The following is a 57,671-nucleotide window of genomic DNA, read 5'->3' as shown; positions in this document are numbered from 1 at the left end:
TCACCGGTACAGCGATAGGTTTGAATAGGGCCAGCTAGAGCATAAATTTGTTCATAAGCAGGGATAGCATAATAATCATCCCCAAATTCGGAAGCAAAGATTTTATCTTCTTTTTCTCCCTTGACATCAATACCGTGATACCAATAAACAATACCTTCGTCGGAGTCCACAAATCTCATGTGTTCCCGCAGGTACTCTGTACCTCGTTCTGCTGCTTTCAGGAAACTGTCGTTACCGGTCATCATGAAGGCGGTGGCGAAACCATAGACTAGACGGGAGATGGTGTCTGTTTCTTGGCGGAAGTTGGTGCTTGACTGTACACCGCTGAGGTTTAAGGTGGTGCGATATTTGCGGTAGTCGTAGTCACCATCACCAAACTGAGCTTTTAAGTAAAATTTACCTAAAGCATTAATTTGTTTTACCCACCAGTCTTGTTTTTCAAATACGAAGTCATCTTTTTGACGGCCAGCAAAAACGATCTGTTTAGCATCGAATATCTGACTATCTGGATAAAATACGCCATAAGTAAATAAATAGCGTCCGGTAACTAACATTGATCTCATGCTACCAGTAGCATCTGGATAGCCTTCGTCAAAGTTCTGGATTAATTTAGCATAGGCCATGGGGCTGAGTTTGACTTTAAACTCTCGACCATCGGATGTTTTTAGTCCAAAAGTACCATCGTCGGCGATGCTATCTGTAACGTATCCAGCAATTAGATCAGAAAATGAGAAACTTACACTCATGTTATTTTTCTCCAGATATCAAGTGATTGTGAAATGTAACTGGACTGAATTTTTTAGTGTTTAATCTACCGATCCAAACGACGAGATAATTGATGACGTTTGCGATCTAAAGGATTTGGCAAAATGTAATATAATGCCACCACAATAAACACGAATTTTGCTAATGTCAGGCTGATAAAAGATACACCTATGGCAAATAAATAAGCTATGGGTGCAATTAAATTACGGCGATGTACAAATGCTATAAAGTTCTTATCGTTTTGATGTTCATCTAATAGATTATGAGTGGAGGCATACCACCACATCACATCCATAGATACACCTGCCAATACTAGGGGTAAAGCATAGGCAATGACTGAAATTTGTTGATTTGGATATTCGCTGAGTAACCCGGTGGGAAATGGCATGGAAGCAACGCACATCAGGAACAGGATGTTAAGCCACAATAAAACTCTGTCATGACGTTTAATGTGCATGAAGGTGTTATGATGACTGATCCAATAAATGCCTAAGACTACAAAACTGATGGCATGAGCGATCATTTTCGGCACTAATTCCATGACTGCATGAGGTAGTTCTTTTGCTACTAAATCCGATGCAATTTCTGGGACTTTAATTTCTAGTACCAGTAAGGTAATTACAATAGCAAAAACACCATCACTCAGAGCTAAGATGCGCTCATTGCCATGAAAAGCGGCGACTGGTTTTTCTTCTGTTACAGTTTTGTCTTCATTAGACATTGGTAGTTATCTCCTGAGTCTTGATTCTATTTTTGGGTCAGTATGACATAACATACCTTGGATAGCGTCTTGATGATTTGATCCTCATAAAAAATCAGTATTTGTAAATTAGTTAACCTCAAATATTACAATGCAGGAGGATTTTCTTCGTCTACAAATCCTTGGCTAATTTCAACTATGTTACCGTCTGGATCTGCTAACCAAACTGTTCGCCATCCAGGAATAAAGTCATCAAAATTAAGGGGTCCAAGGGTAATTTTGGCATCATCTCCCATTTCTGCCAATTTTGCATCTACGCTATCAACTTTAAATGCTAGTTGTCTGACACTGGGGAAGTTATAGCCGTCGTTGGTTGGTGGTGCTATGGGTGATTCTTCTGTGGCTTTAAATATTTCTAAATAGAAGGCGCAGTCTTCCATTTTGATAAATACTATCTGGTTGCCATCGGGTAGTTTGGCAACGCGAGCGCGTTTAAAACCAAAGTATTTACTATAGAATTTTTCGGTGGCAATTGGATCTTTACAGGTGAGTGCAACTTGAGAAAAAATTTGTAAACCCATGACTGTTTTTAACCTTGTTTAACCTTGATTTTTGTTAACGTTCTGCTAATATTTCAATAATTTTTTTAGCAAATAAATGGGCATGACCACCACTACGTCCTGTGACTAAATCACCATCTAATACTACATCTTCGTTAGTGTAAATAGCTCCCATGTTCACTACATCACTATAAAGGTTATTGTGACAGGTAACGGGACGACCTTTAACTAATTCTGGTGCGGGTGAAACTAACCACATTCCATGACAAATTATGCCTTTAAGGATATTTTTTTCAGCAAATGCGCGTTTGAGAAATTCTACCGCTGGGGATGGTTTGGTAACGTCTTCTGTGTACCGGAGGCGGTCAGATACCATGGCGGAAGGAACAATAATAGCGTCGTAGGTTTTGAGTTCTGCGTCGTCTATTGTTTCAAAACTTTTATGACATTCAAAGGGTGCATGATATTCATGACCTTTAAATGTTAAATATGGTTGTCCCCACAACCGACTCAAGAAATGTAGTTCTGCTCCTTCTTCGGGAAAGCGATAATTGTAATACCAAATTTCGTGTTCATAAAAGTCGCTCTCAATCAGGATACCAATTTTTTTTCCTTTTAGTTTCATATTCTTCACTTACCTTAATCTTCTATTTGAGCTACTATTTTTCCTCGACCATGACGACCAGCAAGATGTTCTAATGCTTGAGGTATTTCTGTTAAGGAAATTATTTTTTCTAGGAGGGGATTTATTTGTTGATCAGCAACTAATTTTCCTATGGCTTTACCAATTTCTGCTAATTGCATTTGGGCTTTTTTATCCCCTAATAAATAAACCATTCCTAGTGCAATATCATGGACAGAAATTGCTTTACCAAAGGATTGCATTTTACTCAAGTCTGGTAGTTCAGCTACACAGGCAATGCTACCACCATAAGCTAATAATTCTAGTCCGGTGGTGGCACTGGCGGAACTGACTGTATCAATGATGGCATCAACTCCCCGACCTTGGGTAATTTCTCTGACTCTCTCAGGGACATTTTCCCTGGTGTAATCTATAATTTCTGTTGCGCCCAAATGCCTTACCCATTCTATGTTTTGGGTGGAACAGGTGGAAATGATTTGTAGTCCTGTTCTTGCTGCTAATTGGATGGCAAAACCACCTACTCCTCCTGCTCCTCCGTGGATGAGGATGGTTTGATCTGGTTGGATGTGTAGTTTGTGATAGAGAACTTGGTAGGCGGTAAAGCTGGCACAGGGTAAAGCTGCTGCTGTTGTAAAAGATACGCCTTCGGGAATGGGAGCGATGGTGTCGGCGGTGGTAATGGCAAATTCGGCGAAGCCTCCTGGTTGGGTAAAGTTGCCATGATAATAGATGCGATCGCCTATTGACCAGTTTGTAACATTTTTACCCAGAGCGTCTATTGTTCCTGCTACGTCCATGCCGGGAATAAAGGGATAATTCCACTGAGGAAAGCCAGTTGCCATGAATTGATAATCTGCTGGGTTTAAGCCCACTGCTTTGACTTTGACTCTGACTTCTCCCTCTCCTGGTTGGGGTTGGGGCATTTCTGCTAGTCTGAGTGTGTCTGGAGTTCCTGGTCTTTCTAAAATCAGTGCTTTCATGAAAATTCCCTTTCCTGTGAGCAAACCTATGCACCTTTTATAGCTGGAGACAAGGAAGTGAGGACATTAACAAAAACTAAACTGTCACCTGTCACCTGTTACCTGTTACCTGTTACCTGTCACCTGCTATTCACGGCTTGACTGAGGGTGCGTTTGCTCATTACCTCCATCAAATGACGGCGATATTCTTCCGAGGCATAGCGATCGCCTAAAATACTATCTACACTGTTTCCAGCTAATTTAGCTGCGGCTGCTATGTTTTCTGCTGTTGCTGTTTTCCCTTCCAAAGCTGTTTCTACTTGAGTTAAGCGTATGGCATGGGGAGTAGCACCAGTGACAGCTACCCGACATTTGCTGACTGTGCCGTTGGTAACTGTCACCAGGGCAGCTACACCACACAATGTATAACCGGTAGCTGGGTGTTTAAAGGCTTGGTAAGCACTGCCAGTCCCTGCTACATAAGCAGGTAGGTTAACTGATGTAACTATTTCTTGAGTTTGCCAATTATTACCAAAGGCTTGATCAATAAATTGCTCTGCCGCAACTGTATGACTGCCATCTGCATTTAAGGTACTAAAAGTTGCTTCTAGTACCAGGGCAACTGCGGTGAAATCACAGGCTAGATCACGGTAGGCAAAAACATCACCTATAGCTTGCTGGTTACGAATTTGCGGATCACCAATGCTTTTGGCGGCTTCAACTAGAGCGGGATAATTTGTTTGAATTTCTGAGGATGCCACAACTTGACCATAGGTAGTCAGGGCGTTAATCTTCAGGATTTTATCTACATAATTGATCCCTTTTAATTCTGTAATTTTATGCAGGTCTACCAGTAGGGATGGAGCAAGATGACCTTGCTTCATTTCTGCAATTAGGCTGTGACTACCAGCTAAAACTACAGCACCGGATTTTTCTTTCAGAAATTTTACTGCTGCTTCCAGGCTATCTGGAGCAGCATAGTCAAATTCAACGGGAAGCATAATAAATTTTCGCTCTTGTTATAGCTGATTAAAAATCGGTTCTGAACAATGAGTAGTTTGTTCAAGACTGAATCAGAGTTAGAAATTAATTACCAGTGGGTAATATTTTGTATTGCGTTTTGATAAGAATTTAGTGGAAACCTATAGATTGTAATTTCTCACTCTTATACAAGAAAATGATTAGATTTTATACATTCTTCATGTTTTTGATAAATATGTAATGGTGTCATAATCTATATTCTGTAAAATTACTAGGAATCTACGGACTCCTACACGACTACTCCGTGCTATTCCTGATTTTTTCCAAATAAATTTTTGAGTTGATATCTTTATCCCAGTAAATTTAAGGTTTGCCGACAAAAGAAAATGTGAAAAGTAACAATTTTTAACTTTTTCCTTGTACCTTCTGAGTATTTAAACTATCTTTTTGCAAAAATATACATTATAATAAATACAATCGTTGTTTGATCAGACGCTTTTAAATATTTTTCAATACTTGCTTTAACTGTGTAGCATTTTGAAAATAAATCTGTGGTTTTTCAATTAAAGCTAAATCTATCACCTCGGCTAACTTTTGAGGAATATTAGCATTACGTTCTAAAATGGGTACAGGGTCATTTTCTAAAATATCCATAAACGTATCACCAGTAAAATTGCGGGGAACATATCCCGTTAACATATTATATAAACAAGCTGCACTTGCCCAAACATCAACAGCGGGTTGAGATTTTCTATATTTTAATACCTGTTGACGGGGAATAAAACCAGGTGTACCTCCGATAGTTTTTGTTAAAGTTTGTCCAGTTAAACCAGCTAAATCAAAAGATTTCGCTAAACCATAATCACCAATTTTTGCAGTTAATTTACCATTAATATTACAGAGAAAAATATTATGAGGTTTTAAATCCCGGTGAACTAAACCTTTACCTGATTTATAACCACCATCAGCTAATTTTACATAGGGAATTTCTACATTATGGGTGTAAATTAAACCATCTAAAACTTGGAGAATAATTCCTAACGCCATATCTACAGGTAATTTTCCCCCTAATTGTTTCATTAAATCATCAACATTTCCAGCTTCGTAATATTCCATCACCAGAAAAAACATATTTTCTGCATAATCAGCATCTAATAATTTCACAACATGGAAATGATTTAAAGCTTTGAGATTATCAATTTCCCTGAGAAACATCTTCACATTATTTTCATCCTGGGCAACTTCTGGTAACATGACTTTTAATGCTACTTTTGCACCAGTTTGGGAATTTTGCGCTAAATAAACTTCACCAAAACCACCTTTACGAATAGATTGAATAATTTGATAATTGCGTAAAACTTTTAATTCCTTGTTTCCACCTATAGCTAATTTGATTAAATTTTGGATGACATCAAAAAGTTTTGTTTTAGTTTTTGGTTGGGGTGGTTGGATAAAACCAGGAGTTTTAATATCAGGGGTTTTAATATTAGGAGGTTGATTAGCTGGTTGTGGTTGGGGAATTTGAATATTAACTTGGAAAACAATATCACCTATGGTAATTTTATCTTGATTTTGTAAATCATATTCAGGAAAGTTTAATTTTTTGGCTTCTTCCGCTGTGTGGTGAGGTTCTCTACTACCAATTTTTTGATTATTAAGATAAGTACCGTTTAAACTGCCTAAATCTTTAATTTTTATTTCTGGGGGATTGATATCTAATAAACAATGATAACGGGAAACTTTTCTGTCAATCTCACAGGGAATGGATAAATAACAATCATCATTTCTACCAATTAAACAAGTGGTGCGACTGTCGAATATATATTGTTTTCCTGAGAGTTTACCTGTGGTAATTGTCAGGGTGATAGTAGATTGCATATTGGATAATTTTTATAGAATGTTGAATATTATACATGATCTTGGTGTAATTGGGGGAAAATTTCTGAATCAGGATATCCAGGATGGGAGGATTTTCAGGATGTGATTGAATGATTGTTTTTTGGGAGTTGGGGATTTTATTTGTCTGAATCAGGATGTCCAGGATTTGAGGATTTGCAGGATGTTATTGTGATTTGGAAATTCAACCAGAATAAGAGTCGGTTAAAACCGACTTTAGCTTTGAGACAGGGAATTTATTCCCTGGTTATGGATATTCCGAAAACCGAAAAACCAAGAGGTATATTTATTAGTAGTCGAAAAACTTTGTAAATAATATACAAAAATGATATTATATTAAATGTACTAAACATTATTAGGACTCAAGATAATGTTATTAGAATTAAAGCGTATTCATGTACCTCCAGGACAAACAGTAATATTAAAAAATGTCACTTGGGTAGAATTAGAAACCATTCTCGAAGAATTAGGAGAACATCGTGCTGCGCGAATTGCTTATGATCAAGGAATCTTAGAAATTATGACTCCATTACCAGAACATGAAGATAATAAAGAAATTATTAGTGATTTATTTAAAGCATTATTAGAGGAATTAGATATTGAATTTAGATGTTTAGGTTCTACCACATTTAAAAATCAATTTATAGCGCAAGGTATCGAACCAGAACAATGTTTTTATATCAAAAATGAACCTTTAATTAGGGGTAAAAAACGAATAGACTTAACTATTGATCCGCCACCAGATTTAGCCTTAGAAATTGATATTACTTCTCGCACTCATTTGAATATATATCAAGGGTTAAAAGTTCCTGAAGTCTGGCGTTTTGAAAATGGTAAGTTGAATATTAATATATTAGAAAATGATCGTTATATCGAATCTCAGTCAAGTTTAAATTTTCCTAATTTACCATTAATAGAAGTTATTCCTGAATATTTAGAAAAAAGTAAAATTATCGGTAGAAATGGGACAATTAAAGAGTTTAGAAATTGGGTAAGACAGCATTTTTAAAAGGTTTATATAATATAAAATTACTGAGAATTTTCAGGATGTTATTGAATGATTTTTTGTTGGGAAGTTGGGGATTTTTTGAGGATGTTATTGATGATGGTTTTTGCATTATTTAAACCATCTAAAAATTACCATCCTGTACATCCTTGAGGAATGAAAATTTCCTTCATCTTAGATACAAAAGAAGAAGAATTTTCAGGTTGCGGTAAACGCACAGTTTGAGGTGGAGGTGGTGGAGGTGTAGAAATATTTTGTTGTTGTTGTGGTTGAGGTGTAGGAATAGGTGGTGTTACAGGTTGAACAACCAAACCCAAATTTTCCCGAAACTTAAAAACCGTTGCAGTACGTTGTTCCGGTTCTATTTCCATTCCCTGCAAAATAGCATCATTCACCCTCTGACTAATGCGAGAATTATAATGTTTAGGTTCTGGTAAAGGTTCATCTTCATATTTCCGGTTTGTTGCTGGTACTGGACAAATTTCTCCCTCTTTTTTCAATCCATCAGCAGTTAAGAGATAATATAAAGTTGCAGCTAAAGCATAAACATCACTGTGAGAACCAAAATTACCCTTTCTTCTATATTGTTCAATAGGTGCATAACCTTCTGTGAGGGAGTTTGTCATGCTTTTAGTAGCAAGACTGCGAGTTAAACCAAAGTCTATTAAAACCGCTTCTTGTTGATTTTCTCGTAACAGAATATTTGATGGTTTAATATCTCGGTGTAACTGTCTTTTTTTATGAATATACTCCAACGCTTGACCAATTTGATTTATATATAATAATGCTTCTTGTTCTGATAATTGTCCGTTTTTTTGGACATAGTTAAATAAAGTCACCCCATCAATAAATTCCATCACCACCCCAAAAAGTTGACCTTCTTGGATGACTTCATAAACTTTGAGAATGTGTCTATGATCAAAACCTTTAATTGTCAATGCTTCGTTAATAAACTTAACCTGTTGTTCTGTAAAATCTTCCCTTCGTTGCATGGTTGAGTTGAGGGTTTTGATAGCGTATAATTTACCAGTGCTGGGTTCTAATGCTTTGTAGGTAATACCAAAACCACCAATACCTAAAGCCTCACCTTGAATGATAAATCTACCGTTGTTGATTTCTTGTCCTGGTTGCCAAATGATCATATCCTTAATAGTCAAGATTGCTGAGATTAATTTTAATATATTATATATTTATCTTTTGTCTGAATCAGGATAACCAGGATTGGAGAATTTACAGGATGTAGTTTGAAAGTATCATATTTTAATTTTTAATTATCCAAATTTATCTGCGTCTATCTGTGTGCATCTGCGTTAGATTATTCTGACTGTTAAATTATCCTTCCTTTTCAAAATAACATCTTGGACATTCTGATGCAGCCCATAAAAATGGTGCGTTAAATTTCACTAACGCACCCTAAAAATTATGAATTTACAAAAAGATTACATAAACGCAAAGTTAGCGGTTTCTAACTGAGCTTGAGTAATACCCATAAAGCTGGCCACATTAGTACCTTGGACAGCCAGAGTAGCATTACCTAAACCATCTGTACCAAAACTGAGATCAGCTTGGACATAACCACCAATACCAATGGTATCCATACCTAATTCCAGGTCAAGAATGGTATTAGCAGCATCTGGTAACTCAGCATTGACCAACCAGAACTGATCCGCACCCACACCACCGGCAATGAGGTTATTTCCACCTGTACCGACATAAAACTCGTCGTTACCTTCACCACCTAAAGCTCTATCTCCGTAACCCAGGAAGAAAATATCATCTCCTGCACCACCGGACATTCTATTTCCACCTTGGCCATCGGTAGCTTCAAATTCATCATCCCCTGAACCACCAAAGACTCGATCATTAGTGCTGACATAAATGGTATCTACACCACTACCACCGAAGATTCTGTTGCGTCCGACAGTAGATAAACTGACATCAACCTTGTCATCTCCAGCACCAACAAATACTATGTCCCGCCTACCATCTAGGTCTATGGGTGCAAAGAGATCATCATTTCCTGGTGTACCAAATACTAGGTCTTCAGATTGAGCTATCACATCAGCTGAGGTTAAACTTTCTACTCCTGTGAGGATAGCTAGGACTTCTTGGGTATTGGTAACTTTGACTTCTAAATCACCTTCTATTGCTGTTAGAGTTAATTGATCAAAGGATAGGTCATCTAATAGGCTGATTTGATCTTGTCCGACTACAAAATCATAGATGGTGTCTGTTCCTTGTCCTGTGGTTAAGACAAAGGTATCACTATCTTCATTACCGTAGAGGTTGTCATTACCTAAACCACCGTTGATAGTGTCATTACCACTACCACCATAGATAACATCATCTTCATGACCTCCCATGACATGATCATCATTTTGGTAACCAAACAGGACATTCTTTTCATCCTGGATGCCGATCAGATTGTCACCTTCTTTAGTTCCGAATACCATGGTTGTCCATTCGCCATCCCAGATACGTCGCCATGCACCACCTTGACGAGCAGCAGCAGCTAGAGCATAGGAATCTACGTAAAACTTATATTCGGCAATTTGACCGTTTTCTAGGCGAATATCAACAGTAAAAGGTAACAACTGCTCTATATTATCTGCTTGTAATGCAGCTTTGTTACCTGTTTCTTTATTGATCAGGGATAGTCCACCATGAACGGCAATACTATTATCTTCAACTACGTATTTATCAACAACAAACTCTTCAACTTCAAATTCACTGAATAAGTCTGCTAAAGATTCTTTAACTTGCTCTTTACCGATTTTTAGTCCTATAAAAGGAAGTAAAACTTGAAGTTCATGAGCAAACTTATCATCAGCATAATCAGAAGGGTTATTAGCTCCTAAAGTGGGAGTAATAAATGTATAACGAATATCTTCATCAAAGTTTGTGTCAATGTAGTCAAAAAGTGTGTTGATATCACCTGAAAAGGAATTGAAAAATCCTTGCACTACATCAAGATTGATAGCTTCATCTGCTATAGAATCTCCAGGAACTTCAGGTTCAGGAATGGGGGTTCTGTCAGTATTAGGAATTTCTTGGAAGTCTGCCGCAGTTAAGGTTAAACCACTGGCACCATTTAAGATAGCTAGAGATGTACTATTGGTACTAATTTGTAAGTCACTGCCAACAATACTAAAACTGACATCAGCAAAGGTTAAAGTACCTATTAATCCTAGAAAATCTGTACCTTGCACAAAGTCAGTAATAGTATTAAACCCTTGATCTAAACCAATACCAAAGTTATCCGCACCATCACCACCTGTTAAGGTATCATTGCCTGTGTTGCCATAAAGGGTATCATTGCCTTCACCACCATTAATGATATCATCACCACTACCACCCCAAATGATATCATGATTAGTACCACTAGTCAGAGTATCATTACCTTGATAACCATAGATAATATTACTTTCTGTTTCATTTCCTGTGATAGTTTCACTGTCAGTTAATCCAAAGAAGATATTTTGCCATTCTCCATCCCAATATCTGCGCCAACTAACTCCTTGACGTGATATTGATGAAAAGCTAAAAGTATCTTCAAAGAAGAGATAATTTTGAAACTTTGGTACATAAACGTTAGGATCAGGATCAGAATCACTAACTTCAATATCCACTGCTAGTGGTATTACCTCTGCTTGATTACCTGTGTCTCTGCCGACAAAGAAAAAATCACCAAAGACCGTAACGTTATTACCATCAACAACGAATTTTCTGGTGTTAAATTCTCTAACTTCGACTTCTCTCAGTAACTCGCTAAAATAGGCTTGAACTGCGGGGATACTATTTGCTACACCAGAATGAGGTGCTGCAAACTGTCTTTCGTGGGTAAATTTATCATCAGAATAATCTGCTGGGTTGTTAAGTATTCCACTGGTACGATTTAGAATTACATATTCAATATCTGGCTGGAAATTATTTTCCAGATAGGTAAAAAGTGTGCCATCTACAAAAGAGCTAAAATATCCTTGTACTACGGCTAAGTTAGCCTGTTCTATTGCTGATAAAGTCATGCAAATACTCCTATTAAACTGTCCGTTTTTTATTAAATACTTAGTAAATAACAACCCGGTATTATACGTAATCTAGTGTATCTTAGATTAGTCTTCTACTTTATTGAATAACTTGATCACTTAAGATTTAATTTAATAATTTGTTGCAAAACTTGAAGGCTAATTATAATTTTTTGCTGGGCAGTAGATGAACTTCTCTTCAATTCTGAGCCGATGCGGATATAGGCTTTTATATCCTGAAATATCAACAAAAAAGCAAGCTTTGTCAACCTCTCCCCAAGAAGGAGAGAGGCTAAAGTTCATCTTTTACAGACTACATAAACGCAAAGTTAGCGGTTTCTAACTGAGCTTGAGTAATACCGATAAAACTGGCCACATTAGTACCTTGGACAGCCAGAGTAGCATTACCTAAACCATCTGTACCAAAACTGAGATCAGCTTGGACATAACCACCAATACCAATGGTATCCATACCTAATTCCAGGTCAAGAATGGTATTAGCAGCATCTGGTAACTCAGCATTGACCAACCAGAACTGATCCGCACCCACACCACCGGCAATGAGGTTATTTCCACCTGTACCGACATAAAACTCGTCGTTACCTTCACCACCTAAAGCTCTATCTCCGTAACCCAGGAAGAAAATATCATCTCCTGCACCACCGGACATTCTATTTCCACCTTGGCCATCGGTAGCTTCAAATTCATCATCCCCTGAACCACCAAAGACTCGATCATTAGTGCTGACATAAATGGTATCTACACCACTACCACCGAAGATTCTGTTGCGTCCGACAGTAGATAAACTGACATCAACCTTGTCATCTCCAGCACCAACAAATACTATGTCCCGCCTACCATCTAGGTCTATGGGTGCAAAGAGATCATCATTTCCTGGTGTACCAAATACTAGGTCTTCAGATTGAGCTATCACATCAGCTGAGGTTAAACTTTCTACTCCTGTGAGGATAGCTAGGACTTCTTGGGTGTTGGTAACTTTGACTTCTAAATCACCTTCTATTGCTGTTAGGGTCAACTGATCAAATGTCAGATCATCTAAGAGACTGATTTGGTCTTGTCCGACTACAAAATCATAGATGGTGTCTGTTCCTTGTCCTGTGGTGAATATAAACAGGTCATTACCTTGATTACCCCAAAGTTCATCATTGCCTAAACCACCGGCGATTTCATCATCCCCTTCTCCACCGGAGAGGGTGTCATTGCCAATACCACCGGAGAGGGTGTCATTTTGCTGATAACCATAAATGATATCGTCAATATCACTACCTTCAAAGGTTTCCCCGGTATTAGTTCCCCAAGAAATATTAGTTAACTCACCATTGTAATTTCTTGTCCAAGACCCACCCATACGGGAACTATAACCAAAGATGTAGAAATCTTCAAAGAAACTGATCAAGTCAATTTTGGGAACTAATTCCCCTGTTTCTTCATCCAGAACGTGTTTAACTTGAATATTGTAAGCAAAAGGTCCGTCCGTAATATTGGCTGTACTATTATTTCTGTACAAAAACCGTCCAAAGATGGCAATATTATCTGGATCTGCGGAGTCGGTGACAAATTTTTCTATGTAGAAATTGGTGACAGGGGGTTGGTCTGGCCAGCGTGTTCCCAGAATATCTACTACTTGGAACAGGTTAAAAATAAACCCTTGTGCGCCCTCAAAACCAGTCCATTCTTTAGTTGTTGGTGTAATGCGGTAGCGTTCCCCAGAGAAGGCATCATCACCGGTGTAGTTGTTATTTTCCCCTTGTATCACTACATAACGGGCATCTTCTGTAAAGTTATCTCTGGTATAGCGGAATACATCTCCGGTAAAGAAGGACTGGAAGAACCCAAGGACTAGAGATTCGTTGGTGTCAGCATCACCAATGACATCATCAGGTTCTGTAACACCAATTTGATAATCTGGTCTTATTTCTGTAAATTGATCGGCAGTGAGTTCTGCCGCAGTGATGTTTTCTAGAATAGCTAAAGTTGGTAAACCTGAACCTATAAGGCTAATTTCTGCACCATTTACCCCATCAACTATGGTTAATTGGTCAAAGGTGAATGTTCCTCCCAGACCAATTTTGTCTCCCTCAACAATGGAAAAGTCTGTAATTGTGGATGTTGTGGCTTCTGAGGTGAGATCAAAGAGGTTTTCCAGAACGAAAATATCAGCGTCTGCACCACCTGTTAGGGTATTGATGCCAGTATGACCATAGATCCGATCTTGACCTGCACCACCATCTAAAAAATCATTACCGCTACCCCCGTAAAGTTCATCGTCACCAATCAAACCGATCAACGTATCATCACCTTGTAACCCATAAAGTTGATCGTGGGGATATTCTGGATCGTAGTATTTACTGGTGTCTGTAAAACCACTGAGGTAATCACCTTCACCTGTTCCCCATTGAACATACAAAGGCAAAAATAGACGCTCTTCTATTTTGCCAACTTGAAAGGGATTGTTATTTAGTCCGTTGCCATTTTCATCTACTAAATAACCCTTGGGGTCATAGTGACGACCAAATAAGGGATTTTCAACATATTTGTTAGGATCTAATTCGGAAACTGTGGGAAAACGAAAATCTTCTACATTGGATCCTGTTTGAATTAATGGTCCGACACTTAGTCCATATTGCCCTCTCCATGATCCTCCTACCCGCATTGCTGCTGCTAGGGTGTGAGTATCAGTCCAAAAATGATAGGTTTTGATTTTCCCCTCTGAACCATCTTCAAACTCAATATCTATACGGAAAAGGGCTTTAGCTGTATTACCAGTAAACTTATTACGGAATTCAAATTCCCCATATACTGCCAAATTATCATCATTGGCAATAATTCCGTAGGGTAGGGGTGATGGTCTGTTTCTCTCCTGGGCAAATTCTTCTGTACTAGTAATGAATTTAACAATTTCAAAATTATTGAAAAAGTCTTCGTAAAAATTCACTACTCCATCTGGTCCGACAAAGTTATCGCTAAAGGGTATCAAATCATGTCGTTCATGGGCAAAGGATAATTCATTGTAGGCATTGGTATCTAGTTGATTTGTTTCTGAGGTAAAACCTCCAATCCGAGGAACGACTTTGACATCAGACAGGTTAAAGATGCCATTGGCAGGATCGGAGGTAATAAAGTTTAGTGTTTTTAAAGGTAAACCCCCTACGGATTCAGAATAGTCTGTTGGTGTGGTTGTGAGTAAACTTTCTGGGCCTGTTTCGTCTCCTCTACCTAGTCTTTCTTCTCCACCACGAATGAATATATATCTGCTCTCTTCTGCAAAAAAGTCTTCTGCTTGACTTAAGATGTTACCATTTTTTTGCGATTCAAAAAATGCTTGAACTAAGGCTATGTGTGCCTGTTCTTCTAATGTATATTCAGCCATGATAATTGAAAACTCCGCTTTGTTACGCTTTGCTTATTTGTGTTTAAATTGAGTGAGCAGAACTGAGTAGATAAGTATTAAGTCACTGTGTAACTGTACTGTAGTTAAAAAAGTATTAAAGCCATCTTTTTAGTTTATTTACCCTGAGCCTCAGTGATAGCTCGCAGTTTGCCCAACACTTAGTTTTAAGCATAGAGTAGTGATTTTTTTACTCTAAGGTTAGGCTTTTTATTTTCCAAACATATACAATATAACCTAAAACTGCTGTTTAGGTAATAAAAATTTCAGTGGTTTTTAGTATTTATTCTCAGATCAGGCTTCCAGCTAATCTGGTGTGATTTATTTTTCTTTACATCTAAAATTCTACATTGTTATTGTTGTATGATTTTACAAGAGAGTATTTTGTAACTCAAAGGATGTCTGGAAAATATTGGGTTAATATATTCACCACTAAATAAGTGTGGTTGAGTATTCAACCAAAATAGCGGAAAGTCTTGCTTAGTAAGTCTTACGTTAGATAATTGTGAGTTAATTTTCATAGTTTCTTAAAAAACATTAAAAAATTGGTGTGATAATTATCATGTTTAATAATCTAAAAGATTACCCAAATCAACTATCTGTAAAACAAGCATTATGGATGACTATTTTACTATCCTCCTGTGTAGCAATTCATCCTTTGCAGGTGTTAGCAGAAACTAAAAATACTGCATCTGAGACAGCAGAATCAGAACATACTGTAATTCCAGAAAAGATTAGTAATATTGATATTAACTCTGTTAACCAAGATCCGCAAAACCCAAACAGCGTTAAATTAGTCATAAGTACAATTAATGAGCCATCAGAATTACCTGTCACTAACCCTAGTATAACCTCTGTTGAAGAATTTACTGATTTTAGCTCCAATGCCACGGATTTAACCTTAAACCCTGGTGATACTAACGATAGTATGGCACAGGTAAATTCTGTATCTCAATTTCGAGATGTGTCTCCTAGCGATTGGGCATTTACCGCTTTACAAAGTTTAGTAGAACGCTACGGTTGCATTGCGGGTTATCCTGATGCCACTTTCCGAGGTAATCGGGCAATGACCAGATATGAGTTCGCAGCGGGTTTAAATGCCTGTTTAGATAGAATTCAAGAACTAATTGCTACAGCTACCGCCGATGCAGTCACAAAAGCTGATTTAGAAACCTTAGAAAGATTACAAGGGGAATTTTCCACAGAATTAGCTAATTTGCGTGGCCGAGTGGATGCACTGGAAGCAAAAACCGCTATTTTAGAAGATCAACAATTTTCTACCACTACTAAACTCTATGGTTTTGCTTGGATGAACCTAGCAGCGGGTTTTTCTGATGGTAATATCCAGAGAGAATTAGGTTTCCGGGGTGCAGATGGAAATCCTGTAATTGATACAGTGAATGATCCTAGTACCACTTTCACAGGTTTAGTATGGTTGGATTTTGTTACCTCCTTTACTGGGAGAGATAGTCTAGTTTTACAACTAGCAATGGGGACTTCTAACTCATTTCCTGGGCCTTTGGCTAATTCCTATGCTTCCGCTGGTTTGGATTATTCTTTTGCTGATTTTACCACCGGGCCTGGGGCTGTAACTCCTGGTGAAGTAACAGTTAGAGAACTGTATTATCAGTTTCCTGTGGGTGATAAACTCCAATTTGTCATCGGTCCAAGGTTTAACTACTTCCGGTTTTTAGAAGGAAATCAATTTTCCTTTGCGTTTACTAAGGGAGCGCCGATTTTTAACTACATTAGCTTCAACTCTGCTAACAGTACCTTAGTTAATGCTATTGATCGGGGTGCGGGGGCGATCGCTATGTGGGATATGAGCGATAAATTTTTGTTAAAATTAGCCTACATGGGTGAAACCGACGAATACTTACCCAGTCCACCCTTTAACTCTGCTAGTGACCCCAATCAAGGTTTATTTGGGGGAACTAACACCCTCACCGCAGAACTAACTTATAAACCTAGCCGAACTGCCAACGTTAGATTTTTGTACACCCGCACCAATATGCAAGGGTATGACGTTACTGGTAGTGGGAATAGACAACTTTGTTGTGGTTTGACCGAACCATTTTATGGTGTAGCAGATGATGGTTTGGGTGGTGATGTTAGCAATGGTACAGCAGACACCTTTGGTATCAATGCAGATTGGCGCATTACTCCCAAATTCGGAATTTTCGGGCGTTATACCTACGGCAGTACCAAAGTTTATCCAACTACTCCCGGCGTTCCTGATGGAGAAATTAACACCCAGTCCTTCCAGTTGGGGATGGCTTTTCCAGACTTGGGTAAAGAAGGTGCAATGGGACAACTTTCCTTTTTAATTCCTATGGATATCACATCTGGTCGTGATTACCTGGTTTCCGGTGCTGGTAATGGTGGTACTTGGTATGAAATTGAAGGTAGTTATTTTGTGCCGATATCTAGCAATATTGCCTTAGTTCCTTCATTTTCTGTGGTTGTGAATCCTAATAACTTTGATAACAACCCGACAATTTTTATAGGTAACTTGCGGACACAGTTTAATTTTTAAAGGTCTTCTAGTTCCCAGTCTCAGACTGGGAATACTCCCAAGAAACAATGACAAGTATTTTACAGGAGATGATATTAAATGATATTAAATAAAATTATGATAAAATTGTAATAAATAGTGGTTAATAAATATGAGTAAAACATCAGTAAAAAAATTATATGAACAAGATTTTTATCTTTGGGTTGAAGATACAGTAAATAAATTAAAAGCTAGAGATAATGAAAATTTAGATTGGGAAAATTTAATTGAAGAAGTTGAGTCTTTGGGTAAAAGTCAGCGTAAAGCGGTGCGAGGTTTTTTGGTGCGTTTATTAGAACATTTATTAAAGCGGTGTTATGTACCCATGTCCGACTGTTATCGAGGTTGGGAAATTGAAATTAGAAATTTCCGTCAACGGTTACAAATTGAACTGGAAGATTCACCTAGTTTGAAAGGTTTTGTATTAGAGATACTTGATAAAAGTTATCAAATGGCATTGGATAATGTTAGAGATGGTTATCCTGATGTTTATTTTTCTGATGTTTTTCCATTTCCCCAAGATGTAGATATTTTATTAAATCAGAAGTTTTGGGAAGAATAATTATTTAGGGCTTGCTGAATAAATCTCAAAACATTACAGGTAAACGATTTTAGCGATTTTGACTTTCAAAAAATGCAAGCTTTGATGAGGTGAGAACTGAAAAACCTTGCATTTAATTCCTGCTTCAAGGAAAAATAGTTCCCATCCAACTCTTGAAACTGTCACCTGTCACCTGTCTCCACGACAAGACTTTATCAGCAAACCCTATTTAGAACTTACGCATTGACAGAAAACACCAAATATAGATGAAGAAAAACAATATATTGAGTACGGATTTAGCAGTTCTAAACCCCTACCAATTATAATTTGATATGTCCTAATCTGGCTGGGACTATATAAATTTAGCGGGCAAGATGCCCGCACCACAATACTTAAAAATATTAGAGAATCTCACTCGGAAAACTTTGCGCCTTTGCGCCTTTGCGTGAGATAAATTAATATTTTTAATTCAGTCCCCAGTCCCCTAATTCATCGCCCGCCAAACCTTCTCAGGCGTTAAAGGCATATCCAAATGCTTCACCCCTAAACCACTCAGTGCATCACAGACAGCGTTAACTATAGCCGGTGCTACGGGGGGGTTGCTGACATCTCCTGCACCTTTAGCACCCAAGGGATTATGGGGTGTAGGGGTAACGGTGCGATCTAATTCAAAATAAGGTAAATCTGAAGGTTTGGCGATCGCATAACTACTCAAATCATCGGTTAATAATTGCCCAGATTCATCATACACAGCCTCTTCAAATAAGGCTTGACTGATACCTAGATAAATATTCCCGTGAGTCTGTCCATCTACAATCATCGGGTTGCCTACATTGCCAAAATCATTCACTGCTACATAGCGGACTATTTCCACTTCCCCGGTTTCTTCGTCAACTTCCACCACAGCAATATGAGTACCGAAAGGATAACTAAAATCTGGGGGATCAAAAAATGTAATTACCTCTAAACCCGGTTCTAAGCCTGGGGGTAAGTCCCACGCATACCACAGTGCTAAACCGATATCTTGGATGGTTTTTACCTGTTCTGGGTTATTTTGAGGATAAAACTTACCATCTTCAAAAACGATCTTTTCCTCAGCAACTTTAAAAATATGCGCCGCCATTTTTCGGGCTTTTTCCTTAATTTGCTGACAGGCTTTATAAACCGTCGCCCCTTCTACACTATAAGTCCGAGAACCATAACTACCTTGTGCATATATCGCACCTCTGGTATCGGAATGTAGAACTTCGATTTTTTCAATATCTATCCCCAATTCCTGAGCCGCAACTTGGGATAAGGTGGTAACGTGACCTTGACCGTGGGGTTGACTGCCTGTAATTAAACTTACATCTCCCGTAGGATGAACGCGGATATGCACACTACCCCAGGTACTACCATTTAAACCGATCATTGATCCCATGACAGGAGATGGTCCAACACCGGAAATGGCGACATAAGAACCTATTCCCACACCTAAATATTTACCCCGTTGTTTAGCCTCTGCTTTGAGGTTTTGGATGTTGTAGTAGTCCACCATCGCCAAAGCCTTATCTAAAGCAACTTCATAATTACCTGTGTCGTAAGTCCAACCTAAGCCGTTTTCGTAAGGGAATTGGTCAGGTTTGACCATGTTTTTCCTTCTCACTTCTGCCGGATCTAAACCTATTTGATCGGCAAACAGATCAACTAACCTTTCAATGACACAATGGGCTTCGGTTCTGCCAGCACCACGAATGGGGCCAGTTTGCACGGTGTTAGTGAAGGCACAATAAACTTCATAAAAAGGATGGGCGATCGCATAAGCTCCGGTGACGCTACGACCGGTTAAACTGGTGGGTGCGCCGGGGCCGTTGGTGGCAGGATACGCGCCCAAGTTGGCATAATTTGTACAATAAAGAGCAGTAATTTTACCGTCTTTGTTTCCCGCTAAGGTGGCATATTCAATATGGTCGTGGGAGTGAACGGTGGTTCTAGCTAAACCTTTACGAGTGTCTACCCATTTCACAGGTCGGCCAAGTTCTTTAGCGAGAAATAGGGCGATCGCCGTATCTTGATATAAGTAGCCTTTAGAACCGTAACTACCACCCATTTCGGGAACAATTACCCGCAGTTTATTAAAGGGAATACCTAAAACTAATTGCGATAATAAGAACCTATTACCGTGGGGAATTTGCGTATTTGTCCAGAGAGTATAATCTCCGGTTTCCGGGTTGTAGCCGGCAATGGTGGCGCGGGTTTCGCTGGAATTGGCAATAACGCGAGGGATGCGAATTTTTTGTTTAATTACTACTTCAGAGGAGGCGATCGCCTTTTCTGTAGCTTCTTTATCCCCATAACTAGCATACTGGTTTAAATTCCCCGGTACTGTGTCATGTAATTGGGGTGCATCGGGTTGTAAAGCTAATTCTGCATCGGTGACAACTGGTAAAGGTTCATACTCTACATGAACACCTTTGAGGGCATCATACGCTTGTTGACGAGTTTCAGCCACAACTACCGCTACAAAATCTCCCACATAACGTACCTTATTTGTAGCTAAAACAGTTTGTGCGCCGGGTAAACCGTAGGGATGGGGAGGGAATTTAGCCTCTGCACCGCCAGGATTCATAATTACAGGCAGGGGTAAAATAGAACTCACATCAGCCCCAGTAATTACCCGGACAACACCGGGCATTTCTAAAGCTGCACTGGTATCAATACTTTTGATGTTTGCGTGTGCCTCTGTGCTGTGGAGAACAGCCAAATGCAGCATATTCGGGAGGGTAATATCTGCGGTAAATTTGGCTTCTCCTTTGAGTAGTTGGGGATCTTCCCGTCTTTTAATGGGTGTGCCGAGAATTTGTTTATTCATATATTTTGTTTAATGAGGGATATTTTGCACGCAGAGGCACAGAGTCGCAGAGAGAGAATAGGTTATCTTTTTAATAGTTTGAAGGCTGTTTCTCTGCCATATTGACGCGATATTTGTACCCAGAGTTTGGCTAGTGATTCTATTAAAGGTGCTGTATTTAATAATCCCACATCAACTACATCAAAACCTATTTCTTGGGCTAGTTGGGTAACAATAGATTTCGCTTCTGTGTCATCACCACAAATAAATGTACTGGCATTTTCTGCACCAAATTGGAGATTAGTTAAGTTATTAGCTCCTAATGTATTGAAGGCTTTAATTATTTTAGCTGTGGGTAGTAAACGGGCGATATCCCCGGCGGCTGAACCTGTGGTATCAGCTGGGGGTGGTATCATCCGGTTGGTGCTATCAATGAGTATTTTATCAGTGATGATATCTTGAATTTGTGTGAGAATTTCTGGGACATTTTGCCAATGTATAGAGAGTAAAATTACATCGGCAAAGGTAACTGCTTCTTCAATAGTGCCTGTGTGGAAATTAGCAGTAATACTATTGAGAATTGCTTGTACTTTATCACTTTGGGGCGATCGCACTGCAAAAAAAACCTCATGGCCTGTTTCTGCCCAAAGTTTACCTAAGTTACCACCAATATTACCAGCACCGAGAATACCAATTTTCATGATCCTATGAAATATTAATGAACTTGGAGAATGATTTTGCCGCGAGTATTTTTATTAATTGTTTATGCTTGTTGTAGTTTTTCTGCTGCATATTTAATGGCACTTACTACATTTTGATAACCTGTATCTCTGGAATAAATACCATCTAACCAAGCGCGAATTTCTGCTTCTGTAGGTTGGGGATTTTGCTTTAATAAATCCATAGATGATAAAATCATCGCTGGTGTACAAAAACCATTTTGGACAGCGTGCATTTCCCAAAAAGACTCTTGTAAAATGCTGAGTTGACCATTTTGAGCGACACCTTCAATGGTAACTATTTCACTACCATCTGCTTGCACTGCCAGAATAAATGAACTTTTTACAGATACTCCATTCAGGAGAATTGTACACACACCAGAGGTTGAACCACCATCATCCTTTGTCCCAGTTAAACCTAAATTATCTCTCAAAAAATCTACTAAAAGTAAATTAGGTTTAACATCAGCAGTGTATTTTTTACCATTAACTGTGACAGTAATTTCCATTTTTTTAGATGAGTTCAAAAATTTTGTCAATATCCTAATCCCTTCCCACTCCAAAATTACTCGTTCTCCAAAATTACTCGTTTTTTCTCTGTGTCCTCTGTGCCTCTGTGGTTCGTTATTAAAAACTTAGGTAATTTAATAGTGGAAGAAGAGTAATTTGTTTAAGGGTTTAGCAGTGCTAAACCCCTACTCCCAAATAATTTAAGCTACTGTACCGTCAGGATATTGAGTCATTCCCGCAAAGTGGATGGCGATTTTACCATCTTTTAAAACCCAGCTATCTGCAAATCGCATTTTAGCTTCTTGTCCACCTATTTGCATGGTGATATCTTCAACAATCATTAGGGTATCAGGATTTTCAGTTTCTGCCCAAAAAGCTATATCTGTTTGTAATCCTTCAATTCCTAAAATACCTTTAAAGTGTTCTTTGAGTTCTTCTGTACCACGAAAATATTTAGGCACTTTTTCAAAACTACTGATAAGAACTGCGTCATCAGTATATTGATTTAAAAGTCCTTCTACATCTTTCTTGAGGATGAGTTGAATGTGTTCTTCATACATTCTACCTAAAGCGGTATCGGGGGGTTTGGACATATTTTTTATGCTCCTGATTTTTTTGCTACTGTCAAAGTTTTGTGGATTCTATACTTTATAAAGTTGCTGAACCAGGGTAATATTTAAGTTCATCAACGATGTAAATAGAAACTACTGGTTTTTGGGTAGCTGGCGATCGCTTAACTGTCCAAGTTTGCAAAGCATCTAGTACAATTCTTTCGCTGTTGGGTGCAGGTGGTTTCCATACACTCGCTTCCCATTTTACGACTACTTTAATTTCTGTTTTTTCTGGGCTAGAATCAACAATTTTTACTTCTTTAACTGTGTGAACTTCATCAAAGAAAATATTGATGACTTTATTATACCAATCGCTATAACCGGCAAATCCTTTCACGGTTGCTTCCGGAAATCTTAGTTCTACATCTTCTGTTAATAGAGGCTTATATTCTTCTAAGGGATCATGAACATCTAATTTTTTGTACCAAGCTTTGGCAAATTCTTCTAATTCTACTTGAGTCAAAGGTGCTAAGTTACTCATGTTTGATTTCCTTGTTTAAACTATCAATAAATTAATCAAAACTTCCGCTTTTTAAGCGTCTCCTAGTCTGTGAGCAAAACCAAAGTGACGGGAGATTTTACCACCTTCTAATGTCCACACATCACCAACTGCCCATTTACCTGTTTTGGGAGATGTAATTGTGGCTTGGAAGGAAATTACATCATCGGTTTCCAAGAAGTTGTAAAGGGAGTCTACTTGTATTTCTCCTTGATAAGCAAGATAGGCTTCAAAGGCTTTTATTAATGCTTCTCTACCTTGGATGACGTTGGGGGGTGGAGTGTCTAAAAAGGGGAACGCATTATATAAAATTGCGTCTTCTGTATAGGTGTCTGTCACCATACCAACCATATCGCCAGCGACGATATATTTCATGTGGGTGTCGAAAAACTGGCGGCCGGGTGTATTACTCATTGTCTGGTTATCCTTTTTTTCTAAGTTGAAATTAACGAACCACAGAAGCACAGAGGACACGAAGATTAAGAGGGTATGATGGGTAATGAAAATAGATATTTCATCACCAATTACCTATTACCAATTACCCATTACCCATTACCATTTGTAGTTTATTGTCCACAGCGCACACCGATCATTTCTGGGTGAATATCACCCTCTAAAACCACATCTATTAAAAATGGTCCCTTGTGTTCTAGTGCTTGTTTGATGGCGGGTAGAATATCTTCTGGTTGTTCTACTCGCACGGCTTCGACTCCCATTCCACGCGCTATTTGATCAAATTGAATAGCTGGTTGGGAAAGATCAAAGCTGAGGGGAAATTCATGTTTAGTTACATCAATTTCTTGCCAATAGGCTTGGATGTTGAGTTGCAATAATTTATAGGAGCGGTTATTGCAAATGATAAATTTGGCATCCACGTTATGGCGTGCTGCTGTCCACAAGGCTTGGATAGTATACATACTTCCGCCGTCTCCTGTAAAGCCAATGACGGTTTTTTCAGGATTGGCTAATTTTACACCGATTGCCCCAGTAATTCCCACACCTAATGAACCTCCACGAGTCAGGAAGTAATGATCTGGTAAGGATGGGGGTAAATATCTGACGATACTGGGGGAAGAAGTTAAGGCTTCGTCAAAGATCATCACATCTTCTGGTAGCAGTGGTGCTAACTCGGCCATGAACTGGGAGAAGTTTAAAGGGTTGCGATCTCGTAATTCTTGATCCGCTGCTTTGGCCGCTGCGATTTTATCAGCTTTAGCTTTACCTATCTCTGCAATTCTTGAGGATGCTGCATTTTTGACTTCAGCGCCCATCATTGCTTCTAGAACACCGGCTAATTTAGCTAAGGTCAGTTTGGGATCACTAACTACACCCAAGTCTACAGGATGATTTTTAGCGATTTCATAGGCATTCAAATCAATATGAATTACCTTGGCATCGGGTGCAAAAATATTACCCAATTCTGGGAACACTTCCGGCACCATGTAAGTACCGCAGACTAGGTTGACATCCCCTTTTCTGATGATGGGTAAACTACTAGCACCAAACATATGGCCTGTAGATCCTTGATACAAGGGGTGAGCATAGCTGATGTTTAATTCCCCAGAGTCTACATCCCATACCTCTGCACCTAGCAGTTCAGCAACTTTGGTTAATTCTGCTTGCGCTCCTGAATAGGCTACTCCATCACCGACATAAATCATCGGTTTTTTGGCTGCTATGAGCATTTTTGCCATTTCCTTCACTGTGTCATCTTCGGGAACAACACGAGTGGAAGGAATGAAGGTAGGAATAATTTCTTCTACGACAGGAGCATCTAATATATCCTGGGGTAGACATAAATATACGGGTCCCATTGGCGGTGTCGAAGCAATTTTGATTGCTCTGCGCAACATCCGTAATAGGGATGATGGTTCATTCACACAGGCTGACCATTTGGTGACGGGTTTCGCCATACCCACTAAGTCTGCGGCCATTTGAGCATCCATCGCCGCATATTTCACCCCGGCATCTCCCCCAATTACTACTAAGGGAGCATGACCACGCATTGCTTGATACATTGCACCGATGGCATTACCCAAACCAACGCCGCTATGTATCTGTACTAAGGTGGGTTTTTTGGTGGCTCTAGCGTAACCATCCGCTGCCATAACAGCAACGGTTTCTTGTAAGGTGAGAATATACTTGATCTCTGGATAATCCCGCAAAGCATCAAGGAAACCCTGTTCTACTGTACCAGGATTGCCAAACATATAATGGATGCCATCTGCCAGGAACTGTTCAAGAATTGCAAAACGACCTGTTTTTTGAGTCATCCGATTTTTAATTTTGGGTTTTCAATTTTTGATTTTTGGTAGGAGTCAGCAGGGGCGAACGGCCGTTCGCCCGTACAGGAGTTCAAGAGAATAAAGAACTAATTTTTCTCCCACTCTCCCACTCTCCCACTCTCCCTAAAAACCGTAGCGGGTAAGTCCTTTTTCGAGAACTTCTACCAACAGGCGGCCACATTCCATGGAAGATGCGGTGGAACGACTGGTAATGAAAGGATAGTCAACTATTACGGAAGTAGCATGACCAACGTTTCCAATGAATGCTCCATCTGGTCCGACTGCATCACGAAGAATAAATTCTAGGGGATAGAATGGAGCGCCAAAGTTAATGTAACCATCACCAAATCCTTTGTTAGAACCATCAATGGCGTGGGGGCCTTCAAATCCTGTACCGTCTAGGTAGTCGTAGTCAATGGGGTGGCCTGTAACGTGTTTACCCCAAATCAAGCTCTTTTTCTCCCGGAAGTCTCTAGCAAATGCTAGACAGCTAACTCCGTAACATTCAGCAGCTATGGGTTTATTGAGTTTGACAAAGCCTAAAATCAATTCGTGTAGTCTGGTGTTGTTGGCTAAGTCTACTAATGCTCCACTACCACCAACAATGACTAAAGCATCATAATTTACGAGTTCTTCCGCGACGATTTTATCTATGGTTTCATAATAGGCTTCCATGTCTCTTAAATAGGTGGGAGAACTAGGATAAGCTCTTAATGGAAACCAGTCTGCTAGGCTTTTAGGATTCTCTAATCTGCCAGAGTCTATAACTTTCATGGTCTTTGCACCCATTTCTTCGGAGGTGACGGAACGACCTAATGGGGGATCAATATATCCAGGGGCGCAACTAACGGATAATGCGGTGGGATATTTACCATTGGGTGTGATGAAGGTAACTTTATATCCAGCCGCATCACAAGCTTCTAATGGTCCGACTAGTTCTTCACCCCAGTAACCCCATTCTGACAACATAAAAAGAATATTTTTCATTGTTTTATTACCTTTGTTACAGATGAATGAAATAGAAATATCACAGTTAGGGAGTTTTTAGTTACAGGTTTTTGTTGAGAAACATTTCGTTTTTCTTGTTTAACCTTTGGTCAGATATTACTTTGACTTGAGGTAACTAATGTGGAATTTATGCTAACAGTATTGTCAGCATGGTAGTTATGATTTCCCTATCAGAGATAAACAGCAGCAAATTTTACGTTTTCGGAAAATTGGAGCTTGAATATTGAGAATTTTTTGGACAGGTGAAATGTTAGCTGGACTTGGCATTGAAATCTATCAACGCTAACGGTGTTTCTATGCGTAACTAATAATTAAGTAGGTGAGTAGTCCTACACGTAAGCATATACTAAAAAGTAGAATGTATCATCACCATAGGATGATTCTACAGGAGGGTTATTTTTGAATACGATCCTAGAATAGTCGTTAGTTGTGCAGTTGGCAATACGGTTTTACAAGTAGGATTATTAATTTTTTCTGTAGATTAGCACTCTTTATTTCTATCTAGGCATTCTATCAAGGACGGTAAATATATTCTGTTGGTGATGGAGATTATACAATATTTTATTTTATTAGCAAGTACCTGGAGATAGAGATAAAAGTAAACAAAACTGTATAAATGATCATGATCATGGATTCATGGGGAAATTTGCACCTATATTCTTTGATAGTTATTTATTGTTAACGATGTAAATTCTCATAAATCATTCAATTAGTAATCTCGTTACATAAATATAGAGTTATCTAGCAGTCTTTGAAAAGGAGATTAGAGGTCAATACTGCTCAATTAAGATGTTCAAAATCACTAAACCCAAATTAGTCAGAAATTTGTTTTAATAATTGATGCTGACATAATGAAAGCTCAAATACCTGACCACGCTCTACAAAACCGCAAAACCCGTCTGTTTTCGCATCAGGTAACAATCCTGGTTGATAACCGTACAACCACATTTTATTTTTAATTCTGTTTGGTAATTTTGATAATTGTTGATAATTAGCATGAACAGGAGTTTGATAGCGGGATGTTTCACAATCATGGAAAATTATATCTGACTCTTCATATACTTCCCGATGTTGTTCATAACATAATTGAGTATCTGTAGATATAAATATTTTCATACCTTCTACGGTGAAAAATAACCCATAGCTAGGCATGAGAGAAAAGCCATTGTTAACATGGATCACTTTGATGAGTTTAAATTGGATTTCTTGCCAAATAAAATTACCTTGATGAGCAATTTTATGCTGTTCAAAAAAAGTATCCATTGTGGCAATTTCTCCTTCTAGAAATCTCAATCCACCGGATAAAGTTCTATCCCATAAATTGCTGGCTACATCTTTACTTAAATAAATGTGTGGTTTTCTGCATCTGGGATCAAATAATGTACTAAAGGCAATATATTCAAGTCCTCCTACATGATCAGAATGCTGATGGCTAATATAAATGTCGGTAATATCAGCATAGGATAAACCTGCGGCGTGGAGAGAGAATCTAATATCTGTACCGCAGTCAATTAAAAGTTTATCGTTGTTTTCAGTAACTAATAACATATTGGACTGAAAGTTATTAGCACCAATTGTGAAAGCAGAACCTGATCCTAAAAATATTAATTTTATCATTTTCCGATTGTGTATTAATGAAATCTTGACTATGAACAATTAGAAATGGTGTAGTCTAAAAGTTAAATATTTATCATGGTTATAATTTTCAAAAAATGTGTTATTGCTTTACCCTTGTTCTCTGCTATCTGGGGATGTTTGGGATTTGGCGGTTTTAATTAAATTGTTGAACTTTTTCATAATTGCTGGGGGTTTGGCGGTAAACCTAATACAGAAATGGCCTATTGCTGATGATTCTTTTTCTAAGACTTTGGCATACATATCTTCTTTTTCTCCTTCTTTATGTGGATGACATAAATTAATTTTGAGATTACTTAAACAGGCTGGTGGTTCTTGAATCCCTTGTGCTAAACAAATCTCCGCTTCACGGGTAGACAGTTTAACAACAGTGCCTTTAAAAAATGAATTACCAATATTTTTCCCATCTACTATTACATATTCAATGGAAATAGGTTCAGGTAAGGTACATAGTTCTTCTTCAATTTGGGGAAGAGACAGGTTGTATTCCCCTTTAATGCCTGATATTTTATAAACATTGATTGGTTCTCTCACACCTTTTGGTGTAACTTGCAGTGTGTGGTCAATAACTACTAAGGATTCTACTTCTTTAAAAGTTGATTCGGAGATAATAATTTCCCCCCCCGTGGTGTAACCTTCAATGCGGTAAGTTAAGTTAACTTGATCGCCAACGATACCATACTTGGTACGTTTTTCTGAGCCGATGTTACCAACTACGACGACTCCTGTATTAATACCGATACCCATTTCTAAGGGTGGTAAACCCCATTCTGCCATTTGATTGTTGACTTTAACCATAGCTGATTGCATGGCAACACCGCAAGCTACGGCTCTGGCTGCATCGTCTTTTCGAGCGGTGGGAGCGCCAAATAATACTAAGATACCGTCTCCCATGAATTCATCAATAGTGCCTTGATATCTGGTAATTTCGTCGGCCATACATTCTAGGTAAAAGTTGAGGATTTTCACCACTCCTTCTGGTGGTAATCTTTCGGATGTGGCAGTAAATCCTCGTAAATCGGAGGTAAAGATGGTGATTAACCGCCTTTCACCACCAAGTTTTAAACCTTCTGGACTTTCTAGTATGGTGGCTACAACTTCATCGTTGATGTAACGTCCGAATATTTTGCGAATCTCTCCGGCTGTATGGGCAAAATAAGCTGTGATGGCGACGGCAGAACCTGTTAAGGCTAGAAATGGGGGAACTACGGGCAACCACCAACCAAATAGGAAGGCTACGTAGGTACTACTTAGTAAAGCTCCTCCAGCTATAGTGACAGCGATTATCCTCTGGGGTGCCAGTGGGTTATGAAATTGCAATTTCCAGGTTAGGGCTGCACCGGTGGCACTCCATAGTAGTATCCAAAGCCATTCTTGGGGTTCTGTCCAACTTTTGAACAGTGGGCGATTTGCTAAGGCTGCATTGATAATTTGGCTGGTGATATGACTATGAATTTCTACGCCGCTCATGGGTTCTGGGAGGCTCAGGAGTTCGCTACTGTGGGGAGTCATAAATGAGTCTTTAAAACTTTCTCCTACGTAACCAATCAGGATGATGCGATCGCGTCCCCAATCTTTTGCTACTTTGTCTTCCAGGATATCTGTCATGGAAACGGTGTCAAAAAACCCGGTTTTTCCCCGATAGTTAATTAATATTTGATATCCACCTGCATCAGCGCGAACATAGCTCCCATCATTACTTTCAAAGGCTTTAAATTTAGCTTTCCCTACTTGAAAATCTTCGGTGGCGGAAATTCCTTCTTTTTCCAGGTATAGCAGAGCTAAATATAAACTGAAACTATAGATAGTTTCGTCTGGTTTGGGGTTGATGTACAGTAAGCCCCGTCTAACTTTGTTGTCAGCATCAACTAATAGGTCATTTGCGCCTACTTGATCCTCTTGTTTGAGGATGGGCGGTGGATCTACTCGCTCGTATCTCTTTTCTCCTATGACTTTTTGGATACCAATGAGATTTGGGGTTGTTCTAAATACCTGTTCTAGTTCTGATGTACCGGGTGGTGAGGGTAAGTTGCGATATATATCCAGTCCTATTGCTCTTGGTTGTCTGGCTTTGAGTTTGTTGAGTAGTTCGGCTAGAACTTGATCGGAAATGATTGCTTGTTTGAGGTGATCTAGGTCTTCTTCATCAATACCGACTATGACGATTCTGTTGTCATTGGTTTCTTGGGGTCGCCAACGCATATATTGATCAAAAACTCCCCATTCCCAAGATTGCAATAACCCACAAAAACGGATGATGATCACGGCTAGGGTAATCAGGGGAGTGGTGATCCATAAACTGCGTCCTTGCCAAAGGAAATTTTTGAGCTTCTCTACATCCATTTAAGGTTTAGGGTTGGTTGTCGGATAGTTCTGTGATGTTTAGCAGTGGCTCGTCAGCTATGACTTCTAGTCCAACTGATTTTAAAAGTCCTTGCCATTCGTTGGGTTTTTCCTCACGCATTTGAACAACTTTTGTCATGGTTTCTGGCCAGATGTCGTACTTGGCATAAATTTCTGCTTGTTTGAGGGGTGTTGCTTTTTCCAGGGCTTGGCTTACGGATGAACTTATGGCGGTACGTTCGATTGTTCCCTCTGTATATTCATCGGCACTTCTGTCATCGGGGTTACAAACTATGGTGAAGTACCATTGATATGTTGAGCCTGTTTTTAAGGATACTTTGGGCGGAATGGTTAATTTTACTATTCCTGGCTGGCCAGGAAGTTTAAAGCTGGTTTGATAAATATCTTCTTCGTCTGCTCTGAGTATAAATTCTCCTATCTGGGCTTTGGTTTGAGGAATGTAAAGATAAAAATCTGGATTTTCGGACAGGGTGAGGCTTTTGTTTTCCCGTGTAGGCATTAAGGCTGTGAGGGTGGGTTTATTTTTGTCAATTGTCAAACATGAAAAGTTACCTCTTTTTCCTCCCCCAGAGGATCTTGCGGGAGTGCCTTTAGGATCTCCTGATGGGAAATTAACGCTCACTTGGACAGGTGATGGCTGGGCTAGTAAATGAGTGGGGAAAGCAAAAAGCAGTAATAATGCTGGGGAGGCTATGAAAAAAAGTTTACGTAAGTAGTGAGAATGTTTGCGTGCTGTCATGATAGTTAAAATTAAGTTTTTCTTTTACTTCTACGTTAGTTTACTGTGATTGATTAATACATGGCTTTATGAAAAATTTACAATTATTAGGATTACCCTGCGGGAAGTCAAAACTCAGGAATTAGGAGGTATAAAGTTTTTCTACTAACTTAGGGTCGAGTTGTATTAATTTGTTGCTGTCTGCGATCGCCCCTTCGTAGTCTCCTAGTTGATGACGAACTTTAGCCCGCAAACCGTAAACTATGGGCAGGATAGGATTAATTTGCAATGCCTGATCATAATCTACAATTGCTGCTGCGTAATTTCCTAAGTTACTGTGAACTAAACCCCTTTGATAGTAAGCTTGCACATCATCGGGATCTAATTCTATGGCTTGATTAAAATCTGCGATCGCCTTTTGGTATTCTTGCAGGTGAGACATGACTAAACCACGATTATAATAAGCTTCCGCAAATTTAGGATTAATTCCCAATGCTTGATTATAATCTGCAATTGCATCCTGATACTCTTGCAGAGAGTAATAACTATTACCACGATTATGATAAGCGGCTGCTAAGTTAGAGTCTATTTGTATAGCTTGGTTATAATCAGAAATTGCTCGTTGATATTTACCAAGAATGTGGAAAATATTACCACGATTACTATAAGCGGTCACAAAATCAGGATGGTATTCTAAAGCCTGATTGATATCTGCAATGGCAGCTTGATAATTTCCCTGCTGAAAATAAGCCAAACCCCGGCTATGAAATGCTTTAGCTATGTCAAAATTGATATTTTCGGGTAACAGGTGAGAACTTTCAGTAATTTTAATGACTTGTTGATAATCGGCGATCGCTTGATCAAATGCTGATAATCCTAAGTAAGCATGGCCACGGTGATAATAAGCTTGGGGTAAGTCTGATTGTAATTCAATTACCTGGTTAAAAACAACTATTGCATTTTCAAAATCACTATGTAAGTTTCTGTTAATTCCCTGTTGAACTAATTCTTGAGTATTCATAATTATCACTGCTGAAAATCACACTAAACTTTCTACCTTATTTCCTATTATCTGTTCCCTGTTCCCTTCTATATGTAAATTATGCAATCTTAACTCATCTCGTTGTTGCCAAACCGTAAATATCTCTTCTCTGCCATCATTCAAAGTTCCCCTATCAACCTGATAAACATCATTAACTCTTCGTAATTTTAAACCTAATAAATTCAAAAGTCTATTGAGAATTTTAATTCCCGAAATAGTATCTTTACCCTTTAACACATCCACACCCAAGACTCGTTTAATATGTTTACTACTTTGTGTTGACACATTTTGCAACCAGATCAAATCACTATCATGCTCGCTAAATACGCGTTCTGGTTCTAAAAATTGTAACATTCCCAAAGCCCGCATTGCTTCAACTTTTAGGGTATAAGTTTTTAAATCTGGTAAAAATACCTTACCTTCTCCCCAAAATAATTGTTTTTGCCACTCTTGTTGATCTCGGAGATGAAAATATTCACTTTCATGGGTGAGATAATAGTGAATTAATAATTGTCCATAATATCCCCTATCATCTCGTAATTTTAACAAAGGAGTTACTTCTACACCATAACGATCTCTGAGTAAATATTTATTCATTTGATAGCGTTCTTCATTACTCAGGGAATGTTTAACTAATAAATGTTCATATTCTACATAATCAATATCTTTAGCATTTGCTACAGATTGAGATAATTTTAACTGATTTTTTTGTTTAATATCTTTGATTTTCCGTTTAATATCCTTAGCTTTTTGACGACTTTGCGCCCAGTCTTTTTGCACTTTAACTATTTCCATAATTAACCGCTTCCGGGTTTCCACATCACTCGCATCAGTAGCAAAAAAAGCTAACCGCAAATCTCGGATAATATTATTTTGAACTGCATTACTCCGCAAAATAATCTTATGTCCATCAGCTATTAAACCATCTTCTAAAGACTGACGATAAAGACTAATAGAAGAATTTACCCTAGCGGCTAATTTGGCCCAAGTTCTTAAATGAATTGGATCATAAACCGCAGGTAAGTCTACATCTATTTTATGTAAAGGACTTAATAAAGCTAAACTTTCTTTTTGATTTTCCTGATACCAATTAGCTAAGGATTGATAGTTTGTACTACCGCTACCAATGAAGCCAATCCCACGTTTAGCACACCAGACTACACGGGGGACATGATCACGTACTCTTGCTAATGCTTGACGTACTTCTGAGTCAGGAATTACTCCTTGAAAAATACCATAAACTCGGTCAAAATGTTGGACATCAATACTAATTCCCGTACCCAAACTAGGGGTAACAAAAACAGTATCATAATCAGTAATTTTTTGATTAATAGCGGTGATAAAATCTACTGCTGCATGACCTGGTGTATTAGTAGTTTGACTACTCACAACTAAGCTATCAGGAAATTCTTTTTTTAGTTTTTGTAATCTTTCTTGCAGATAACTTTCAATAGTTTCACAACTGTATCTACCGGTACGACTATCGGTAGTGACATAACATTTTCTGCCGGCAATTAAGTCTAATTCTAATTGATGAATTAAGGGTGTAGGGTTTGGTGAATCATAAAAACTTACATCCCAACCTTGCTGGGGTTTCCATTTATTTACAACTACCCAGGGAGTAATTTTATTCCCTGCTAAACCTTGTAAATATTCTAGGGAAACATCTGACAAATCAGCATCTTGGGCAATGATTAAACCCCCAGTTGCCAAGACTGTAGAAATCAATTGTTGAAAAATACTGAGGATTTTTATTCGTTTATGTTTACAAGTATTACTATTGAGAAGATGCCACAAAGATTGTTCAACTTCATCTAAGATAATTATTCCTCCTTGCCATTCTTCTGGTTCTATTTTCCAGATAGAATCTACACATAAACCAAAGGATTGATTAACTTGTAGATTGGATTTTAATCCAATATTTATTCCCCAATCAATGCCAATTTTTTCACATAAGAATTTTCCTAACAGGATGCGATGGGTAATTAATAAAACTGGACGATGACAAGTTTTAGCTTGTTTAACAATTGTCTCTAGTCCAGTAGTTTTACCTGTACCTTTAGCTGATTTTACGCCTACTAAACCAGAGGTGGGAAAGGGGATTTCTGCTAAGAAACTTTGGTTGATAGTTAGGTCTCGGGAAATGGTTAATTCTGTATGGGGTTTAGTTTTTGCCAGGTAGATTTCTAAATCTACACTTTGATTGTAAATTTTATTCAGATTAGCTGCACCTTTAGCAACAATGAATTCATCAACGCCTTTTTCTGTTCCTGGTAGTTCTATAACTTTAACATGGCAATTTTTTTGTTGTAATAAACAACCTAATTGGGAAATAGCATTGTTAACAGCAGTGACTTGTTTAGGTTTAGTTTCAAAGTCAAAACATATATAAAAATTACGATTTTTAGTAGCAAAAACTGCTAAGTCTGGTATGAGTTGACGACGGGTAACTTTACCAAATTTATTTTTAATAACTCGATAACCGCTAGTAATTCCTGGAATAGCGATCGCCACATATCCTTGTGTTAATAAAGCGGCAGCTTTTTTCGCACCTTCACAGATAATAATTGCAATATTATTTTCCATTACCCACTGCCAAAAACCTTCTGCTTCTCCATCTTCAGCAATGGTAATATTTTCTGGCATTGTTACACTGTAACGCTGGGAAATTTGCTGCCAAATTTGTAGTGTTACCCGCAGACAAAATACCCTGGTTGGTGTGCTAGGAGGATGTTCATATTTTATACTTTTGCCTTTTTGATTTTGTCGGGGTTGGGTGGGTTTGAAACATCCCCATTCCATCTGCTGCCAATTATTTAGTGGATCTCGTCCGGAACACCACCAACCACCTGCTGTAATATGGTTGTAACGCTGTAACCAAGCAGCTTTTATCATGCCTGTATTGGTGCGCGGAAGTTGATCGGATATGAGTAGATATTGATAAGCGTTGACACCTTGAAGCGATCTAAAATTTAAGCACGCTAAGTGTAAATCTATACAGCTATTTTGAACTAATTCTTCAAGGTGTTGAGGGTGTAAATAATCTACAAGCATGGGCAGATGCACTAAAGAAATGGGCTTGGAAAGACAACGGAATTAAAACCTTAACACGCATCTGCTGATTTTTGATCAAAAATCTTCGGTCATTTTAGTAAAACTTTTTATACCTTGTTTTTTGAAATACTGCGGTTAATACAGGAACGACTGTTTTTTCCTGTGGAATCGTCGAAGTGATAAGTTTGTATTGTGATTTTTATAGATAGTTAAATTTTATTTATCAGTATATTTTTTATGTAAATAGTAATTTTGTACTTTTACCTAATCTAAGTATCCGTTAATTTGCTGAATTAAAGCACAGTCCAAATTGCCACAATTCAACCCTCCTGTTGCTGAAACTGCTTTAACCAACTTTAGGGGTTAAAGTCCCCGTTGTAAGTAGTCGTGCAAAATAAATTTCATATTTAGGGAAGGTGACAGGTGACAGACAAGAGATACAGAGATTTCTATTGTTTTCCCAAATGTGCAATTAATTTTGCCCAGGTACTTAAAACCTAATTCTAAATTCTGGATTCTAAATTCTAAATTCTTTTAATAACCAAGCGCCAACTTCAGATTGAGTCATTTCACGACTACGGAGTAAAGCTTCCTCTAAAATTGCAATCAATAAACCAGGAAATACCTGTGATTCTTGAATACGTTTACTACCTTGATCTGCCATAGCATAAGCGATGATTTGGGCATTTTGGACATCTACCACCCAATATTCAGCAACACCTAAATCTTCATATAGAGTTCGTTTTGTCCCCAAATCATCAAGGAGAGAGGTTTTCGCAATCTCAATCACCAAATCGGGTGCAGGATACAGATCAAGTTTGACAATACCTGTACCAGTGGGGATAGATTGGGCGCGTTCTCGCAAATAATACGCCACATCAGGCTGACAATCCTGAATACCAGTTTTACGAAAAGTAGTAGTATCTAAACCTGTAGCCAGAATTCCTCTAATTGTCGCAAATAAAGTTACCGCAAAAATAATTACAACATGGTCTTTACCATGATCAAAACTAACTGGTGCCATTTCCAGCCTCATATACCCTTTGTAGTAGTAACTCTTCGTTTTCTCGTTGACCAAGTTGATAATTATCTGCTCATAATCTGCCCAAGAAGTGTAAATCCATGTATCTGTGGGTAACTGGGTTTGTAACTCAATCATTTTTTAACCCTCCGGTCAAAACGAAAATTTTTGTTTCTTTGCAAAATCTATAAATGCACTTCTAATCTCATTTAGATCATGGTCAATAATCATGTGTCCATGATCATCAATCCTTGGTCTACCATCTTTCCCTGGCTTGTAAATATACTCTCCAGAGTTATCTTTACCACTATTTTCGCTGGTGGCAAAAAATATAGGATAGTCCTTAATTTTAGGACAGTAATGTTGAGAATTAGGATCATCATTCCACTTTTGGAGAAATAAAACACTGGTTTTTGTGCCAGTATGCGGCTTAAAAGTATTTACGTGCAGTCCTACCACTGCTAAAATTCTAGCTCGCTCACTAATCCAAGTCCACACATGAGCATCAGTAATATTATTAAACCGTCCTTGAGGAAGAACAATTGCCATTCGTCCCCCTGGACATAAAAACTCTAAATTACGCTCAATAAATAAAACATCTCGACTTTGTTTCGTTTGCCATTTTCCTGAATCTTCATAGCGTTTACTCTCAATAGCACTAGCTTGTTTTTGCCGTTCTTCTGAATCAGTTAAAGCATCAACATCAATCGCTTTCCACTTCTTAGCAAGTTGATATTGATACAAAATTTTACTATCTACAATATCTCCTGCGAATGGTGGGTTTTAAATCAAGTATCTATAATTTCACTGAATTTCTTAACCTTATGTTCACATTTTCAGTGCGAAACGCTACATTTCCATCAACGCCAATTAGAATTATTACTTTTTCTCCTCCAAAATCACAATTGAATCTGCACTGCGGCCAAATTCTTCTGGTGCATATTGCAGATATACTTCTGCACCAGGCCATAAAAATGTTCCTGGAGTCACAGAACGGACTAAATAATGTAAGCTATAAACTCCCGCTTCTAGATGATCTGCATAGGAAACAATTCTATCTTTATAGATAGTTTTATATCCTATTTGCCAACTATCTGCTTTTGCTTGTAATGCGGGTGTAGCAGTTTGAAAACTTTGATCTACTGCTTCAAAACCTGCGGGTAAGGGATCTTTAATTACTAAATGATCTATGGGATGATCAGCTATTATTTCTAAACCAATATCAAAGACTTCTCCAGGTTGTAAAATTAAAGGTTTATCAAAAGCATACATTCCTGTTTTTTGAATTACTTTCTCATCATTAACTTTACTGATTTCTCGCGTTACTCGCAAACCCTTAAATTTTCCTGTTTGTATTCCTTGTAAGCGATATTTATAAGTTGCTAAATAATGTAATTTGCCATTTCCAGACTTTTGCAAGATTAAATCATGATTACCAAGTGGTAATTTTTTCATATCTATGTCTATCTGTGAACTTGGATTTTGATAATCATTAAATCGAGTTTCTACTATTTTTCTACCTGCTAAATTTACCGTGGCTTTAAAGTTAGAGGGTTTAGGTTGTAGTTGACTATATTCTACTAATGCTGTTAAGGCTTGGGCATTATTAAATGTTGTTTGCCATGTACCTTCTCGGCGTAAATTTAAAAGACTTTGTAGCAGTTTATCAATAATTTCTGGTGATGTTTTTTGGGCTATAAATAACCGTAATGCTTGGGCTTGGACAGTTGACTGTGAAGCCATCCAAGTCCAGCTTTTTGGTAGGTTGACAACTGCGTTACGTCCAGTTTCATAGATGTTTTTTTGTAATTCTAATCTGATAATTTGTGCTTGATCTTGCCATTCAGGAAATTCGTATAAATATCGTGCTAATTTAATTTGCGTCACCAGATCAAATTTTTCCCGTTGTTGATAAATATCTGATAAGAAACTATTGCGTTGATCACCTAATTCTGATAAAGCAATTAAAGCATTAAGTCGTAGTTGAGATTGGCAAAGTCTAGATTTACAAAACTTATATTGTCCAGGGTTAGCAAGGACTTTTTGTAAATAAGTTTTTAACTGAGAGAGAATTTTATCATTTACTAAATTCGGGTAAGTTTGATTAGCTTTAACTAATGATTCCGCAGCGTAAGCAGAAACCCAAGGATCTGATTTTTCTTGTCCGGGAAATGCTGCAAAACCACCATCAATAATTTGCAATTGCTGGAGTTGAGAAATTGCCAGTTTAGCTTGTTGCTGGGGATTAAATTCCGAGAATGTTTGATTATATTTTTGGCTTAATTCCTGTAAATTAACAGCTATTAATAATTGACTTGCTGCCGGTTCTGCAAATGGTAAATTCTCATCTGTTAAAACTTGATTTGCGGGGGCTTTAATTTCTGGAATTAAGGTACTTGCTAGTTGAATTTCTAAACCTCCTATTGCTGTGTTGATGTTATTTTTATCAATATTTAAGGGGATTTTTACTTGGTTATCAGTAATTCCAGTTTCTACAACTTGTTCTGTAATTCCTAAAGGTTTAATTTCCAAAGGAACTGTAAACGCATCAGTGATATTATTTAACTGTGTTGCAAAGGTAATTTTACTTTCTCCTGCTGTTTCTGCAATCATGGGAAAGCGGTAAGCTTGGGTTTTTGACTGTGATTTTGTGCGTAAATTTTGAGTTTTGGGGTTGTTTTCGGCAAATTTTAATGAACCGCTAACTTCACCATTAATATTTAAAGTTCCGGTGTTTTTAGTGGTGTTGGTAATAGATAAACCTGCAAGAATGCGATCGCCTGATCTGGCAAATTGGGGGATAATAGCATTAGTTATTAATGGTTTGGTGGTAATAAATGTCTCTTCACCATTTCCAAAGCGTAAATTTCCATCGGTAGCAACTACCATTATTCGCCAAGTGGTTAAATCATCTGGTAATTTAAAACTAATATTAGCTTGGCCATTTTCATCACTAATTACAGCACCATTGTAATAAGCTAAAGGTTGAAAATCTTCTCTTATTCGTGTATTTGCTAAAGCACTGGATAAACCACCACCATAACCCCAACCTTTAGGTAAAATTGCAGTTTGTGAAGTTAATCTTACATCAGGACGGTTATCACTAAACCGAGTAGAAATTGCTTGTTCTGCATAAACAGTATCCACTAAATTTGGAGGACGATAACCCGCAAGTTGTAACACCGCTTCATTGACAACCATAACAGTAAATTGTCCTGAAACTGGGTTTCCTTGACTATCCTTCAATGTTAATTCTAAAGTTTCCTCTTTTCCTGGTTCTAAGGTTTTTTGATTTGGTGTAACTTGTACTTTTAAATATTTATCTGACAAATTTACTTGAAAAGGTGCAAAACCTATCCGTGCTAAATTATCTAAACTTGTTAACTCTGAACCTTGGGTTTTGATTTCTTGTAATGCTTTACCTTGTCTAACTAAAACTGCTTGTACCGCAGCATTAGGTAGCATTTCTGGAGTGACAGTAAATTGAATTTGTGGCGCACCTCCCTTAACTGTGGTAATTTGTTGATAGAGAGGTTTATCTTTAATAACTGCAAAATATAACTCTCCTGCTGCATAGGGAGATTGAATTAAAGCTGTTGCAGTTTCCCCAATTTTATATTCTTTTTTATTTAATTTTATTGTTAATTTATCCTTTTCTTCACCACCCCAAAATACTTTGTTTTCTCCTGTTACCCAAATTTGTAAATCTGTCGCTGTTACCTGATCTAAACTATTAGTAAAATTAGCTTGAATTCTATAAGAACCTGATTTTTGAGGTTTAAAAATTACCGTTTTGGGAACACTAGCAGATTTAACCTCTGCTTTTGCAACTGTTTGATATTCAACTTGATTTTTTGGTGTTCCACTACCTTCGACAACCTGAGTTACACTACTATATTTTATCTCTTGCAATTTTAATCTAATACTTTGATTTTCTAAAGTTTGACCTTTTGCATCAGTAACAACGAATTCCACAGGAAACTTCTTACCTGTGTTAGCAACAAAATTGCTTTTCAAACCTATTAATCGCGGACTAGGTAAAGCAGTAAAAGTCTGAGAATTAGCAACTGATAAATTAGAAACATCAGCAACTTGCACATCTACCCGATAATTCATCGGATAGGGTAAATCTCTAGCAACTGTCACCTTTTGACTATTTTTACCATTAACATCTAATTGAGTAGTTGTTTGTAAAACATCACTGGGAATATTTGGACTTTCTTCCGGCCAAAACCACTGTTTACCAAAACTAAATTCTTCCCAACCCTGGGGAATAAAATTAGTTTGTTGACGGGTAACAAAATACTTAGCTTCTCCACTTTGTACTGGTGAACCAAATAAATAATTACTATTAACATCTATATTAACAAAATCACCAATTAATGCAAATTCTTTATTGAGTTGTAAATCTACTTTAAAGTTAGGTGGTTTAAATTCAGCAACCCGAAAATTACCAGAAATTTCTTTTCCATTTTTACCTTTAGCAATAATTCGATAATATCCTAAAGGTTGATTTTTCTGGATTGGTAATTCTAAAGCAAATGTTCCAAATTCATTCGTATTTTTTGTCCCTAAGTCTAATTTTTTACCATTGGAATTTTCTAAAGTTAACTGATAACTAGCATTTTTATCCTGGATAATTTCACCCTGTTCTAAGAAATCTGCAAAACCAGTGAATGCAGCTTTTTCACCTGGTTGATATAACTCCCTGTCAGAAAAAATTACACCCCTAGATTTGGGTTTACCATCTTCCCAATCTGTATAAATACCATAACCATAACTACCACTATATTCTTGAGTTCTTGTAAATGTCCAATCTTGATTTTCTCTCGCAATTACTAATAATTTTGGTAGTTTTTTATCACCACCATAACACTTTTGTAAGTCGTTATTTGCTAATTTCAAAGTTCCACTATCATCAGTTTTTCCTGTTGTACAGGGTACAGGTTGGGGACGTGATTTTTGATTTTGATATAACTTCGATTGATAAATTTCAATTTCTGCTGCTTTGACTGGTGAACCATCATCTAAATGATGTACTCTCACAAAACCAGATTCTGGAAACCATTGACTAAATACACCTAAATTTGTTAACTGTACCATTCCATAAGTCGTTGGTTCTCTCCAATAGCTTTGATTATTTTCTAAATATTTATTTGTTTTTGCTTGCACTCCATACGCTAACATTCCTTGATTATTAGTTAATTTATCTTTGAGTTTCACAGAAATATTAATTGGTTGATTTTGCTTACCTGAAACTTTAAAACTTTGCCATTTATCAGGTTGAGGTAATAAATCATTAGCATCATTAGTATAAACCAAATCCGTAGGTTTAACAACATTATAATCAGCTTGATATTTAGATTCTGGTAAATTTACAGCAGTAATATTTAACTGCAACTCTTGATTTTTAGGAAAGATATTCAAATCACTAGGAACTCGAATATCTCCTGCTAAATCCCCCGTATCATATTTAATTTTTAAGGTTTTACCTAAACTTTGTCCAAACTGATCTTGTAAATTTCTATCAATAGTAATTGTGTAATTAGTTGCTGGTTTTAAACTATATGGATTAATACTAACAATTCTATCTTGATCATAGATTTGTAAAACCCGATCAATATTTTGAGGTTGAGGTTCAATTTTAATACTAGCTTTGACAGAATCCGCAACTAAAACATTATTAAATTCTAGCTGAGGACTACCTTTAACAAATCTACCATAAGTCCCCCCTGCGTCTGGTTGTCCATAATTTTTAATTCCTTGAAATTTCAAAGGTGCATAAGTCGCTAACTTACTCACAAATTCTTGATTACTAGGTAAATTACCATAAGCAGGAACAATCCCAGGAGAAAAAACCAAATGATAAACAGTAGATTTTTCTAAATTTTTAAATGGGGTAATATTATAAACCCAATTCCGTGCAGAAGGGTCAAACTTTGCCAAAGGATCTAAATTTTCTAGTTCTTCTTCCTCAACTAATTCAACTCTTAAATTTCCCTCTGGTTCTTGACCATTAGGAATTAACTGTAAATGTTGTTGAACAGAATCTATATTTAACTCTACATTCGATGTAAATTTTAATTCTGGTTTAATATCAACTGGTTGCAACTCCGCTTTTTCAACTTGATTAACACCGGGTAAATTAATCAATTTTATCTCTGGAGTCTGAAAAGTCCAAGCTAAATCTTTTGTTAGAATATGATTTTCTAAATCCTGTAAACCAGATTTTAAAGTAACTTGAACTCTCGTTGCTATCGGTAAAGCTTTGTCAGCTTGAAAACCTACCATACGCGGTGTTAAAAAACGAAATTTACCCGGTAAAGGAGGCCAAAGTTCAAATTTATTTAATATATTCTCCTGCTTTGGACTATCCAAACTTTCCACAGGAATTAAAGGTGCTGTAAATCTAATTCTAATTTGACTGAGAGTATCCCCATCTCCCACAGGACTTATTTGTTCTATCCATTCTGGTAACTTGGGAGGTGTCAATTGTCCCACCGTTGGTAACTTTTCCCTACCTGGGGTAACAGCAACACAACCAGATATAGTTAATATTAAAGTGATGATAAATAACAGTTTTAGTAGTTTTTTCATGTTTTTTAATTTATATAACTTAAATCTCTAAAATTTTCATTCCTCTACATGATAAATTTTAGTTCTCTTACAGTTCTAATAAAGTAACGAACCCCAGAGACACAGAGGACACAGAGGTAAGAGGTTTTTAAAAATTACTTTTATATGATTGTTGCTAACTCTTACTTCCTTATATAGATAACTAATTAGGTGTAATTTGTTCCCGAAAAACATACAAATCTTAATATTGAAGAAATATTAATTATTTATGAAATCTGCTCAATAACTCTTGAAATCTAAACCTATGAAACTTAAAAACCTAAAAAAATTAACTCTCCGCGTCTCTGCGTCTTTGCGTGAGATAATATCCTATTTTCGTTATTTCAATAAATATATCCTGACCATCATTATTATCTGCCTAACAATCCGAATATTACCCTATTTTGCACCTATTCATAGCCAAGACATAGCCCAAAAACAACTAGCATTGCAATTTACAGATCGCAACAATTTACCATTAGGAACAATCCTCACCCGTGACCAAGAGCATACATCAATTGTACCATTAAATCAAATTTCACCCCAATTTATCAACGCCATCTTAGCAGCAGAAGACGGTAACTTTTACCAACATGGTGCATTAGATTTAAAAGCAATTATCCGCGCTACCAAAAATTCTCTTTCTCATCAAAAAATTGTTTCTGGTGCTTCCACCATTACCATGCAATTAGCACGAATGCTAGAAAATTCACCCCGGAATATTAATGGTAAATTCAAAGAAATTTGGTTATCTTGGCGATTATTCGCAGGAATGAATCAAGATGAAATTCTAGCAGCTTATATTAATCGTTTACCGATGGGAGGAAATATTTATGGTGTAGAAGCAGCAGCACAAATTTATTTTTCTATCCCTGCACAAGAATTAAATTTAGCCCAATCTTCTCTATTAGCTGCAATTCCTAATAATCCCAATTATTTTAATCCTTATCAACACTGGAAAAGACTAAAAACACGCCAAAAATATGTTTTAAAGCAAATGGTACAAGATGGTTATATCAGCGAAGAAATAGCCGAAAAAACATATCAAGAAAAGGTAGTCTTTCAATCTCGTCAACAGGGAATTATTGCTGCACCTCATTTTTTATTTTGGTTAGCACAGCAAAATAATCCTCTCCGCAAGCAAGGAGGGGAACTGGAATCTTTGCTAATTCAAACTACTATCAATCTCCCTTTACAACAGTTTGTAGAAGCACAAGTAAAACAGGTGCTTGATTCTTTAAATGATAAAAATGTCAATGATGCAGCAGCTTTAGTCATTGATAACCATTCTGGGGAAGTTGTCGCTTATGTTGGTTCACCTGATTATTTTAATGATGTCAAATTAGGACGGAATGACGGTGTACAAGCTTTACGTCAACCCGGTTCTACCTTGAAACCTTTTATCTATGAATTAGCATTAGAAAAAAGTGTGATTAAACCTAATTCTATTTTAGCTGATGTTCCTTCCCATTATGCCATTCCCGGTGCAAAATTATATAGTCCCAAAGATTATACAAATCAATTTTTAGGGCCTGTAAGAGTGAGAATTGCTTTAGCAAATTCTTTAAATATCCCCGCAGTTAGAACATTAGAAAAAATCGGTGTAGATACTTTTTTAAATCGTCTGCATCAATTAGGTTTTAAAAACTTAAATCAAAGTTCTGAATATTATGGTTTGGGTTTGGCTTTGGGTGGTGGTGAGGTGAGCTTATGGGAATTAGCACGGGCTTATTTAACCATAGCTAACTTAGGAGAAAAACAGCCTTTAATTACTATCTTAAATCATCCTTCATCCCCTTCTCAATCTTCCATTTCCCAACCTATAAACTGGCAATTAATTATTGATATGTTAAGCGATCGCTATGCCCGCGCCAATGCTTTTGGTGTAGACTCAGTATTAAACCTACCCTTCCCCACAGCTGTCAAAACTGGCACTTCGTCTAACTATCGAGATACATGGACAGTAGGTTTTTCCACTGACTACACCGTCGCTACTTGGGTAGGAAATTTCAACGGTGAACCCATGCGTCAGGTCTCTGGTGTTACAGGTGCTGCACCTTTGTGGAATCGCATCATGTTACATTTACATGAACATCAAACTCCTGCTGACTTTTCAGCACCAGCAGGGTTAGTGCAATTGCCCATCTGTGCCAACACTGGGTTGAAACCTACACCTGATTGTGATTCAGTAGTACAGGAATATTTTGCACCCACAGATAAAATTGCTTACGAAAATTCTACTGATTTCCATTTATCACCTGTGTATAATCAATGGTTAGAAAAACAACCACAATCAAATTTTATTTCTGATCAATTAAGAATTTTATCACCCCGTGATGGTGATTTATTTCTGATCTATCCCGGTGAAAAAGAACAGCAAAAACTAGAATTTAAACTAGCTGGAAATTCTCATCAGTCTGTCGAGTGGTGGCTAAATGGTCAAAGGTTATCTACACAGTCAAATAATGAGATTTTTTGGCATTTACGCCCTGGAAAATGGAGGCTGGAAGCTAGAACTGGCAAGATTAGTCATCGAATAAATTTTCAAGTAGAGGAAAGATATACCCAATCTAAAAGAGAAGGTTTTTCTGTAGTTAATCCTACTATTTCTCGATAGCCTGATTGTACATACAAACTTTCTGACAAAATAAAATATTTCTTCCGGAATGTGTTGACAAAAAAATGATGTTATAGATTAGAACCGGAGTTATATCTAAGCTATACAACCATGACTACAACACAAGAAAAAAAGTCTACCAAAAAGATAAAACAGTCTTTTGCTAATGTAGATATTGGTACTCCTAAAGTACCTGTCCGTAAAACCAAAGCCAAAACCCAGCAACGTGAATTACTCAGTGACTGGGAACACGCCAGTTAATCAGGTGATAGGTAACAGTGCTAGAAATCTTGTATAATGTATGTTTCAAGATTCATTTCTGTCAAGAATATTAACTAACTTAACAACAGACAGTACAGCCTCAAAAATTGTTAAATTAAGTTAACAGTGAAGACTGGTACAATGTGCTTGAGTTTAGGTTAACAATGAAAGTAGTAATCACGGGAGCCACAGGATTTGTAGGTAGTCGTTTAGTGAAACGGCTGCAAGATGAAGGTAATAAAGTCTTAGTATTAAGCCGAAACACCAATCATGCCCATAAGGTTTTTCCATCTCAGGCTTTTCCCAATGTCGAAATCAGGGCTTATACACCAAATGTATCCGGTGCTTGGCAAGATGCGGTTGTTGGTTGTGATGGTGTGGTGAATTTGGCAGGAGAACCCATTGCTGAAGAACGCTGGACACCGGAACGGAAGCAAGCCATCCTCAATAGCCGCAAATTATGTACACAAAAACTTGTCGAAGCGATCGCTAAAGCTAACCCCAAACCTACTGTGCTAGTCAACGCTTCAGCCATTGGTTACTACGGTACGAGCGAAACCGCTACTTTTGAAGAAAATAGCCCCTCCGGTCAAGATTTTTTAGCCCAAGTCTGTCAAGAATGGGAAGCAGAAGCCAAAAAGGTAACAGAGACTGATGTGCGTTTGGTAATCTTGCGCTTTGGCATTGTTTTAGGTCATGGTGGCGCTTTGGGGAAAATGATTACTCCCTTTAAACTTTTTGCAGGTGGTCCTATTGGTAACGGTCGTCAGTGGTTTTCTTGGATTCACCTAGATGATATGGTGAATTTAATTATTCGAGCTTTAACTCAGCCTAATATGAAAGGTGTGTATAATGCCACTGCCCCTAATCCGGTGCGGATGACAGATTTAAGTAATACGATGGGGCAAGTGATGAATCGTCCTTCTTGGTTGCCTGTGCCTGGTTTTGCCTTGGAAGCGATGTTAGGTGATGGGGCAATTGTGGTTTTAGAAGGACAAAAAGTATTACCTCAACGTACCCAATCTACAGGTTTTAATTATCAGTATCCGAATTTGCAATCAGCATTAAAGGAAATTTTGAAATAATAGGTAATGGGTAATAAGAGTCAGGAGAAATAATAAATTTTTTCCTTACATCTTACACCCTATTCCCTTCAATAATTGATATTATTGATATCCCAATATCCCAAACATGATATAAATAATAAACAAGAACATCTCTGGTAGGTAAGTTTATGAAAAACCTTTATGGAGAAGTTGATCCTAGAGATATTCCTGCCTATTCTATTAGCGATGCCGCTAAATACCTACGTATTCCAGCAGGTACTATTCGATCTTGGATAGCACCAATATCAAATGGTTCTCAATTCTCCAAAAAACTAATTTTAACTCAAGATATTAAACCAAAACTCCTTTCATTTATCAACCTCGTTGAAATTCATGTTCTTAGAGCTATTCGTAAACACCACCAAATGCAACGCGATAAGGTAAGAATTGCTCTTGATGAAATTGAGGATCAGTTGCAATTATCACACTTTTTAGCCCGTGAACAATTCCGATCTCATGGAGTTGACTTATTCATAGAAAAATATAGTTCTCTGATTAATAATGCCTCAGAATACTGGCGAACAGATTTGAAAAATGCTTTTAATACTCATTTTCAACGCATTGAGTTTGACAAGAATGGACTTGCTATTAAACTTTTTCCATTTACTTGTTCTCAAGAAGAAGATAACCCACGCATTGTTGTAATTGATCCCAGAATTGCTTTTGGTCGTCTTGTGATTGCTGAGACAGGAATTCCTACTACGGTTTTAGCTGAACGATTAAAGGCTGGTGAATCAATCGAGGATCTTGCCTTTGATTATAACTGCGATCGCCTGAAAATTGAAGAAGCTATCCGCTGTGAATTACCTGTTGTTGCATGACCACACCTAAGTCAATTACCTTTTTTATTGATAGATGTTTAGGTACAGGAACTGTTCCCGCAAAACTTCGCAATGCAGGTATTTTCGTGGAAATTCACGATGAACATTTTGGTCAAGGAACTCAAGATGTAGACTGGCTACCAGAAATAGGTAAAAAAGGTTGGGTTGTTTTGACTAAAGATGATAGAATCAGCAGAAACAAGTTAGAAAGAATTGCTATTGCTCGCGCTCAAATCAAAATGTTTATTTTGACTTCCCAAGGTTTAAAAGGCGAAGAAATGGCAGAAATTTTTATTAAAGCAATTGACAAAATGGAAAAGTTTGTTCGCAAGCATCCTGCTCCATTTATTGCAAAAGTTTCTCGTGACGGTAAAATTAATCCTTGGAAAGACAGTCAGATGTTATTACAAGAAATGGAGCAGTTTTTATCCTAACTAACTTTTCATCAATTTCTTAGACACCCAACTACTAATACCACTTAATAATGCCCCACCCATCAATATACCTATGGCTGGGTTAAATAGTGGCTGCCATAATTTATGCCATAAATCTAAACCTAAGTTGATTCCTGAAGCATTGCCAATCACAGCTATAGCAAACCACCCAAATCCTAAAATTACCAAGAAAAAGTCAATAACTAATATTGTATTTACCCAATTCAATACTTTATCTTTCATATTATTGATGTCATTTTTTTTAGTTAATTAGCATAATTCGCAATTACAAATTACGAATTATGAGTTACAAATTACGAATTACAAATTATTCTTCAAATAGCCATTTTCTCACTTTAGTTAGGTTTTTCCAATCTGGTTTTCTGGTTAAACCATCTTCAATGCTATTTTTAACTTCTTCTTCCCATTCATTGTTGACAAAAATCAACTGTTGGGCAAAGTCAATATGTTCTCGCAAACCTTTGTGACCGGTTTCTAACATTGCTAAAGCTAGATTAATTCTCGCTTGTGGATCTTGAGGATTAATTTTAACAGCTTTGCTTGCAGCTTTATAAGCTAACTGGCCTTGATCATCTAGAAGATATAACCAAGATAAACAAATCCACGCTGAACTAGCTCTAGGAGAGCGATCGCACACTTCTTTAAATACGGGAATTAAAGTTGCTACAGACTCGCCTTCTTTATATCTTTTTAAACCAGTATCAAATAATTCTTCAATTGCTATAGTCATTTGTCATTAGTCATTTGTCATTAGTCATTAGTCATTAGTCATTAGTCAGAGGTAATTGGTAATTGGTAATTGGTAAAATTATTACTGTCACCTGTAACCTGTCACCTGTAACCTGTCACCTGTCACCTGTCACCTGTCACCTGTAACCTGTAACCTGTCACCTGTAACCTGTAACCTGTCACCTGTCACCTAACATCTGACCATTGACTATATATATTACACTCCGAAGGATTTACCGCAACCGCAGGTTTGAGAAGCATTGGGGTTAGTGAATTGAAAACCACCGCCGATCATGGCATTACTATAATCCAACATCAATCCATAGAGATATAACAAACTCTTGCGATCGCAAACAATTTTAAAACCATCATAATCAAAAACGTCATCCTGGGGAGTGATCTTGCTGATGTCTTCAAAATCCATCATGTAAGACATTCCAGAACAGCCACCTTGACGGACTCCTACCCGTAAACACAAATCTTGCCCTTGTTGAGCTTGGAGAGATTTTACTTGACGTAGTGCTGCTTCACTCAACAAAATGCCACGTTCTTGAATTTGGGTTGCTTGTGTCATCTGTTTTTCCACTCCTTAATTTAGCCTAAATATGATTCAGTGTATGCTGTTGATAGCCGCTAGGCTGATTTTCCTATTTTTTCTTTTATTCTAGCGACATTGACGAGTGAAGAAGTTAAATTCTCCATCTTTGTCAACAGCAGCTTATGATCTTTTATTCTAGAATTGAGAGACTAGGTTGATTTTAAAGATGAAACATCTTGATTTTTGCAGTATTGAAGCCATTTGAGTAACTACAAATCTTCAACAGCCAGGAAAACTTGCTCCTAATCCTAGCTAATACCCATAATTTACTTTTACATAAATTTTTCGACAACTCACTCTATGACAAGTTTTAATCGCTCTACCAATCGTCGGTTGAAGAATTTAACGCAAATGGATTCTATATGGGAGGGTGATCGCCGTCCGTTGTCATCACCAACCCAGCAAAACAGAGACTCAGAAGATTCTCAGGGAGACTGTATTCTCTGGGTAGATGGTTCTCAAGGTATTGTCAGAGGTATGGATATAGTTTCTCCATCCCTTGGTCCAGAAGCAGTAGTCCGCACCTTAATGCGAGCTATGGAGCATCCACACAGCCCAGCAAAACCTGGTAGACCCCAGAAAATTGTGGTCAAAGACCGAGAAATACAATTTTATCTGCGGGGAGTTTTGCAAGATTTGGATATTACCATTGAATACTCGCCAGAATTACCATTAATTGATGAAATGTTCCGCTCTTTTGCGGATATCATTGACAGTCAAGTGCCTAATTTACCGCCTCAATATGCACAACTCTTAACTGAAAAAGCTTATCAAGTCTGGAAAGCTGCACCGTGGAATTTTCTAGAAGAACAACAAATATTATCCATAGAAATAAATAAATGGGATGTCGGGACACTTTATGCCTCAGTCATGGGAATGCTAGGCATGGAATATGGTATCTTATTCTACCGTTCAGAAGATTCTCTCAAACGGTTTCGTGCTGATGTCATGGAAGATGGCGAAGGTTTAGAGGAGGCTTTTTTAAAACAGGATTGTATATTTCTGACTTTTGATCAGGTTAACGAAGATGAAGACGAAGACGAAGACGAAGATGAGGATTTAGCAGATTTACCTATTTCGGAAATTGAACCTACTTTTGGAAATATTCACCCCTTGGAAGGTTTACGTTCAGTTTTATATGAGGAAGAAGCACTGGTAGCACTGGTGGCTACAGAAAGCTTACTGCGTTTTGTGCGTGATTATCGTCATCAGATATATGAGGAAGATTTTCCCCCTCTCAATAAACGTTATCGTATTCCTATCCCTGACAATGATGAAGAGATTAAGTCAGTCTCTGTCAGGGTTTCTACGCTGCCAGAATTAGCAGCAGACTTAGAAGAAATGGCAGGTTTGGGTCTGGATGAAGATGAGTTAGATTCACCAGGATTGCATTCATTAAGAGATGATTTGATCCCAGATGATTCTTTTCTAAATTTGGGGGTAATTTCTTGGGAAATGTTGAATTCTTTACGTCAAGAGGTAAAAATCCATGTAGGAGAGGAAATTAAACCAGTCGGTGATGGTTTACCTGTGATTTTAATTCAAACTTCTCGTCCCAAGGCTAAAACTATTATTGAGAATATTCAAGCTGCTGGAGGATTGAAAGCTATTTGTTTTAATCCAGGAGCTAATCCTTTAGAGGGTGAACGATATGATTTAGGTTTGTTACAAACAGAGAATGAGGAATTGTTCCTGTTTGGGGAATTTTTGGATCATGATCCGACTCATGTTGAGGCTAGGAAAAAATGGAATCAACGCTGTGAGAAAACTAATGGTTATTGCGGCCTGATTATTGCTAAGGGTTTAACCGGTGCTTCTCGTGGCAATCCCCAGTTAAAGGACATGATGGCACTATTTGAAGTGCGATCGCTTTCTGCTCAGGATTTAGGTATCGGTACTCTCCAACTTATGCCCCAATTTCCTAAAAGTTAATTAAAAGGAGTTAGGATATCCTGACTCCTAATTCCTGGATGATTACATGACATTCATGTTGTCACTGTTTAGCTAATAACAGTACAGTACAAACTAACTAAGCAACTAATATTTACCTTCTCCAATCTGAGTTCATATCCGTTTAATTACTGATAATAAATTTTGATTATTTATTTTTGCTTTTCACTTAATCATAACTATAGTTTTTAAGTCTCATCTACCTAAGCATTGATGACAAAATCTCACTTACTTTCCTCATCTCTACCAAGCTATTCCTAAGCCCCGAATTCTTACCAATCAATATCTCATCTAAGTTAGTATGTATAAGTATGAAGTGCGTACTGAGTTATATAATTAAACCCTAATCTGTGGTTTTCTACAATGAACTCTGAAGGTTCTTGCTGCATAATTTATGGTTAAAAAGATCAATATAATCTGTTGACTTTGTTGGAAACTTTACCCAAACTTTACCGAACATTTTTAGTTTTATTGATGATTTTCTGATCTGTTTTCACTATCTCTGATAGTATCATTTTCTCCTTTTACACCAGACATATTCTGGATGACTATTAACACATAGCAAGTTGCATGATAATGACTAATAAAAAATGGGCTGTTAAACGTATCACCGTCAACCTGGCAACCCAGGAAGCAGAAAAATTAGAAAAATATTGTCAACAAACAGGTAGACCAGCTACGGATGTGATTCGTGAACTAATTAGAAGTTTACCTACCTCTGAAGAAACTAAGGAGAATGGGTAATTGGTGACTGGTGATTGGTGATTGGGAAAAATCTTTTTCTCTCCATCTCCCTACACTTTGGCTGTGGCTACGCCACGCAGGCTATCGCTTAGTGCGTCTCCCCATCACCTTTCCCCACTTCCCAATCAATCACCAATTCTGACACCAAGACAGTTACAATTTGTAAAGAAACTGATAACGCAGCTTGGTGTAAGCAATAAGGAAATTGGGAATGCGTGTTGCAATTGTAGGTGCGGGATTAGCTGGTTTAGCTACTGCCGTAGATTTGGCTGATGCGGGTTGTGAGGTACAAATTTTTGAATCTCGTCCCTTTGTCGGTGGTAAAGTTGGCAGTTGGGTAGATGGTGATGGCAACCACATAGAAATGGGTTTGCACGTCTTTTTTGGCTGTTACTATAATCTATTTGAATTAATGGAGAAGGTAGGAGCAGGTAATAATTTACGTCTTAAAGAGCATCTGCACACTTTTATCAACAAAGGTGGCAAAATAGGAGCTTTAGATTTTCGCTTTATTACCGGCGCGCCATTCAATGGCTTAAAAGCGTTTTTTACCACTTCCCAACTTTCAGTTCAGGATAAATTGCAAAATGCGATCGCCCTGGGAACTAGCCCCATTGTTAGGGGTTTGGTGGACTTTGAAGGGGCGATGAGAAATATCCGCGATTTAGACAAAATCAGCTTTTCTGACTGGTTTTACAGTCACGGGGGCAGTAAAGGCAGTATTAAACGGATGTGGAACCCTATCGCTTATGCTTTGGGTTTTATTGATTGTGATCATATTTCTGCCCGTTGTATGTTGACAATCTTCCAGTTTTTTGCAGTCAGAACAGAAGCTTCTATTTTGCGAATGCTGGAAGGTTCACCCCACGAATATTTACATAAACCAATTATTGAATATTTAGAAGCTAGAGGTACAAAAATCTATACCCGTCGCCAAGTGCGGGAAATTCAATTTGCTGAATCTGATCAAGAAACCAAGGTGACAGGGATAGTAGTTGCCCAAAGTGATACAGAAGAAGTAATTACCGCTGATGCCTATGTATGCGCCTGTGATATCCCAGGAATTCAGCGAGTTTTACCCCCAGCATGGCGAAAATGGTCAGAATTTGACAACATTTATAAACTTGATGCTGTGCCGGTGGCGACAGTGCAGTTAAGATTTGATGGTTGGGTGACAGAAATGCAAGATGCCGAAAAACGTAAACAGTTAAATCAGGCGGAAGGGATAGATAATTTGTTATATACTGCCGATGCAGATTTTTCTTGTTTTGCTGATTTGGCTTTAACCAGTCCCGCAGACTATTATCGTCCTGGTGAGGGTTCGTTGATGCAGTTGGTGTTAACACCGGGAGATCCGTTTATCAAAGAAAGTAACGAGGCGATCGCCCAACACGTGCTTAAACAAGTTCATGAATTGTTCCCTTCGTCCAGAGAACTAAACATGACTTGGTACAGCGTAGTTAAACTAGCTCAATCTTTATACAGAGAAGCACCAGGAATGGACGCTTACCGTCCTGATCAAAAAACTCCCATACCTAACTTCTTCCTAGCAGGTAGTTACACCCAACAGGATTACATTGACTCGATGGAAGGTGCAACAATTTCTGGAAGACGTGCAGCAAAAGTCATTCTAGAAAGTGTGAAGAAATAGGTGACAGGTGACAGGTGACAGAAGGGAGTTTACCAATCACCAATCTAAAATCTAAAATCTAAAATCTAAAATCCAATGGCTGAATGGTTAGAACATAGTGTACAGGTAGAAGTCGAAGTTCCCATAGAATTTGTATGGAGCTTGTGGTCTGATTTAGAACAAATGCCGAAATGGATGAAATGGATTGATTCTGTGAAAATTTCACCCGATGATCCAGAAATTTCTATATGGAAATTAAGTACAGGTGGTTGGGATTTTAACTGGAAATCTCGTATTCTTAAAACTATTCCCAATCAAATAATTCAATGGGAATCTGTGGATGGTTTACCAAATCAAGGGGCAATTCGTTTTTACGATCGCCATGAGGGAGGTAGCATTGTGAAAATGACTATTTCCTATGCTATCCCTGGTTTTTTGGGTAAGTTGATGGATAATTTGTTTTTGGGAAAGGTTGTAGAGTCAACTATTCAAGCGGATTTGGAGAGGTTTAAGGAATACGCTTTGAATGCCAAGAGTGATGGATAGAGATGGGGGAATTTGGCAGTAAGTTTTTTATTTACTGCTAATTTCGTTTTAAGAAGAAGCGGAAGGAATTTTTACAGGTTCAATTTTGGTATTGGAATTGATTTCTTGATTAGGGATAAAGTGAATTGCCACAGAATAGCCAGCGGCAGCAGCAAGTTTAGTTAAAGTTTCCAATTTAGGTATTTGTTTACCAGATTCAATTCTAGCTAGATGTGGTTGTTTAATGCCTACTTTTTCTGCAAAATCTCTTTGGTTTAAGCCCATAGAATTTCTCAGTGCAATGATTTTTTTTGCTAACTGAAATTCTAATTCCAGTGCATCATATTCAGCTTTTACCTCTGGATCTGCAAGCAATTCTTCGCGGATAGATTGCCAAGAAATTGTTTTGGTAGTCATTGCTGTTCACCTTTTTCGTTACTATAATTTATTTTTAAAACAATACCTTATTGTTTAATTTCTTTAAAAATCAAATTCCTGTTCTTCTGAAGATGTTATTTCTTGAAAAAGACCTGTATTAACATCAAAATCAATATTTGTTTCAGAATTTCCATAATTAACATGAACTAGCAAAAGATATTTAGGTAATAGTATTTCTCTTAAGTCATAGGCATCAAGTTCTTCATTTTCATAACCTTTCATAATTCTTATCAAGTCTTGGTCAAAATCTAAATCTAGTCCTCTAAAGTATCTAAATATTATTTGATAGGCTAAAGGAACAGAGAATTTGTATATACCTTTTGTATCTATAGAGGTTTTACTATTTTTATCTTTCTTCAAATAATCAGGAACGGTTGGAATAATTGATTTTACAATATTAATAGGTACAACTGCTGTATGATTTCGTCTTGCAGTTGATGGAAAAAATGAATAATCATGAAATTTATCAATTGGGTTATAATCATACATCAGTAACATAGGATATTGGAGATTCTTACTAATTCTATTTAGTTGATTAACCTTAATCTCTTCAAATTTTCCTGTTTTCTTATGTCTAATTTTTGCTTCCAGAGAAGTAACACCCTCAAAATGATTCCTATCAGCATCTGTAATTTTTACAATAAACCCTATGTCACCAAATAGCCTTTCAGGATTACCACTAAACTTATATGCTGCTGAGTTGATACTGATAGTTGATGAAGATAAACCATTAATTTGAAGATTACGAAATAGTTTTCTATATTCAAAAAATATTTTGTGGGTAATGTAATCTTCTTTCCAATCTATAGGATAACTATCTAATATTTGTTGACGAAAAATATTTTCTAATTCACTATATAGGTTCATGATAGACATATTTAAAGTTTTCATTTTGCCTTAACTTTCAAGTTATTTTTATGTCAATAACCAATTTTAACACTAATATTTACCTATAATCCACATTCCGCACACCCATGTGTTACAATTTATAATTTTTGATTACTGAATACATCGAAGTATAAATTTTAGGTTCTCAAATCTCCAAACGACTAATTTTCATTGTGTGAAAGTTTAGGGTGCGGAATTTGGGATACTTTAACCAGAAAACTTGCCAGAATTTTGTGATAAAATGTAGATACTTATTAATAAACTACCTACAATTTATCACAAATGTAAAAAATACGGCATTAAAGATGAAAAAAATGTAATTATGTCCAAAACCCAGAAAATACTCAATTACTCCACCAAAACAGCAGTAATTAGAGCCAAAGACATAGAAGCAAAAGGTATTCACAGAGAATATCTCAAACGTCTAGAAAACGAAGGTTTACTTGTACGTTCTGCTCGCGGTGTTTATACTTTTACAGATGCAGAAATAACAGAAAATCATACTTTGGTGGAAACTGCAAAACGAGTTCCTAAAGGTATCATTTGCCTTCTATCTGCGCTTAATTTCTATCAATTAACAACTCAAACACCCTTTGAAGTTTGGTTGGCAATTCCTCAAAAATCCCGTCCTCCTAAAGATCATCTGCTACCACTGAGAATTATTTATATGTCTGGTAAATCTTTAGAAGCAGGAATTGAAGAACATATCATAGAAGGTGTGACAGTTCGTATATATTCTTTGCCAAAAACAATTGCAGATTGTTTTAAATTCCGTAATAAAATTGGTCTTGATGTGGCTTTAGAAGCCCTCCGTGAATCTTGGCGGGGAAAAAGATGTTCAATGGATGAAATATGGTATTATGCCAAAATTTGTAGAGTACATAATGTGATGCGTCCTTATTTAGAATCACTCCCATGAAATCAAAAAAGCCTATTAATATAGCTGCATCTATTAAATCTAAATTACTGACAATATCTAAAACCAGAGGGGAAGATTATAATTATTTATTGACTCGTTATGTGGGAGAAAGATTATTATATAGGCTAAGTCAATCTTCATATCAAGCACAATATGTTTTAAAAGGTGCTACTCTTTTCAAAGTTTGGCATGGTGAACCCCATAGAGCGACTAAAGATTTAGATTTACTCTGTTTCGGTAATAATGAAATTGAATATTTAGTGAATGTTTACAAAGAAATTTGTGAAATTGAATGTGAGGAAGACGGAATTATCTTTTTATCTGATTCCGTGAAAGGAGAATTAATTAAAGAAGATCAGGAGTATGAAGGGGTAAGAATTAAATTAAAAGGAAAATTATCCAACATTGAAATTGCTATTCAAGTAGATATAGGATTTGGTGATGCTGTTACACCTGATGCGGAAGAAGTAGAAATAGAACCTATTCTAAATCTACCAAAACCACGTTTACAAATTTATCCACGGGAGACAGTAATCGCGGAAAAGTTTCAAGCAATGGTTTCTCTTGGTATTAGCAATAGTCGGATGAAAGATTTTTATGATATTTGGTTTCTGTGCAGAAATTTTGAATTTAAAGGAAGTTTACTTTGTCAGGCAATAAATAACACTTTTCATAGACGTAAAACAGACATCCCAATTAAAGAACCTTTAGCTTTCACAGAAGAGTTTTTTAATGATGCAGATAAACAAAAACAGTGGCAAGCCTTTAAAAATAAATTAAAAATAGAACAGATACCAAATTCATTGAGTGAATTAATTCACGAAATCAAAACTTTTCTCATGCCACCTTGGGTAGCAGCAGCCCAAAATGAAAACTTTGATAAAATATGGAGGATTTCAGGCTATTGGCAAGATGCCAATAATCAATAATTTTGGCGTTATATTCTATCTCTATTCCCAAAATTTGTAGAGACACAGAATAACCATGTCCCTACAGCATATTCCTGATAACTAAAAAACAATCAAAAAAATAATTACTTA

47 protein-coding genes (2 of these 47 cut by a window edge) are annotated in these 57,671 nt (G+C 37.4%); 15 read left to right on the top strand and 32 right to left on the bottom strand.

Going from position 1 to position 57,671, the window contains the following annotated elements; all coding sequences use genetic code 11:
* From WJM97_RS09345 to WJM97_RS09315, 7 genes are all read right to left on the bottom strand, one after another.
* Positions 1-746: the start of an AGE family epimerase/isomerase gene (locus WJM97_RS09345; RefSeq protein WP_353932766.1), read on the bottom strand. The gene continues 1,069 nt to the left of window position 1, outside the view; only the first 746 of its 1,815 coding nucleotides appear in the window; its start codon is at positions 744-746; its stop codon lies off the left edge, out of view.
* A 65-nt stretch (positions 747-811) separates the two neighbouring features.
* Complete coding sequence (locus tag WJM97_RS09340) at positions 812-1,486, bottom strand: TMEM175 family protein (RefSeq protein WP_353932765.1); 675 nt, start codon at positions 1,484-1,486, stop codon at positions 812-814.
* A gap of 125 nt (positions 1,487-1,611) precedes the next feature.
* On the bottom strand, positions 1,612-2,046 hold the full coding sequence (locus tag WJM97_RS09335) for a VOC family protein (protein WP_353932764.1): 435 nt from the start codon (positions 2,044-2,046) through the stop codon (positions 1,612-1,614).
* Between the two features lie 34 nt (positions 2,047-2,080).
* Positions 2,081-2,650 carry a DJ-1/PfpI family protein gene (locus WJM97_RS09330; RefSeq protein ID WP_353932763.1) on the bottom strand — a complete coding sequence of 190 codons (570 nt, stop codon included), beginning with the start codon at positions 2,648-2,650 and terminating at the stop codon, positions 2,081-2,083.
* Between the two features lie 14 nt (positions 2,651-2,664).
* Complete coding sequence (locus tag WJM97_RS09325) at positions 2,665-3,648, bottom strand: zinc-binding dehydrogenase (RefSeq protein ID WP_353932762.1); 984 nt, start codon at positions 3,646-3,648, stop codon at positions 2,665-2,667.
* 119 nt (positions 3,649-3,767) lie between these two features.
* Positions 3,768-4,628 carry an FAD binding domain-containing protein gene (locus tag WJM97_RS09320; protein ID WP_353932761.1) on the bottom strand — a complete coding sequence of 287 codons (861 nt, stop codon included), beginning with the start codon at positions 4,626-4,628 and terminating at the stop codon, positions 3,768-3,770.
* 478 nt (positions 4,629-5,106) lie between these two features.
* On the bottom strand, positions 5,107-6,486 hold the full coding sequence (locus tag WJM97_RS09315; RefSeq protein ID WP_353932760.1) for a protein kinase: 1,380 nt from the start codon (positions 6,484-6,486) through the stop codon (positions 5,107-5,109).
* 141 nt (positions 6,487-6,627) lie between these two features.
* Here WJM97_RS09315 and WJM97_RS09310 point away from each other — a divergent pair, with 141 nt between their 5' ends.
* Both WJM97_RS09310 and WJM97_RS09305 read left to right on the top strand, forming a co-directional pair.
* Positions 6,628-6,816, top strand: a complete 189-nt coding sequence (locus WJM97_RS09310) for a hypothetical protein (protein WP_353932759.1) — start codon at positions 6,628-6,630, stop codon at positions 6,814-6,816.
* A gap of 58 nt (positions 6,817-6,874) precedes the next feature.
* The gene (locus tag WJM97_RS09305) at positions 6,875-7,513 is read left to right on the top strand and encodes a Uma2 family endonuclease (protein WP_353932758.1); all 639 of its coding nucleotides are present in this window, start codon (positions 6,875-6,877) and stop codon (positions 7,511-7,513) included.
* 128 nt (positions 7,514-7,641) lie between these two features.
* On the opposite strand, the gene WJM97_RS09300 is transcribed toward WJM97_RS09305, so the two are convergent.
* The 3 genes from WJM97_RS09300 to WJM97_RS09290 all read right to left on the bottom strand — a co-directional run bounded on the left by WJM97_RS09300 (position 7,642) and on the right by WJM97_RS09290 (position 14,926).
* The gene (locus WJM97_RS09300) at positions 7,642-8,667 is read right to left on the bottom strand and encodes a serine/threonine-protein kinase (RefSeq protein ID WP_353932757.1); all 1,026 of its coding nucleotides are present in this window, start codon (positions 8,665-8,667) and stop codon (positions 7,642-7,644) included.
* A 282-nt stretch (positions 8,668-8,949) separates the two neighbouring features.
* Positions 8,950-11,535 (bottom strand): hypothetical protein, encoded by a 2,586-nt coding sequence (locus WJM97_RS09295; protein ID WP_353932756.1) that lies wholly within the window; start codon positions 11,533-11,535, stop codon positions 8,950-8,952.
* Positions 11,536-11,848: 313 nt separating this feature from the next.
* Complete coding sequence (locus WJM97_RS09290) at positions 11,849-14,926, bottom strand: hypothetical protein (RefSeq protein WP_353932755.1); 3,078 nt, start codon at positions 14,924-14,926, stop codon at positions 11,849-11,851.
* A 580-nt stretch (positions 14,927-15,506) separates the two neighbouring features.
* On the opposite strand from WJM97_RS09290, the gene WJM97_RS09285 reads away from it, so the two are divergent.
* Complete coding sequence (locus tag WJM97_RS09285) at positions 15,507-17,480, top strand: iron uptake porin (protein WP_353932754.1); 1,974 nt, start codon at positions 15,507-15,509, stop codon at positions 17,478-17,480.
* 130 nt (positions 17,481-17,610) lie between these two features.
* Positions 17,611-18,060, top strand: coding sequence for a DUF29 domain-containing protein (locus WJM97_RS09280; RefSeq protein ID WP_353932753.1), 450 nt, complete (start codon positions 17,611-17,613; stop codon positions 18,058-18,060).
* Between the two features lie 463 nt (positions 18,061-18,523).
* Here the strand turns inward: WJM97_RS09280 and WJM97_RS09275 are convergent, their stop codons facing one another.
* From WJM97_RS09275 to WJM97_RS09200, 16 genes are all read right to left on the bottom strand, one after another.
* On the bottom strand, positions 18,524-20,890 hold the full coding sequence (locus tag WJM97_RS09275; RefSeq protein WP_353932752.1) for a molybdopterin cofactor-binding domain-containing protein: 2,367 nt from the start codon (positions 20,888-20,890) through the stop codon (positions 18,524-18,526).
* 62 nt (positions 20,891-20,952) lie between these two features.
* Positions 20,953-21,570: an NADPH-dependent F420 reductase gene (locus tag WJM97_RS09270; RefSeq protein WP_353932751.1), complete on the bottom strand. Its 618-nt coding sequence runs from the start codon at positions 21,568-21,570 to the stop codon at positions 20,953-20,955.
* Between the two features lie 62 nt (positions 21,571-21,632).
* On the bottom strand, positions 21,633-22,097 hold the full coding sequence (locus tag WJM97_RS09265; RefSeq protein WP_353932750.1) for a (2Fe-2S)-binding protein: 465 nt from the start codon (positions 22,095-22,097) through the stop codon (positions 21,633-21,635).
* A 201-nt stretch (positions 22,098-22,298) separates the two neighbouring features.
* Positions 22,299-22,691: a nuclear transport factor 2 family protein gene (locus WJM97_RS09260; protein ID WP_353932749.1), complete on the bottom strand. Its 393-nt coding sequence runs from the start codon at positions 22,689-22,691 to the stop codon at positions 22,299-22,301.
* A 55-nt stretch (positions 22,692-22,746) separates the two neighbouring features.
* A complete protein-coding gene (locus WJM97_RS09255; protein ID WP_353932748.1) occupies positions 22,747-23,190 on the bottom strand; it encodes a nuclear transport factor 2 family protein in 444 nt (147 codons plus the stop codon).
* A 51-nt stretch (positions 23,191-23,241) separates the two neighbouring features.
* Complete coding sequence (locus tag WJM97_RS09250) at positions 23,242-23,622, bottom strand: nuclear transport factor 2 family protein (protein ID WP_353932747.1); 381 nt, start codon at positions 23,620-23,622, stop codon at positions 23,242-23,244.
* Positions 23,623-23,774: 152 nt separating this feature from the next.
* Positions 23,775-25,481: a thiamine pyrophosphate-binding protein gene (locus tag WJM97_RS09245; RefSeq protein ID WP_353932746.1), complete on the bottom strand. Its 1,707-nt coding sequence runs from the start codon at positions 25,479-25,481 to the stop codon at positions 23,775-23,777.
* Between the two features lie 135 nt (positions 25,482-25,616).
* The gene (locus tag WJM97_RS09240; protein ID WP_353932745.1) at positions 25,617-26,480 is read right to left on the bottom strand and encodes a type 1 glutamine amidotransferase domain-containing protein; all 864 of its coding nucleotides are present in this window, start codon (positions 26,478-26,480) and stop codon (positions 25,617-25,619) included.
* Between the two features lie 834 nt (positions 26,481-27,314).
* Positions 27,315-28,118, bottom strand: coding sequence for an MBL fold metallo-hydrolase (locus WJM97_RS09235; protein WP_353932744.1), 804 nt, complete (start codon positions 28,116-28,118; stop codon positions 27,315-27,317).
* A gap of 108 nt (positions 28,119-28,226) precedes the next feature.
* Positions 28,227-30,479 (bottom strand): adenylate/guanylate cyclase domain-containing protein, encoded by a 2,253-nt coding sequence (locus tag WJM97_RS09230; RefSeq protein WP_353932743.1) that lies wholly within the window; start codon positions 30,477-30,479, stop codon positions 28,227-28,229.
* Between the two features lie 7 nt (positions 30,480-30,486).
* Positions 30,487-31,239 (bottom strand): DUF928 domain-containing protein, encoded by a 753-nt coding sequence (locus tag WJM97_RS09225; RefSeq protein ID WP_353932742.1) that lies wholly within the window; start codon positions 31,237-31,239, stop codon positions 30,487-30,489.
* A 121-nt stretch (positions 31,240-31,360) separates the two neighbouring features.
* On the bottom strand, positions 31,361-32,239 hold the full coding sequence (locus WJM97_RS09220) for a tetratricopeptide repeat protein (RefSeq protein WP_353932741.1): 879 nt from the start codon (positions 32,237-32,239) through the stop codon (positions 31,361-31,363).
* An 18-nt stretch (positions 32,240-32,257) separates the two neighbouring features.
* Positions 32,258-35,314 (bottom strand): plasmid replication protein, CyRepA1 family, encoded by a 3,057-nt coding sequence (locus tag WJM97_RS09215; protein ID WP_353932740.1) that lies wholly within the window; start codon positions 35,312-35,314, stop codon positions 32,258-32,260.
* Positions 35,315-35,831: 517 nt separating this feature from the next.
* The gene (locus WJM97_RS09210) at positions 35,832-36,473 is read right to left on the bottom strand and encodes a Uma2 family endonuclease (RefSeq protein WP_353932739.1); all 642 of its coding nucleotides are present in this window, start codon (positions 36,471-36,473) and stop codon (positions 35,832-35,834) included.
* A gap of 15 nt (positions 36,474-36,488) precedes the next feature.
* Positions 36,489-37,079: an N-6 DNA methylase gene (locus WJM97_RS09205; RefSeq protein ID WP_353932738.1), complete on the bottom strand. Its 591-nt coding sequence runs from the start codon at positions 37,077-37,079 to the stop codon at positions 36,489-36,491.
* 135 nt (positions 37,080-37,214) lie between these two features.
* Entirely contained in the window at positions 37,215-42,932 is a 5,718-nt protein-coding gene (locus WJM97_RS09200) for an alpha-2-macroglobulin (RefSeq protein WP_353932737.1), read from the bottom strand.
* A 283-nt stretch (positions 42,933-43,215) separates the two neighbouring features.
* On the opposite strand from WJM97_RS09200, the gene pbpC reads away from it, so the two are divergent.
* From pbpC to WJM97_RS09175, 5 genes are all read left to right on the top strand, one after another.
* Positions 43,216-45,567 (top strand): penicillin-binding protein 1C, encoded by a 2,352-nt coding sequence (gene pbpC / locus WJM97_RS09195; protein ID WP_353932736.1) that lies wholly within the window; start codon positions 43,216-43,218, stop codon positions 45,565-45,567.
* Between the two features lie 111 nt (positions 45,568-45,678).
* A complete protein-coding gene (locus WJM97_RS09190; RefSeq protein WP_353932735.1) occupies positions 45,679-45,828 on the top strand; it encodes a hypothetical protein in 150 nt (49 codons plus the stop codon).
* 164 nt (positions 45,829-45,992) lie between these two features.
* A complete protein-coding gene (locus tag WJM97_RS09185) occupies positions 45,993-46,913 on the top strand; it encodes a TIGR01777 family oxidoreductase (RefSeq protein ID WP_353932734.1) in 921 nt (306 codons plus the stop codon).
* Between the two features lie 149 nt (positions 46,914-47,062).
* Complete coding sequence (locus WJM97_RS09180; RefSeq protein ID WP_353932733.1) at positions 47,063-47,755, top strand: DUF433 domain-containing protein; 693 nt, start codon at positions 47,063-47,065, stop codon at positions 47,753-47,755.
* Positions 47,752-48,189 (top strand): hypothetical protein, encoded by a 438-nt coding sequence (locus WJM97_RS09175; RefSeq protein ID WP_353932732.1) that lies wholly within the window; start codon positions 47,752-47,754, stop codon positions 48,187-48,189. Before WJM97_RS09180 ends, WJM97_RS09175 begins: the two co-directional genes overlap by 4 nt.
* Here the strand turns inward: WJM97_RS09175 and WJM97_RS09170 are convergent, their stop codons facing one another.
* The 3 genes from WJM97_RS09170 to WJM97_RS09160 form a co-directional block, all read right to left on the bottom strand.
* Entirely contained in the window at positions 48,190-48,432 is a 243-nt protein-coding gene (locus WJM97_RS09170) for a hypothetical protein (protein ID WP_353932731.1), read from the bottom strand.
* 85 nt (positions 48,433-48,517) lie between these two features.
* Positions 48,518-48,940, bottom strand: coding sequence for a hypothetical protein (locus tag WJM97_RS09165; protein ID WP_353932730.1), 423 nt, complete (start codon positions 48,938-48,940; stop codon positions 48,518-48,520).
* A gap of 216 nt (positions 48,941-49,156) precedes the next feature.
* Positions 49,157-49,513, bottom strand: coding sequence for an iron-sulfur cluster assembly accessory protein (locus tag WJM97_RS09160; RefSeq protein WP_353932729.1), 357 nt, complete (start codon positions 49,511-49,513; stop codon positions 49,157-49,159).
* Between the two features lie 324 nt (positions 49,514-49,837).
* Here WJM97_RS09160 and WJM97_RS09155 point away from each other — a divergent pair, with 324 nt between their 5' ends.
* The 4 genes from WJM97_RS09155 (at position 49,838) to WJM97_RS09140 (ending at position 54,407) form a co-directional block, all read left to right on the top strand.
* Positions 49,838-51,469 (top strand): hypothetical protein, encoded by a 1,632-nt coding sequence (locus WJM97_RS09155; RefSeq protein WP_353932728.1) that lies wholly within the window; start codon positions 49,838-49,840, stop codon positions 51,467-51,469.
* 588 nt (positions 51,470-52,057) lie between these two features.
* Entirely contained in the window at positions 52,058-52,231 is a 174-nt protein-coding gene (locus tag WJM97_RS09150; protein ID WP_353932727.1) for a CopG family transcriptional regulator, read from the top strand.
* Positions 52,232-52,442: 211 nt separating this feature from the next.
* Positions 52,443-53,882 carry a 9,9'-di-cis-zeta-carotene desaturase gene (gene zds / locus WJM97_RS09145; RefSeq protein ID WP_353932726.1) on the top strand — a complete coding sequence of 480 codons (1,440 nt, stop codon included), beginning with the start codon at positions 52,443-52,445 and terminating at the stop codon, positions 53,880-53,882.
* Between the two features lie 75 nt (positions 53,883-53,957).
* The gene (locus WJM97_RS09140) at positions 53,958-54,407 is read left to right on the top strand and encodes an SRPBCC family protein (RefSeq protein ID WP_353932725.1); all 450 of its coding nucleotides are present in this window, start codon (positions 53,958-53,960) and stop codon (positions 54,405-54,407) included.
* A 48-nt stretch (positions 54,408-54,455) separates the two neighbouring features.
* Here the strand turns inward: WJM97_RS09140 and WJM97_RS09135 are convergent, their stop codons facing one another.
* Positions 54,456-54,803, bottom strand: coding sequence for a helix-turn-helix transcriptional regulator (locus WJM97_RS09135; RefSeq protein WP_353932724.1), 348 nt, complete (start codon positions 54,801-54,803; stop codon positions 54,456-54,458).
* Between the two features lie 63 nt (positions 54,804-54,866).
* Positions 54,867-55,715 carry a hypothetical protein gene (locus tag WJM97_RS09130; RefSeq protein ID WP_353932723.1) on the bottom strand — a complete coding sequence of 283 codons (849 nt, stop codon included), beginning with the start codon at positions 55,713-55,715 and terminating at the stop codon, positions 54,867-54,869.
* Positions 55,716-56,034: 319 nt separating this feature from the next.
* Here WJM97_RS09130 and WJM97_RS09125 point away from each other — a divergent pair, with 319 nt between their 5' ends.
* Positions 56,035-56,631 carry a type IV toxin-antitoxin system AbiEi family antitoxin domain-containing protein gene (locus WJM97_RS09125; RefSeq protein ID WP_353932722.1) on the top strand — a complete coding sequence of 199 codons (597 nt, stop codon included), beginning with the start codon at positions 56,035-56,037 and terminating at the stop codon, positions 56,629-56,631.
* Positions 56,628-57,560 carry a nucleotidyl transferase AbiEii/AbiGii toxin family protein gene (locus WJM97_RS09120; protein WP_353932721.1) on the top strand — a complete coding sequence of 311 codons (933 nt, stop codon included), beginning with the start codon at positions 56,628-56,630 and terminating at the stop codon, positions 57,558-57,560. Before WJM97_RS09125 ends, WJM97_RS09120 begins: the two co-directional genes overlap by 4 nt.
* 108 nt (positions 57,561-57,668) lie before the next feature.
* On the opposite strand, the gene WJM97_RS09115 is transcribed toward WJM97_RS09120, so the two are convergent.
* Positions 57,669-57,671 carry the end of a 2Fe-2S iron-sulfur cluster-binding protein gene (locus WJM97_RS09115; RefSeq protein ID WP_353933135.1) on the bottom strand. Its footprint extends 237 nt past the window's final position, so 3 of the gene's 240 nt are visible here — the last part of the coding sequence; the start codon falls outside the window, past its right edge; it ends in the stop codon at positions 57,669-57,671.

This window comes from Okeanomitos corallinicola TIOX110 (assembly GCF_038050375.1).
GTDB lineage: Bacteria > Cyanobacteriota > Cyanobacteriia > Cyanobacteriales > Nostocaceae > Okeanomitos > Okeanomitos corallinicola.
Note: the sequence above shows the minus strand (reverse complement) of the source record. Positions and strands in the feature narration are given on the sequence as shown.

Bases quoted from the DNA above. Each gene is read 5' to 3' on its own strand.
- WJM97_RS09135 (WP_353932724.1), bottom strand. From the start codon at position 54,803: ATGACTACCAAAACAATTTCTTGGCAATCTATCCGCGAAGAATTGCTT.
- WJM97_RS09250 (WP_353932747.1), bottom strand. From the start codon at position 23,622: ATGAGTAATACACCCGGCCGCCAGTTTTTCGACACCCACATGAAATAT.
- WJM97_RS09285 (WP_353932754.1), top strand. From the start codon at position 15,507: ATGTTTAATAATCTAAAAGATTACCCAAATCAACTATCTGTAAAACAA.
- WJM97_RS09215 (WP_353932740.1), bottom strand. From the start codon at position 35,314: ATGCTTGTAGATTATTTACACCCTCAACACCTTGAAGAATTAGTTCAA.
- WJM97_RS09165 (WP_353932730.1), bottom strand. From the start codon at position 48,940: ATGACTATAGCAATTGAAGAATTATTTGATACTGGTTTAAAAAGATAT.
- WJM97_RS09120 (WP_353932721.1), top strand. From the start codon at position 56,628: ATGAAATCAAAAAAGCCTATTAATATAGCTGCATCTATTAAATCTAAA.
- WJM97_RS09130 (WP_353932723.1), bottom strand. From the start codon at position 55,715: ATGAAAACTTTAAATATGTCTATCATGAACCTATATAGTGAATTAGAA.
- WJM97_RS09235 (WP_353932744.1), bottom strand. From the start codon at position 28,118: ATGATAAAATTAATATTTTTAGGATCAGGTTCTGCTTTCACAATTGGT.
- WJM97_RS09275 (WP_353932752.1), bottom strand. From the start codon at position 20,890: ATGAATAAACAAATTCTCGGCACACCCATTAAAAGACGGGAAGATCCC.
- WJM97_RS09320 (WP_353932761.1), bottom strand. From the start codon at position 4,628: ATGCTTCCCGTTGAATTTGACTATGCTGCTCCAGATAGCCTGGAAGCA.
- WJM97_RS09295 (WP_353932756.1), bottom strand. From the start codon at position 11,535: ATGACTTTATCAGCAATAGAACAGGCTAACTTAGCCGTAGTACAAGGA.
- WJM97_RS09230 (WP_353932743.1), bottom strand. From the start codon at position 30,479: ATGGATGTAGAGAAGCTCAAAAATTTCCTTTGGCAAGGACGCAGTTTA.
- WJM97_RS09305 (WP_353932758.1), top strand. From the start codon at position 6,875: ATGTTATTAGAATTAAAGCGTATTCATGTACCTCCAGGACAAACAGTA.
- WJM97_RS09155 (WP_353932728.1), top strand. From the start codon at position 49,838: ATGACAAGTTTTAATCGCTCTACCAATCGTCGGTTGAAGAATTTAACG.
- WJM97_RS09255 (WP_353932748.1), bottom strand. From the start codon at position 23,190: ATGAGTAACTTAGCACCTTTGACTCAAGTAGAATTAGAAGAATTTGCC.
- WJM97_RS09150 (WP_353932727.1), top strand. From the start codon at position 52,058: ATGATAATGACTAATAAAAAATGGGCTGTTAAACGTATCACCGTCAAC.
- WJM97_RS09270 (WP_353932751.1), bottom strand. From the start codon at position 21,570: ATGAAAATTGGTATTCTCGGTGCTGGTAATATTGGTGGTAACTTAGGT.
- WJM97_RS09315 (WP_353932760.1), bottom strand. From the start codon at position 6,486: ATGCAATCTACTATCACCCTGACAATTACCACAGGTAAACTCTCAGGA.
- WJM97_RS09125 (WP_353932722.1), top strand. From the start codon at position 56,035: ATGTCCAAAACCCAGAAAATACTCAATTACTCCACCAAAACAGCAGTA.
- WJM97_RS09335 (WP_353932764.1), bottom strand. From the start codon at position 2,046: ATGGGTTTACAAATTTTTTCTCAAGTTGCACTCACCTGTAAAGATCCA.
- WJM97_RS09290 (WP_353932755.1), bottom strand. From the start codon at position 14,926: ATGGCTGAATATACATTAGAAGAACAGGCACACATAGCCTTAGTTCAA.
- WJM97_RS09170 (WP_353932731.1), bottom strand. From the start codon at position 48,432: ATGAAAGATAAAGTATTGAATTGGGTAAATACAATATTAGTTATTGAC.
- WJM97_RS09220 (WP_353932741.1), bottom strand. From the start codon at position 32,239: ATGAATACTCAAGAATTAGTTCAACAGGGAATTAACAGAAACTTACAT.
- WJM97_RS09265 (WP_353932750.1), bottom strand. From the start codon at position 22,097: ATGGAAATTACTGTCACAGTTAATGGTAAAAAATACACTGCTGATGTT.
- WJM97_RS09225 (WP_353932742.1), bottom strand. From the start codon at position 31,239: ATGACAGCACGCAAACATTCTCACTACTTACGTAAACTTTTTTTCATA.
- WJM97_RS09160 (WP_353932729.1), bottom strand. From the start codon at position 49,513: ATGACACAAGCAACCCAAATTCAAGAACGTGGCATTTTGTTGAGTGAA.
- WJM97_RS09185 (WP_353932734.1), top strand. From the start codon at position 45,993: ATGAAAGTAGTAATCACGGGAGCCACAGGATTTGTAGGTAGTCGTTTA.
- WJM97_RS09200 (WP_353932737.1), bottom strand. From the start codon at position 42,932: ATGAAAAAACTACTAAAACTGTTATTTATCATCACTTTAATATTAACT.
- WJM97_RS09260 (WP_353932749.1), bottom strand. From the start codon at position 22,691: ATGTCCAAACCCCCCGATACCGCTTTAGGTAGAATGTATGAAGAACAC.
- WJM97_RS09140 (WP_353932725.1), top strand. From the start codon at position 53,958: ATGGCTGAATGGTTAGAACATAGTGTACAGGTAGAAGTCGAAGTTCCC.
- WJM97_RS09190 (WP_353932735.1), top strand. From the start codon at position 45,679: ATGACTACAACACAAGAAAAAAAGTCTACCAAAAAGATAAAACAGTCT.
- WJM97_RS09330 (WP_353932763.1), bottom strand. From the start codon at position 2,650: ATGAAACTAAAAGGAAAAAAAATTGGTATCCTGATTGAGAGCGACTTT.
- pbpC (WP_353932736.1), top strand. From the start codon at position 43,216: ATGAAACTTAAAAACCTAAAAAAATTAACTCTCCGCGTCTCTGCGTCT.
- WJM97_RS09180 (WP_353932733.1), top strand. From the start codon at position 47,063: ATGAAAAACCTTTATGGAGAAGTTGATCCTAGAGATATTCCTGCCTAT.
- WJM97_RS09175 (WP_353932732.1), top strand. From the start codon at position 47,752: ATGACCACACCTAAGTCAATTACCTTTTTTATTGATAGATGTTTAGGT.
- WJM97_RS09340 (WP_353932765.1), bottom strand. From the start codon at position 1,486: ATGTCTAATGAAGACAAAACTGTAACAGAAGAAAAACCAGTCGCCGCT.
- zds (WP_353932726.1), top strand. From the start codon at position 52,443: ATGCGTGTTGCAATTGTAGGTGCGGGATTAGCTGGTTTAGCTACTGCC.
- WJM97_RS09280 (WP_353932753.1), top strand. From the start codon at position 17,611: ATGAGTAAAACATCAGTAAAAAAATTATATGAACAAGATTTTTATCTT.
- WJM97_RS09240 (WP_353932745.1), bottom strand. From the start codon at position 26,480: ATGAAAAATATTCTTTTTATGTTGTCAGAATGGGGTTACTGGGGTGAA.
- WJM97_RS09210 (WP_353932739.1), bottom strand. From the start codon at position 36,473: ATGATTGAGTTACAAACCCAGTTACCCACAGATACATGGATTTACACT.
- WJM97_RS09245 (WP_353932746.1), bottom strand. From the start codon at position 25,481: ATGACTCAAAAAACAGGTCGTTTTGCAATTCTTGAACAGTTCCTGGCA.
- WJM97_RS09325 (WP_353932762.1), bottom strand. From the start codon at position 3,648: ATGAAAGCACTGATTTTAGAAAGACCAGGAACTCCAGACACACTCAGA.